The following is a 51820-nucleotide window of genomic DNA, read 5'->3' on the forward strand; positions in this document are numbered from 1 at the left end:
GATGGGTCAAAGGCTGACGATGCGGTGTTGCTGGCGGGCTATCTCTTCCAGCATGAAGACGTTGAGAACGCCGCGAAGTGGTATCAGCTCGCGCGCACCCGGGCCGATACGCCCGAGATCGCACGAGGGTTGGCCTTCGCGTTGAACGCGCTCGAACGTCCTCAGGAAGCCGAGGAGGCCGCCTATAGGTGGCGGGAGTCGAGCCCCGAGAATAAGCAGGCCTATCTCGTTGTTGCGACGGCGCTGCTCGCCGTCGATCCGCCGGTGAAGCTCGCGGCCCCCGTCGTGGCGCGAATGGCCAAGGTGATCAGCGCGGAGAAGTATCCGTTGGGTGCGCGTGCTCTTGGCTGGTACGCCTATAACACCGGGCAGCCCCTTTCGGCGGCGTACTGGTTCACCGCGGCTTTGACGTGGAAGGCGGATGACGAGCCGTCCGCGTTCGGCCTGGCGCTCAGCTATCAGAAGCTTGGAAGCAAGGCTGCCTTGCAGAAGTTGCTCAAGGTCTGGGCGCCGAAGTCCGAACGGATCGCGCTTCTCGCCGATCCTAAGGGCCGGGGCGGAAAAGCGGCCGGCGATGTCGTGCCGATGCCTCCGAGTATCGCCGATCCGCAGGGCCGGCAAGGCGCTCTGGCTCAGCCCGGCACAGTGGCGGTCGCACCGGCAGTGCCTGTGCCCGGGCCTGACGGAACGATCCTCACTGAGCCCAGGTCAGCGCCCATCGATGTCCGCCCGCAGTCGCCGTCTGTCGCCCGCGTAGCCGCGGCGTCGGGTTCTGGCGGGGGCGGGGCGGGAGGGGGAGGGCGCAACTGCGTCACCTATGTGGCGCCGGAACGGCTCGGCGGTGCCAGCGCGGTCAGCCGTGGCTGGTGCCTTCTCGACCTCAACCGACCGATCGAGGCCGCGGATGCGTTCGAAGCCGGCATGCGCAGCACCACGGGCAAACTTCGTTCAGATGCTGCCTATGGCAAGACGCTGGCCGATCTAAGGGCAGGGCTGACCGATTCGGCGGCGATCTCCGCTTCCGCAGCGCCGCAGGACACGAAGCGCAGCGTCGCGATGCAGGCTGAGATCCTCACGCAGCGCGCACTCGGGGCCTATAGCGACGCGCGCTATGTCGAAACGCTGTTCTTTCTAGACGAACGCTCGCGCATCGCCCCCGAACAGAACGATCTGCTGATGATCCGCGGCTGGTCCTACTTCCACCTGCACCGCCTTCCGGAGGCGAAGCGCATATTCGTGGCTGTCGCCGGTACAGGGTCCCGCGAGGCCTTGAGGGCGCTCGCGGCGCTGGCCAGTGACAAGCAGGGCAGCAATGTAGGCGACGCCCGCGATCGTCGATAGGGCGTCCCCAAACGGGCGGCGGTTCAGATCGGCAGCTTCAGGAAGGTCAGCGCCAGACCGGCGTAGGAGACCAGCGAAACGAAATAGCCGATGCTCGCGAACGCAATCGAGAGGCGCCTCGGACGATGCCACTCCTCGCGGTACTGATATTGCCGACGGAAGGCGAGCGCGGCGAAGGGGCAGGCGAAGACGACAACCCCCCAGACAGCGCCGAGCGCGACCTTGAACCCAGAGAAATTGCCTCTCAGCACCGCCGGCAACACGGTCGGCAACGCCCACAGCACCAGGAATAAAAGCGGAAGCGAAACCAGCACGGCACCGTACACGTACGGACCCGATCGCCATCTCGGGCCTTCCATATCGGAAGCCGCGCTCATGGCGTCACCCATAGCCTAGTCAAATCGATACCTCGCTCGCCGCCCCCCTAGGACGACGCGATGTGAAAGCCCTTTCATGGCATTTGCGGGCTGGCTGCCAAGACCCCTTAGCCAACCGCTCCTTCAATCTATCCGATTGAATAGACGCCGAAAAGTTTAGTTTTTGCAGTGCGGCAAACTATCATAAAAATTGTGTGTCTGTGGCCACGGAAACACGGCGCATGATGGAGAATTAGGCATTCTCGTCGGCTAGGCTGGTGAGCAGCGCCATGAGCCCCGTCTCTTCTACCAGTTCGGCGGCCGTCGGTAGCGAAAACCAGCCCACCTGGCGTTCCGAGGCTTCCTTCCAGGTGGGCAACTGGCTGGTGACATCCATGCGGTAGACTTCGACCCGAATGAGCTCCAGGCGGTCGACAAGGCGCTTCCAGTACAGGAACGAGCCAATGGGCTTGCGTCCCGTCTTTCCCTTGAGCCCGGCCTCCTCGAGAGCCTCGATCTCGGCGGCCACCCAGTCCTTGCGGTTGCGCATCGGCCAGCCCTTGGGAATGGTCCAGCGACGCGTCTCGCGGGTCGTGACGAGACAAACCTCCCATTGCCCGTCCCGCGAGCGGAGGGGCAGGGCGCCGACCTGATGTCGATTGGGGGCTGTCTTCGGCATATTGCGGTGGTCCGGACGGTATGGGTCAGAGCCCCATTTGCGCGCCGGACGGCTCGACAGGCGCCGCCGATTCGTCGGTAGCCTTACGAAAAGTCCGAACACGCGCATTGAGCGCGCGGTGAGTTCTACGAAGCGAGCCTTGCTGCGCATCTACAGCCCGACGAGAAGGCACAGCACGACTGTGCCCCAAATCGCGAGCAGGAAATGCGTGTGCTGAGCGCTTTGATGGCCGGCAAAGTAATGGAACCATTGGCCGCCGACAAGGAAAGCCGACCATATCATTGTAAAGCCCAGAACGCCGAGGGTCGCGATGACCTTTGCCGTCTCAGTTTCCAGAAGGCCAAGGGCCGCGCCGATCAAGGCGAGCGTGCCCGCCGCCATCACGGCGGCGACGATGCACTCCGCGATGACGATCGCCGCAAAGGCCAGGCGATGGAATGCGGGCGATTCGATTCGATGCGAACCGACGAGCTTGAACATGTCGGGGAACTCGGCCCGAAGTTGGCGCATGGCGATGACGTCGGCGACCATGTCGCGATTGGCGCGTGGAACTCGGACATTCTCGATGGCGCCCAGCGCAAGCCAGCCCGTCTGTGCCGCGACCAACAGCGCCTCGACCCACAGCGTCATGTGTTCCATGCTTATCCCCGGTACGGCATTTTCTCCGGCGGATTGTGCATTTGCCGCCTAGGTTGTGAAGTCCCCGTCTCGAGTCCGTGCCAAGGGGATCCCCTGCGAGCGGTCCGAATCCGGATGAACCAGCCGGGCTGAGTCCTTCCTTTCCGTGGCCCAATTCCGGGTAGGCAGCCCCGTGGCGAAATGCTAGGCAGAGCGATAGGGGCTGGGTCCGAGGGCGGGCGCTTGGGTGCATTGCGGCGACATCGGGGAACATATTGGGTCGCGCTCGTCGCGGCGTATGTCCTGCTCGCCCAGGCGCTGTTCGGAGCGCTCGCAACGGGCGCCAGCGCGGCGCCTGTCCAATTCGACCTCGCCGGCCATATCATCTGCGCGTCGCAAGGAGCCGAGCGGCTTCCCGGCGATTCGGCTCCTATCGGTCAGCATCACCTGCCGGACTGCTGCCTCGTTGGCTGCAGCATGTTCATGTCGGCGGCATTGCCGGCGCAAGGGGCCGCCGGCGTGCTGCGCCTGCCGGCTCGTCCCGCGACCATCGCCTTTGCGGTGCGTGAGTCCACGCATCGCGTTGCCGATCGTGGCGGCTCGCCGTCGAAGCCGCGAGCGCCTCCTATACCCGTCTGATATCGCCACGCTTTCCCCGGTGCCGTTGGTGCCGGAACGCGTCTGGCGCTTGCCATTTCGCCCGCTCGTAGCCCGCTCCTGAGAGCGGCGTCGTCGAGCGCGCCGATGGCCGGACTCCGCCGCCACCCCAGCACGGCCGTTGTCGCCTTGGGACTGGCTGCGCGGGCGTCCGCCCTGGCTTTCACCACCGCAGTCCCGACTGGCGGCGCTTTCCGGCGCCGCTGGCTCCCTATCATCCAGGAAGCTCATCATGAAGAAGTCGATACTTTCCGCCGTCGCACTGCTGGCGCTCGGCACCACCGCCGCCTCCGCGCACATCACGCTGGAGACCCAGGAGGCGCAGGTTCCGTCGACCTACAAGGCGGTGTTCCGCGTCGGCCACGGCTGCGAAGGCAAGCCGACCATAAAGGTCCGCGTCCAGATCCCGGAAGGCGTGATCGCGGTCAAGCCGCAGCCGAAGACCGGGTGGACGATCGAGAAGGTCAAGGGCAAGTACGAGAAGTCCTATGACTATTACGGCACGCCGACGACCGAGGGCGTCAAGGAAATCGTCTGGAGCGGCGGCAGCCTGGCTGACGACGAATATGACGAGTTCGTCCTCCGCGCTTACCTCACCGGCGATCTGAAGGTCGATACGACGCTCTATTTCCCCGTCGTTCAGGAATGCACCGACGGCGCGGCCGAGCGCTGGATCGAGATTCCGGCCGCTGGCAAGGTCGCCGACGATTATGAGACGCCGGCCCCAGGCGTGAAGCTGGTCCCGAAGAAATAAGATCCGGCAGGCGCGTCCTCGCCGGACGCGCCTGCTCCCTTCCCGGACAGGAGCCACTCCATGACGGCCATTGCACGCGCGACGAGAGCCATGCTGTTCGCGGCGCTCTTGGGCATCGCCAGCCTCCTGCAGATGCAAGCGGCCTTCGCCCATGCCTCGCTCATCGGCGTCGAGCCCGTGGATGGCTCCGTCATCGCCGCTGCACCGGCCTCCTTTTCCCTTTCCTTCAGCGAACCGACGTCGCCGCTGTCGCTGAAGCTGATCGGCCCCGGCGGTGCCGCGACCGCGCTGGATCGATACGCACTCCGCGACGCGACGCTCGATATCGTGGCGCCGGGCGGGCTCGCGAACGGGACCTATGTCCTGAGCTGGCGGGTGGTCTCGGAAGATGGCCACCCCGTTGGAGGCTCGTCCGTATTTTCGATCGGCGCGCCGAGCGCCAATGCGCCGCCTTCCGAGGCAGAGCTAGTCGACTGGCCGGTGCGCATCGCCATCTGGCTGGCCCGGCTCGGGACGTATGTGGGCCTGTTCCTGGGGGTTGGCGGAGCCTTCTTCCTCCATTGGATCGGCGGGAGGTCGCGCACCGCGACCTATTTCGGTACCGCATCCCTTTCGCTGGGCCTGGTAGCGGTTCCGGTCTCGATAGGTCTCCAGGGCCTCGATGCGCTCGGTGCATCACTGTCGGTCCTGTCGGATCCGATCGTCTGGAAGACGGGGTTTGGCACCAGCCTCGGCAGCCTGGCCTCCCTGGCCTTCGCAGCGTTGCTTTGCGGGCTGCTGGCCTTTCGGCTGAATGGGCTTGGAGGCCGGGTGATCTCGCTGATCGGCCTGCTGCTCGTGGGCGCTGCGCTGGCGGCGAGCGGGCACGCCAGCGCCGCGCATCCGCAATGGCTGACACGGCCAGCCGTGTTCCTGCACGCCGTGGGCATTGCGTTCTGGGCCTGTGCGCTTATCCCGCTGGCCGTGGCATTCGTTTCGCGGTCGGCCGACGCGCCCATGGTTCTGCGCCGGTTTTCCAAGGTCGTGCCGCTTGCCGTCCTGTCCCTCGTCGCGGCAGGCCTGCTGCTCGGCGTGATCCAGCTGGGGAGCATCGACGCGTTGTGGAGGACCGCCTATGGTGTGGTCTTCCTGGTGAAGCTGGCGCTGCTCGTGCCACTCTTTGCGCTCGCCGCTGTCAATCGCGTCTGGCTGACGACACCGGCGGAGCAGGGGGACGCACGGGCCGTCCTGCGCCTGCGCCGCTCGATCCTGGCCGAGATCGCGCTCGTCGTAGCGATTTTCGCTGTCGCTGGCGCATGGCGATTCACGCCGCCCCCGCGCGCACTGGCGATGGCGGCGGCGGCGCCGGCCTCGATCCATATCCACACGGAAAAGGCGATGGCCGATCTCACGATCACGCCAGGCCGTGCCGGACCGGTGCGCGCATCGATCGTGGTCATGACCGGTGACTTTGGCCCGCTGGACGCGAAGGCGGTGACGCTGGTGCTTTCCAACCCGTCCGTCGGGATCGAGGCCATACGTCGCCCCGCGACGAAGCCCGGCGACGGCACATGGCATGTCGATGAACTGACCCTCCCGGTCTCCGGCCGCTGGACGGCCCGAATCGACATTCTCGTCTCCGACTTCGACCTGGTGAAGCTCGAGGACACGATCGACATCCGCCCCTGACTCGGCCCGATGGGCCGTCAAAACCTGAGAGGAATCGACATGAGAATTCTGAAACTATGGTTCGCTGTTCTCGGCGCGATCAGCCTGATTAGCATCGCCAATCCCGCCTTCGCCGACGACACGCAGGATCAGGCGGCTGTCCGCAACCTGCTGATGGCAACCTTCGACAAGCCGGATGCCCGTCTCACCGTCGAGCCGGTCACGGTCGAGGGCGACGTGGCGGTGGCCGGGTGGGCGCAGGGCGACATGGGCGGCCGCGCATTGCTGCGCAAGAAGGATGGCACCTGGGCGCTGACCTTATGCAGCGGCGATGCGCTGAAAGAGGCGGTGGGCCTGAAAACCTTCGGCCTCAGCGCCGAGGCTGCCGATGCTCTTTCCGCCGCGATCGTCGCGGCGGAAGCCAAGCTAGATCCGGCCCTGGTTGCGAAGTTTTCGACATTCGACGGCGTCGTCATGATGGACGGAAGCGGCCATCATCCCCCGGCCGAGGATCACGGCAACGGGCAGCACAAGGGCTGAGCCCACCTCTACGGTGGACGATGGTTGCGGGAGCGCGAAGCACCTTGACTTCCCCCCGCATCCGGCCGCTGCTGTGGTGCCCATGGTTTCGGTCGGGAGTAGAGAACGCATCCGACCGGAAAGGGAACGAGGAAGGGCCCTAACGCCCGAAGCCTCGACCGCCCCCGCGACTGTGAGCGGCGAGCGGCCTGCCGAATGCCACTGAACCAAGCCTTTTCAAGGTGCGGTCCGGGAAGGCGGCAGGTCGCGGTGACCCGCGAGTCAGGAGACCGACCATGGGCGTTTGTTGAATCCAGGGCCGTCGGTGGGACGGCAGAAGGAACTTTCATGCATATCGAACCCGGACTGGTCGACGACAGCAAGATCTGGCTGTCTTATGTCACGGCCGCTGGCGCCGGCAGCTACACGCTGAAGCTGGCCTATGACGCGGTGAAGGAGCGGGGCGCGCTTTCGCTCCTCGGCCGAAGCGTCTTGACGACGGCGCTCGTCTTCTCGTTTTTCGAACTGCTGCCGCATTATCCGGTCGGCGTCTCCGAGGTGCATCTGATCCTTGGCTCGACGCTGTTCCTGATCTTCGGTGCCGCGCCGGCCGCCATCGGTCTGGCGCTCGGCCTTCTGATCCAGGGGCTGTTCTTTGCGCCGTTCGACCTGCCGCAATATGGCATGAACGTCACCACGCTGCTGGTTCCGCTCTTTGGGCTCTCGGCGCTGGCGCGGGTCGTCATCGCGCCCAACACGCCCTATGTCGCGCTCAAATACCGGCAGGCGCTGGCGCTCTCGACGGCCTATCAGGCCGGCATTGTTGTTTGGGTGGCCTTCTGGGCGTTCTACGGCCATGGCTTCACCGCTGAGAACGCCGGTGCGATCGCCTCCTTCGGCGGCGCCTATATGCTGGTGATTCTCATCGAGCCGCTCGTCGATCTCGTCGTGCTGGCTGCCGCCAAAGCGCTGCACGGACTGAAGGGCAACGGCCTCTTCGAGCGCCGCCTCTACGAAACGGCCTGACAATAGTCACGAAATGGCTGGCGGCTCCAAGGTGCCGCCAGCCTGTCGCGGAGCCGAAGGGGCTGGAGCCGCTGGTGTGACGGTGGTTGGCGAATCGTGGCGCTTGGCGTCCCACTTGACAGCCACCGAGCCCGGCGCCACCGCGCGGCGTCCATGTCTGAGGCGTCTCTATGGTGCCGGATGAGGGGATTGAACCCCCGACCTTCGGTTTACAAAACCGCTGCTCTACCGCTGAGCTAATCCGGCATTATCAGAGATTTCAACGCTATTTCAGTATCTTAACTCATATCCGGCACGCGGTAAACCGATTGTCGCGTGTCGTATTTCGTGACGGCCTATCGCCGCCCAGTCTTGGCGCTGGCGCCGTCTTCGCCGATGGCGTCCGCAGCGTCAAGGCCTTTGCGCTTAGCAGCCTCGGCTTCCTCCGGGGTCAGGAACTCCAGGTACATCTCCGTCGTCTTGATTGACGAATGGCGCAGGTGCTCCTTGAGATCATAGATCCCGCCGCCGCTGCGAAGGTACTCGACGGCATAGAGATGGCGCATGTCGTGGAAGCGGAAGCCGCGAAACGGCTGCCCGGATTTTCGTGCCGCCGTTTGTGCCGCCCGGCGCGCGCGGGAGAAGATGAAGGCGGCCTGTGTGATCGGCTTCCCGCCGTGGTGAAAGACCGCATCGCATTTCAGCGCGACAGGCTGCCGGGCGAAGATCGCCGATGCCTCGTCCGACAGGCTGATGGTCCGCTGCTTGCGACCCTTTCCCATGAGCAAGAGGCTGGACCTGGCCGGATCGAAGTCCTTCCGCTTGGCGGTTGCGAGTTCGTTCTGCCGCATGCCTGTGGCGCGCGCGGCGCGCAGCATCTCGGCATGGGCCGGTGCCAGACGAGAGAGGATGAAGGCATAGTCATCCTCGTGAGGCAGCACAATCGGGTCGCGGTGCTCCTTGAGCTTGCGCATCTTGTCCTGCGCCGGGTTGCCTTCGCGCCAGCCCTCATCCTCGGCGAAGCTGAACAGCGATGATATCGCCTGCAGGTCGCGGCGGATCGTTGCGTTGGTCACGCCGCCCTTCCGCCTGTCGGCGACGAAGGCGTTGATCTCTGTCTTGCCGATGGCGGCTATCGCCATGGTGCTGAAGTGCCGGCCGGCGATGGCGAGGGAATCGGCATAGCGCTTCACCGTTCGCGCGGATCCGACTTGCTGTTCGATATAGCCACCCCACTCAGTGACGGCGTCCATCCACGACCGGCTGTTCTCCGCGAACTTGGCGCTGCCGATGGCCTTCTGCCTCATTTCGGCGACCCGCCTTGCCGCAATCTTTGGAGAGTCTGTTCGTAGGCTCTCGCGGATTTCTCGGCCTGCAACGGCAAATCGCGCCCATAGCGTGTCTTTGCGCCAGTATGTGTGCTTTGGTGCCTTCGGTCGTTCAGGCATGTGGTCCGCTCCCTTATCCATAGCCGCAGCGCGGATTCGTCGAACGTCCAGAGCCTGCCGATCTTCATCGCCCCCGGAAGCTCTCCCCGCGCCGCCAGAGCTTGCACGGTGCGCACTTCAATGCCAAGGATCGCCGCGACGGCATCGGCTCGGATCCGCTCCGGCATCCTCTCGACGGCGGTCATGGCGTCATCCACGGTTCAAGGAGATCGGCCGCGCTCCGCAGGTCGGCCGCGGCCTGCTCGTGATGCCGCCGGGATTCCTCGGCAGACGACGGCGGCGAATATTTCGCGTTGCCCTTCCATGTATTCCGCGCGGCGAAATCGTCATGGATCTTGGCAAGCGCCCGTAGGCGATCGAATAGCGGGGCTGGACCAGGCTCGACGGCGGTCATGGTGAGGGGGCCTTGGAGGGAGCAGGTGCATCGCATCGGAAATGGCGATGAAGAGCCGGCGCGGCGTCATAATCGCCGTCCTCTTCATCGAAGGCGTCGTCTACGTCGTCGCTCCAGCACTCAGGTTCGTCACATCCGTCACATCCACATCCGCCGAAAAAATCCATACCGCAGCAGACGTTCCCGCAGGCGTTGCACATCTGCTACCCCTCCGTCTCGCGCGAGGTGGGGGTAAGAGCCGGACGAAAGAGAGAGCGGAGGGCGCCGATCGCCGCTGCGGCATAGGAAATCAAATCCGCCTTATCGACATCCGAGGCGTTGACGGTTTCAAAATCGTCCCAGTCCCTGCCGAAGGCGTTCTTCGCAATAGCGCGAGCGACAAGGCGTCGTGTCGCATCATCTTCTGGCGCCGTGGCCCACTGTTCAAGGTCGTCCGGCTGCGTCCCAGCGGCGCGGAGCCGGGAGAGCGCCGCAATGATCGCTTCGGCGTCGTGATGCGGCTCGGGTCCGCGCAAGAGGACCGCTTCTTCGCTCTCAAGAGACGCCAACGGCCCAAACATCTCGCCGATCGCATCGCGGACCATGCGCATCGCCGCCGCGTGAGCTTGGACGTTGTCGCGCCAAATCGTATCGGTCGCGCGGAGGCGGGAGAGCACCAGTTTGATCTCGTTCGGCACGCCCATGAGGAAATCGGTCGAGACGGAATCGGAAAGCCCGGCGCCAGCCTCCCGTCCGGCTTCGATCAGCGCGGCGCGGAGGCGGGAGAGTTCGGCTTCGGCAGCGATAGCTCGGGCTTCCCAATCAATATCCGGCTTGGCGATCGGCTCGTGCATCTTTTGGATGAGCGCGATCACAGCCACGTAGCCACCTTGAACCCGGTCGTAGGCCGCGTCGAACGCCTTCTGTGCCTCTTCCGAAACCTCGACTTCCTCAGGAAGGGAGAGATCGCTCAGCGCGATCAAAAACGCCTGCATGCATTCGATCAGATCATGGTGCCGGGCCTGCCGCTCGGTTGGCGTGCTCGGCCCCCAGCCGCGGCGAAGGCGGTCAAGTTCCTGCAGTTCGGTCGGAGACGCATTGTCCCATAACCGCATGATCTCGACGTTGCGAGCATAGGTGTGCTGCAGTTCGATGCGAAGATTTCGGATGAACTTGATGGCGACGCCCGGCTTCTGGACGCAGCCTAGTTCTTTGCAGATTTCGGCATACTCCGCCTCTGCCTTCTCCACGCGGGCCTCAAGCTCGGCGATGCGGGAATCGGGTCCGATGGCGCGGCTGTCGCTGGCGCCACAGCATGGGCACGGGAACATCAGCAGACCTCTTCGAAATAGCGGGTGAGCAGATCGTCAGTGAACGGCGGCGCCGTAGCGCGAATCGCTTCGGTTTCTGGCTCGTCCTCTCCGCCGCAGCAGAAGGTATCGAGATCGTCATCGGAGAGCGCGACCAACCAAGCGTCGATCGCCGGCAGAACGTCGCCTGGCTGCTTTGCCAGCCATTGCGTCATTTCACGGTTTTGCTGCACTTCGGATCGGTCGCGGTTGATGCCGCCATTGTCGAGCGCGATCAGCAGGCACGCGCGGGCTATGCCGGGATAGTCGGCCATCACCGCTCCTCCCTGTTCTGGCTGGCTGCCCATGCCTCCATCGCATCCGCGCATTGGCGCGCTTCGGAGACCTTGGCGAACTGCCTGGCGGTGACGGCTACCGCTTCGCGCTGATCGGCCCATTCGCGCACGAGACCAGGCGCCAACGGATCTCTAGCGAGCAAGATGAACATGGGTTCGTCCGGCTCGGCGTTGTGGTAGCAATCGAAGGCGCTTGGATTGTTCTTGGTGCCCATGGCTCACGTCTCCCCGTTCTGGCTGGGGTGCAAGTCTTCGAACCTGCCGTCTTCGAACTCGTCGCTGAAGCGCGCCCACAGCTTGCCGTCGTGCTCGGCCTGGTAGACGGTGAGGCGGCTACCCTCCCGTAGCGGCCTCCAGGCATCCGGCGTGAAGACGCCATCAGATGGCTTCGCCAATTGCGCCTCCGCCTCGCCGATCACGCGATAGGTCGAGCCGCGCTTCTTGTGGCGGACGCGGCGGCTGGCGGGCTGGGGCGCGGCGGCGAGAAGAGCCGCAAGTTCACGCTCTACGATTGCCAACTTCTGATCGACGTGTCCGACATAGGAGCCCAGACGGATGCGCCTGGACCGTTCCGCAAGGCACAGCGCGCCGGCACGTTCGAGATTGCGCTGCCTGGACTTCGGCTTCCACCAACGCGCATCCCATGGCCAACTGAGAGGCGTACCGTCCTTTTGGATCGGCGCTTCCTTGTCGGTCCCGTGCCACAAATAGATGCCGGCGACGCGCAGCAGATGGCCGTCCTCGTGCTCGTCATCGTGATCCGCCGTCCAGCCTTCGACTTCAATCTGCCGGAGACGTTCGCGCAGTATGAGCACCCTGGCAGCATTGATCGACGAGTCTTGCACCGCAGCACGAGCCTCGGCAGGCGCGGGCTCCAGCGCAAGGCTCTCCGGATAGTCCGCCGGATCATAGGGCTCGCCCGCGGGGATCGGATCGTCGGGGCCGAGCGGCTCGCCGGTGTCGATGTCTTTGACGTAGCCGTCGCGGTCCTCGCCGTAGCAGGCGCGATGGCCGAGCCCTTCATCGATGTCCGGCAGCACCATCTCGCCGCGGCGGAAGGGCTCCGCGCAGATGAAACACCGATGGATATTCGGGGAGGCGCCCGGGCGCCTCGGAATGCCATTGATGGCCGCGTCGGCCTTGCGGAAGGTGCCGATCGCAAGGTGCGGAAGGTCGTATCCGCCGAGGGCGAGCGAGATGAGATCGTCGTCTTCGTACCCCTCGGTCTCGGCGCAGATCAGGCGGCCGATGTCCGCAAAAGGCTCAAGGGCGGATCTCAGGGCACTGATGTGGAGCGGGGAGGTAGGCTTGGACTGCTCGGCGAGGGCGGAGCGTATGTCGCGCTCTCGCCTCGGCCGGAGATTGTCCAGCGCCGATACGATCGCTCTGTTAGCCGCGCAATCGAGCCTCGGATCGGCATAGGCAGCGCGAAACTCGTCGAAGCAAGAAAGTGCCTTGGCCGCGACCGGCTCTGCGGGCGCGCTGGCGGGAGGGGTGCGGGCCTTGAAGTGCGAACGGATGCGATCCGCCATGATGGCGAAGACCTCCCCCGCTGCGCGGTTCTCGATCCCGATGATCGGCCGCGTCAGCGATTCAGGGGCTCCCGGCTCCGCATCCATGCTATTCGCGAATGCGCGGAGGGCGGTGACTCGGATATCCAAACGGCGGGCGCCGGCTTCGAACTTGGCGACGGTAGCGGCATCATCGCCACTGTATAATTTTCGGACCTCGGCGGCAGCCCACTCGTCATTTTGGGCAATCTCCTCGATCTCTTCCTTCGTGAAATCAGTCATGGCTCTTGTCCTTGGGCTGGAGGAGGGCGCGGGCGCCCTTGATCGCCCCGCGAATTGTGTTGGCGGTGCACAGAAGCTCCCATTCGCGATCGTTCACACCACCGGAGACGAGGTGCGCTTCCCATGCCGACTTTTCGTCGAACCGGTTAAGGCCGATCTCGACAGTCGGGTTCGCTTCCAGCCAATTGAGCAGAGATGTGTCCACCTCCAGCTCCTTCACCCGCGCTTCGAGGGCGGTGACGCGGGCTTCGGCGGCCCATCTGGAGTTGATGCTTTTCGCGGCCTTTTCCGTTGCAGCATTCAGCATCCCGGAGAGCATTTTTACCTCCGTCTCCAGGTCGGCGATGCGGCTGGAGTCGGTCATGGCTTCTGGCCTTCCTTGCTGGCGGCGGCTCGACACGCTGCAATGATGAACTCCGCGAGAGCGTCCTGAGCGGCTCGGGCGGGCTCGAAACTGAGGCCAAGTGCTCCGTGGCCCTTGCCGGTCAGGTAGCCCCAGCCACGAATATCGATGACGAGCGTGTCGCCGCCTTTTGCCGACGCGCCCACGATTTGAGAACCGAGCTGGTCGTAACGCCACGTGTCAGGGTGTGGGACCGGGGAAATAGGCCAGATCGATGTCGGAAGATCGCTCATTGCGTCACCTCGGGTGATCAGCCGGCCAGCCGGCCATATGCGCCCGCTCATGGGCGAGGATGCTGCGGCGCCACATAGTGGGCGTGCAGCCTGGATAGCGGCCTGGAGGCGGGTTGGCGGCGATCAGGACGCGATAGGCGATCACGGTGCGGCCGAGCAGGATCGATGTCGTACAGCCCACGGCCTTGTCCGTGCCGGAGCTCCGGCATTCGCGGGCAACCCTGGTCGCGACGACATAGTGCGGGCCGTCGATGCCGAGCTTGATCTCGCGGCCTCGGCTGTAGCGGGCCGGCGGGATCTCGATGCCGCAGATGTCGCGCGGTACGGGCAGGTGCGGCACGGCGGGGAGGGCGAGGGCCGGGGAGGCGGCAAGGCAGAGGATGATGGCGAGGGGGAGCCGCATGGTCATGCGGCTGCCCGCACTGGCTCTAGCTGAAACACGCAATAGCCCGGCTCTACGCCGAACTGGCCGCCCTGCAGGAACCAGCCGATGCGGAACGTCAGATCCCGGAATTCGCCGTCGTAGTCTCTAATCGGGCCGGGATCGCCCGTCATGATGCGGCGAAGGATCACTGTGTCGCCCGGCTGAAAGAACCGATCGTTGCGCCGAACTTCGAAGCGCTTGTCGCCGCGTTCGACCGCGTCCCATGCTCCAGCAACGGTCTTCAGAATATGCTCAGCCATGTCATTCACCACTGGCTTTGAGGAAGGAGAAGGCGAGGGGAGCGCGGGTCATTCCGCCGCCTCCAGAAACAGCGGCAGCGCGGCTTCTTCCTCGCCGTCCTCGATCTCTGCCGGGATATAGTTCGCCGCGACGAGGGCGCGGGCCTCGGTCGGGCAGACGGCGTTGCCGCACATGTAGCCCTGCTGCTCCAGCGTGAAGGCGATCCGGTTTCCGTGCTCGTCGATGCCATGGTCGATGACGTAGCCGGGCGGGAAGCCGTTGGCGTTGAAGCGCTCGCGCGGGGTCAGCATCCGCATGCCGATATCGACAAGGACGAGCATGACACCCTCGACCTCGATCGTGACGAACTCGCCGCCGTCCCAGCAACCCTCGGCCCGCAGGAAATCGGCGACGGCGCGGGCGCGCGGCTCGTGATCGGCCGAGAACGGCGGCACGGCGGCCAAGGCCTCGACGAGGCCGAAGCGGTCGCGCGTCGTCTCCGTCCGTCCCGGCGTGTCGACCGGCTCGCCGTCCTGCTCATTGCCGTAATAGACGGTCATCAGCGGCAGCGAGACGAGGGCGTCGTGCTGACCCTGCGCCGAGTTCGTGCGCGCCGGCTCGTCGGCCGGAGCATCCCGCCGGTCGCTGCCGCGCAGTGACAGCATCGAGGCGGCGACGAGCTGCTGTGTCGAGCCCTTGCCGACGATCGTGCTGATCGGCTTTGGCAGTTCATGGCCGACAAGCCCGGTATTGTGCTGGGCGACGAAGGAAGCGGCCAGCATGGCCGATTTCCCGCCGCCGCCCGCCGTATCCGTGCCGTTCGGCGCTTCCGCCGACCCGCCGACCGAATTGCCGAACTGGCGCTGCACATGCACCGCCACCAGCGTCTCGGCGGCGCCATCGGCGACCAGCGTTCGCCCCGGATGGTCTGCCGGCGAGGACGGCGCGCCAGAATCGCGCATCGTCATCATGTGGACAGCCGCGAGCGATCCCTCATTGCCGGTCGGCACCGGCGTCGGACCCGGACGATCGGCTGGTGCCGTGCGCGGTTCCTGCCCCTCGCGCTCGCCATAGCGCGGGACGAGATAGGGTGCGAGCAGCACATTCTGGTCCTTCGCCGAGGCTGTGAAGGTGTGCGCCGGATCCTCGGCCGACCGGATGCCGCCGCCCTGCTGCGCATAGGCCAAGACAGGCGCGACCAAACCCATTGGCGCCGCGCCGCCGCCATGCGTCTCGCTGGCATGCGGCGTGATCGTATGGGCCGGCTCGACCACAGGATGGCCGATAGAGTTCTGGCGAAACTTGGTGACGAAGGGCGTCACCAGCGCATCGTCGCGCTTGCCCGTCATAGCCCCGGCCGGCGCCTCGGCCGAACGGTCCCGCGCCTCGCCCCGGGCCGTGTGGTTGACCTTGACGAGGAACGGCTTCGGCGCGTCCAGCACATAGCGCTTCACGCCCTTGGCGACGCGGCTCATCGTCTTCGGCGCCAAAGGCCGCTTGGCGCGGACGCCGTGCCGCTCGCGGATCTCCGCGACGCTGGCGAAGATCGACGGACAGGGCAGACCGAAATCGAGGCAGTCGGCCACCGTCACCCAGGGCCTCAGAGCCCCTGCCGAGATCGCCGCCGCATCGGCGGCATCGTTCGGATTGCCGAATTCGCGCTCCGGCCAGACGATCGGCTGGCCGTCGCGGCGCATGATCATGTAGAGCCGCTTGCGGATCGTCCCCGACCCGCTCCACCATGCGCGCCGCTGCCGCCATTCGATGTTCGTGTAGCCGAGCGCCCGCCAGGCGGCGACAAAGGCCTTGAAGGTCTCGCCCTTGCGTCCGGCCTCACGCCGCCCGTCCTCGCCGAGCGGACCCCAGTCGACATATTCCTCGACATTCTCGAGGAAGACGACGCGCGGCCGCTGCCGCTTCGGCAGGGCCTTGACCCAGCCGACGATCGCCCAGCCGATGCCTCGCGTCGTCCGGCCGGCTTCGCGGCGCGGCGCGGCGCCCTTGGCCTTGGAATGATCGGTGCAGTCCGGCGACATCCACAGCATGCCAATCGGCCGCCCGGCGCACATGCCGACCGAATCGACGGTCGCGACGTCCTGGACCATATGGCGCGTGCCGGGATGGTTGACGCGGTGCATGGCAAGCGCGAAGGGGTCATGATTGACCGCGATGTCCGGATCGCGCCCGAGCGCCATGCAGATGCCCTCGGAAGCCCCGCCGCCGCCGGCAAAACTGTCGATTACCAGCTCACGCATTGCTCGCCTCCCGATTGCGGTTCAGTTCGGCCGGCGCGAATAGGTCAGTGAGCCGCGCGATGTTGCCGTTGATGGTCACGATCCCGTTGTCGCGAAGCTCCTTCCACGCGGCGTTCCAATGACCGCCTCGAGGCTGCATGCCGAGCTGCTCGGCGATCCATTCCTTGGTGCCCTGGCGTCCGCCGAGGCCGTCGCGGCTCTCGCCGAAGAGGAAGCGGAGGATCTTCGGCGCGGCGCCCGATAGCGACGCCGCCCACATGTCGACAATTGCGGCAGGATCGCTGACCGATTCCGCCGCACCCGGCGACGGGTTCGCATGCTCGATCAGGCCATCGCGTTCGATGATGTAGCCGCCGTCGATGATGGCCTTCCGGCCGGCATTGAAGTGGCCGCCGCGCGCCTTCAGACCGGCGAGCGTCGCGACCTGCTGCCAGGACCGACGCACCGGCGGATTGGTGTCCAGCACGGCCAGCATCTTGCGGGCAGCGCTGTTGAGAGCTCCATCCGCGCTCGCCACCGCGGATGGCTTGGGGCCGGCGCCTGATGTCGGCCGGTGGTTCCCCTCGGGGCCTGCATCTTTCCGACCGTCGTCGGCGACGAGCGAGCCCGCTGGTATTTCTTGAATGCGCAGCGCGTCCAGCGCCGACCTCATCCGAGTGAGCGCGAGCGCCTGGCCTTGCACGACGCCGCGCTTCTCGCCTTCCGCCAAGCCGCGCTGATAACCGCGTTGTTCCGCTGCCGCTAGATCGGCTGCTGTGGCCTTGGTCGGCTCGATCGCCTTGGCGCCCACAGCGCCCAGCGCGGCCCGGATCGCCGCAACATCAACCCTCGCAACAGCCCGGGCCTCGACCAGCTTCTTGCCGGGCTCCGGCGTCTTCGACGTGTCGAGCGTCCTGATGAGAGGAAAGGTCTTGCGCTTCAGGATGTCGGCGCCAGGGGACCAGATCCAACCCTCGCCCCGCGCCAGCTTGGGCAGGCTGGCGAGAACGTCCTTGGCCATGTTCTCGTCGGCATTGCCCTTCACCCAGCCTTCGATCGCCTTGCGGTCCTGAGGGCTGCGAAGCCCCATGGCGATCAGAGTGGCGATCTGGCTCAGCACGCTCTTGTCGAGCACGGCCGGCCGCTGCGTGATCGTCATCAACCGGAAGCCCTTCACCCGGCCCCGGCGAGCGATCTTGTCGACGGCGCCCTTGAGACGTTCCGCACCCGGGACCGGGTTTTGCGGAGCAAAGGCATCGGCCTCGTCGATGACGAGAAGGAGTGCCTCCCTGTTCTTCGCGAACAGGGTCTCGAAGAACGGCGTCATCAGCTTGATCGTCTCGCCGCCGGTCAGGTCGCTGGTGTCGACGATCGAGGCTTGGACAAGACCGTCCGCGATGACGGCGCCGAGCGCGGCGCCATCCTCTGTTGTGATGGGAAAGTCGGCGCGGTCGCCGCCGAAGATCGTGACCGGAAAGGCGGGAGCCTCGCCATCTGCCGTCGTGCGGAGTCCGTACCAGACCCCCAGCGGGTCGATGATGCAGACCCGACGGCCACGCGCGAGCAGATCCTCGACGATGCCCTTTGCGGCATAAGTCTTGCCGGACCCGGTGGTGCCGACGATCGCGATGGGCTCAATGATCGGGGTTGTGAGCGTCATCGGGCCATCTCTAGACTTGGGGTGACATGGCTCGACCGTCCGACCGAGGCGCACAGTTCGACGACCCGCCGGCACGTTGCGGCATCCATCATTCCGATGTGGCAGTCGGCGGCTTCGATGCCGAGCTGATCAGCAAGCCAGGCATAGCCGGCGCCGCGAGCCGCCTTTTTCGAGCAACCATCGCGCTCGATCTTCGCCTTCCACAGGCGGTCGAAGGCGGCGTGGGCCGCACTCTTGGCCTGACGAAGTTCAGCGGTGGCCAGAATCCCCAACGGTCGTGTCGTACCGTCGTGGCAGCCGACCCAGGCGCTGCATGGAACGCAGCGATAGAATTGCTTCGCAGCGAGGTCGGGACGATGCGGATACATTGTCGCGCCGGTGACCAGTTCCGCCGCCTTGCCGCAATAGGTGCAAGGCACGATCCCGTCGCCCACCAGATGCTCTCGCCGACTTCTCCGCTGGCTCACGGCACCAGCCTCCCGGCATCGATCGTCAGGGGGAAGAACCCCCGCGCCAGGCCGCCGATTTCGACAAGGCGGGCCGCAACCGGAATGGCCGCCGGATCGGCGTCGCGGTGGTGGCGCAGGATCCGCATGGCGCCGTCGGCCGTGCGGGCGTAGCCGATCGGCTTCATGGCCGGCCACATGGCGGCGGGGAGGGGATAGACGGGAGCTTGGCGCATCAGCGGACTTCCCTTCTCGGACGATGAAAGCTGTTGCCGGCTGCCCAAGCGACCAAGTCGGCGAATCGCAGCGCATCGGCGCGGGTCAGAACCAGCTCGGCATCGCCGATGGTCACCGTTACGGTCCCGTCCTTTGTCGGAGCGGCCGTGATCTCGATCTCAGAGGCAGGGGCGTCGCTCATTTGATTTCCCAGAAGTCGCGATCGATGGATTTCGCCCGCCACGCCTTCCGTGCCGCGGCGATTTCCTCGGCGGCGTCCCAATAGGCGTAACGAACTGCCGACCGGGCTTCGCGAACGAGGCGCGCCACGACGGCATACGCGACGATGAACGGAAGGAAGATGCAGATCGCGATGCGAACCCACATGGCTCAGAACCGGATTTCGTCGGCGACGGCAGGCGCCGGTACCGGGCGCGCCATCGGGGTCGTTGCCGGCTGGGCACGATCGAGGCAGGCGAAATAGATCGCCGTCGAAGCATCGACATCGGCGAGCGCCGAGTGCGCGTTCTCCAGGTCGTTGCCGAAGAAGAACCGATAGGCCTCGGCGAGCTTCGGCATCTTCGCGGTGTAGCGGCCCGCCGCCATCATCCTGTCGGTCGGCGCCATGTTGACGATCGGCGTCGCCATGCGAGCCGAGCACTTCACGGCTCCGTCCTTCCATTCATCGGCGCGATCGTGGCCGACATGGCGCATGTACGCGATGCGCAGGATCCGGTCGTCGAAGCTGGCATTGTAGGCGAGCCGGAATTCGGCCTGCCGCCACATGTCGTCAAAGGCCGCCAATGCCTCGTGCTCCGGAATACCTTCGGCCAGGGCGCGTTCCGTCGTGATGCCGTGGATTGCCGCGACCTCATCCGGGATCGTCCAGCCATCCGGCTTGATGATCGTGTCGAGTGTATGCACCGGTACCCGCGTCTCGATGTCGATCAGGCGGGCGCCGATCTGCACGATATGCGGTTGGTCGGGGTGCTCGGACGGCTCCTTGAACAAGGGCAGACCAGAGGTCTCGACATCGAAGGACAGAAATATGCGGCCCATAGGGGAATCCTCTCTGGTCAGGTCTCGGTCATGGCGATTTCGGCGACAGGCGGCTGGACCGGCGGCATCGGGTCGTCGCCGTCGTCAGCGACGGGCTCCGGCTCCAGCAATTCGATCCGATTGAGATCGGCCGTTACCGGCTTCGGCGCGCCGTCGAGCTTGATCCACGCGCTGTCGGTCGCGATCGCCAGGATGGTCCCGGCTCCGGCGTCGCAACGGACCCGCTCGCCTACAGCGAAGGCGCGGCGCACCACCGCCTCGATCTGCCGCGGCTCGAGTAGCAGCGGCGAATAGGAGCCTTCGACCTTCAGGTGGACATAGGTGTCCGCACGCCGCTTGGGCGCATAGGTGACGGTGGCGAGCACGGCGACAATGTCGCCTTCGCGCAGGCGGATTTCGACGGTGAGCGGCATGACTACAAACCCTCCTCTTGTGGCGCCCATGCCTCGGGCTGATCGATCGGAAAGCCGTTCTCGTCATCGACCCAGCCTTCCCCGAGGCGGGGTCCGCCGCCTGGATGACTGCGCTCCGGTTTCCACCTGATCGAGTTCCTCACATCGTCAGGGAACAGCCCAATGATGATGCTGCCGTCTTGCGGCGCGTCGTGGATCGGCCGGCAGTCGATATCGACATGTTCGAAGATGGATGCGACGCGAGCGCCGCAGGTTGGGCAGCGGTCGGCCATAATCAGCGATCCCCCGGAAAGTCGAAGCCTGCGCCTTCGGCTTCGGCCACTTCATCGACCGATTCCTCGGTGACTGCGTCGTGGCCGGCGAACCAGGCTCCGACGATCTCGGGGCCTGCCGCCTTCACGTCATCGGGAACCTCGCTGCGCTCCTTTCCGGACTGCGCATCGGCCCGGCCGCGATCCATGGCGACGGATGCCGTCAGGTGCGCGGTCGTCTTGGCGGAAGCGGCCGAGGCGCGGCGCTGCGGGGCGGTCGCGCCGGCCTCGGCCTTCGCCGACGTCTCCGGGGCCTTGGAGACGTCGGGGTTCTTGTCTTCGGGCTGATTCTTGTCTTCGCTGACGACGCCATCGGCATCGTGGGCCGGCGTCTTCGCATCCGCCTTGCCAGCCTTGGCGAGCTTGTCCAGACCTTCGGCGAGGTTTTTTGGCTTCTCGCCTGGCGCCGCCGGCTTCGGGAACATCTCCTCGACCGTTGCCTCGCCGCTCTTGAGCGCGGAACGCATGCCGGTCAGCGTGCCCATATGCTCAAGGGTGAGGTCATCGAGGCCACCGATGCCGAGCGCTGCGCAAACCTGCTCCGGGGTCACCCCGAACGCTGCGAATGCCTTCATCACGAGGTCGCGGCGCTCCGCCAGCGTCTTGATGTCGCCCGCGATCACCTGTTCGACGGCGGCATACGCCTTGCGCCAGACTGCCTTCGGAACGGCGCCGAGGATGGCGTTCCGCTTGGCGATCGAGCACGCGGCATTGCCGGTGACGACGATCATGTCGTCGTTCAGCAGGTTGCCGCGCTTGTCCGAGATCCGGCGCCGGACGCGCGCCGTCGTTGCCGCATTGGTCTCCAGATCATGGAAGACGCCTTCGGCCTCGACGTATTTCTCGATCCGATCGACATGCACGACGCGGGCGCCGACGCGACAGTTTCCCCACTGGCTGGCGATGATCTCGGCGAGGCGAACGCTCGGACCCTTGATCGGCTTCCCGCCGCGAGGAAGCGCGTAGACGCACTCTTCCGCGCTTTCCTCGTCAATCGTCGCGAGGCTCATGATGTTCTGTACCGCCCGCGTCACGCTGCGGGGGTAGGCGTGTGCCGTCGTGATTTGCTGATCGACCTCGGCCCGGGCGAGGCTCACGGCCAGGCTCTGGTTCCCGGCAGCATAGCCGGACGGCAGGCCGGCGACGACTTCGCCGTCTTCATTGATGGTTTCGACTGCCTGTCCGGCCATGGTCTGAATCTCCGATTGAAGGGATGGAGCCGTGCCGCCGCTCAGCGGCGCTTGGCCTTGAAATCCTCGAAGAACTCGATTCCGGGGATCGCCCGCGAGCCCTTGTTGATGCGCGTGAACTGGCGCAGCGCCTTCTCGATCACGTCGCTGCCGATGAAGGCGCCGAGCGGGCCAAGCGTCGCCAGCAGCGCATCGGGATCGACGACGCGGAATGCCCATTCGGCCTTGGCGCCGTCGAGAACGACCGGCGCGATCTCCAGCCGCTCGGCGCGCTCCGCTGCGGCCTCGGCCTTGTCTTCGGCCTTGGCGGCGGCGGTCGGACGCGCGGCGGCGGCCTGGCGCTCGGCGATCTCGCGCTGGCGCTGCTCTTCCTCGCGGGCCTTGCGCGCTTCTTCCTCGCGACGGCGGCGTTCCTCAGCGGCCAATTCGCGGGCGCGGTCATCCTCGACGCCGATGAAGAACTTCATCATCTTCTCGGCGCGGTCCTTGAGCGGGCGGAAGAAGTCGTCGACATCGCGCGACGCCTGCAGGTGCGGCTCCTTCTCCTGGACGCGGATGCCATCGGCCTTCTTGAAGAAAGCGGACGCCTCCTTGCGGATGGCGACGACGGCTTCGCCGGTCGCCTCGTCGATGATCTTGCGCGGCGCCGCATTGGCACGCTCGGCGATCTTCTCTACCTCGGCGATCAGGTCGGCATGGTCGAGCGCCAGCCGATCGGCAAGCGGGGGATGGTTGGCGCCGATATGTTCGAGCGGGTTCGCGGCAAGCACTGCGGACATCAGAATTCTCCCTGGTAGGCGGCGACCGAATGGATCGGCCCGGCCTTGATGCGGATGGATCGGTAGGAGGATGGCGCGACCGAATAGGCTGCGCGGTTCACGGTCTTCGCGGTGATGACACGGCCGTCCGCGAGCCTGCCGGCGGCGGCGTTGCCGAGCTTCGACAGGAACGCGGCCTTAATGATCTTGAGGCTGCGATCGACCGCAGCCTTCTCGGCGGCAAGGCTTTCGTACTCGTCGACGAGCTCCGGAAGTTCGTTGTCGCCGGAGAGATCGATCGTCTCGCCGTTGTCCTGGCCGAACATCGCGGCGATGGTCTCGCCGTCGCGGGCGAAGTCCGGGTCCGGTGCCGTGCCGGCGTCGACCATGGGCCAGAACCGGGCCGCGGCCTCTCGGACGCGATCCACGATGCCTGGATGAATCGGGACATCGACGATATGCAGTTCGAGGCCGGCGCCGACGACAAGCGCACCGATCGCGGCCCATGACGCGCCGGATAGGTGCGCGTCGAAAATGGCCTGGACACCAATCCACAGCGGCGGGACGACGTCTTGGGTATCGGGGTCGCGCCAACCCTCGCGGAAGATGCGGCCGTCGACGCTCTTGATCTGGACGACGCCGTATCCGGCCCGATCGGGATCGATCACGAAGGCGTCCGGCGTTGCCGAAAGCCGCGCGCCCCGATCCACGAAATACATGCCGCCCGGCATCGGGTTGGCGATGACCTTCCAGCGCGGGAAATCCTCGCGCAGCAGTTCGATCGCGACGGGCTCCAGGTGGCGGCCGCGGCGCATGGCGGGCGTCTCTTCCGGGTCGGCCTCGATCGCGCCGGACTTCAGCGCCCATTGCTCATAAAGCGTCGTGTAGCTGTGGACACCCAAGAGAGCCCCGACGACCGATGCGCCGATATTCGGCCGGCGCGCGGCAAGCCAGGCGTCGCGGCTCTTCGGCTTGATGATGTCGACGGAGGCGGGAACGCGGAACCTCATCACCGCCCCCCGTCGAGCTTCGCGACGACATCGGCCGCAATCGGCCCAATGCGTCGGAATGGATAGACCGGGTCGGCCTCGTCTTCGTCGGTGACGAGCTCGCTCATGGGCTCATCCTCGGAAGGATTGGCCTTGAAGCCGTAGTGGACGCGAAGCGCGATTATGATAACGAGCGCGCATAGGCCGCCGATGATCACGACGCTGAGGATGGTATCGCCAGACATGATCAGGCGTCCTCCGGTTCGATGCCGGAGAGCGCGAGGAATTCGCGGCCGATATGATCCTCGGAGAGCATGGCGATCGCGGCGTCGCGGGGCTCGACGCCGGCCTCATAGGCGTCGGCATATTCCCAATCGCGGAAGTCGTCGCGGCCGAAGGCGGTGAGCTTCTGTACCTCGGCGTCGATGAGCTTCAGCCATTCCTCGAAGGCGAGCGGTCCGGCTTCGAAGTCGACGAGATCTTGGGCGAGGATGTCCATCACGCCGCCTCGCTCGCTGCCGGGCACGGCGCGAATGCGGTATCGCGGCGAAAGCCATGGGCCTCCCATCGCGCCAGCATCGCCGCGGCAAAGGTGCGGTGCTCCGGCGTGATCTCGCCGGCCGGCTCGCCGCAGAGATCGACGCGATGCGCGGCGGTGACGACGGCGAGGAAATAGGTCGGGCCCCGCGTGTAGTCCTTCAGGAAGAAGGCGAGATGCGGCCTTGGGATTTCAGGAACCGCCGCAGCGATATCGTCGAGGATGCCGATCTTCAGCGGCTTCTTCGGCTGGCGGCGCGGGACAATCGCATCCGGGAACCGCTCGACCAGGACGGCGCGCGTCCTCTCGGCGTAGCGGCGCAGATGCTTGGCCGGCTTCCAGAGTGCGGGGAGCTTCATATCGCCATCCTCCAATCCGAGGCCGGCATTTCCGCCTCATGGATCGGCACGACCTCGACGTGGACGAACCGGCGGAGATAGCGCAGTGCCAGCCGGGCCTCGCGAAGGGCGACCATCCGGCCGGGGCTGGCGAGATAGGCTTGCGGGCTCCGGGCCAATTGGCGCTCAAGGTCGATACGGGCTTCGGCGCGCTGCAGGCGGCCGGCGATGGAGGCCGGCACCGGGCCATAGAGATCGGGGCGCAGGGCTCGCTCGATCCGCCAGGGCTGATCGACCATCAATCGGGCGCCAGCCTTGACCTCGATGCGGATGGCGCGACTGGCCCGGGCGATCAGCGCCCGTTCAAGATCGGCCTGCGGCAGGGAGAGAAGGGAACGGGGGAGCGCGGACATCGCCGTCACGCCGCGCTGCGACGGAGCGGAACGGCCACGGAAGCCGCAGCGTCGATCTCGGCCGTCAGCCAATCGCGAAGTCGGCGAGCCTCGGCCAGGTCAAGACGGCGGATGGCCGTGAAGCCGTTGCCGTCGAGCACCATCTTGAACGGCTGCCCAACGAACAGATCGTCGGTCGCGAATTGCGCGCGGCACAGGGCGCCGGCGTGCTCGGCTTCGCGGAGAACGAGGGGGTTCTTCATCAGCGCCTCCCCTCAAGCCGCGACGCGAAGGATTGCGAGGCGGGCATGGTCGGCGCTCGTCAGGCGATCCTTGGTCTCGATTGCGAGGATGGCGGAGCGGCGCGCCGCGACGGCGGCGTCATAGCCGGGAGCCGCTTGCTGGGCGGCGATCTCATCGGACCAGAACAGCGCCTCTTTCGCGTTCTTCCACTGCTGCCGGAGGCGGAGGGCGAAGACCGTGCTGTAGGGAACGCCGGGACGGGCGATCATGCGGGCCTCGGCATGGGCCTTGCGCAGGATCTCGGCGACGTCGTAGCGGCTGGCCATTTCTGATCTCCATCGGCGCCGGGTGGCGGCTGATGGAGGGACAATACGATACGGATTGGATTGCGTCAATACACTTCGGATTATTTGCTGATAGATAAATCCGATAGGGATTTTCTAGGCGAATGAAAAAGCCCGCCGGAGGGGCGGGCTTTTCTAATCTGGGTCAATCGGCGATCAAGAAGGATGCTTGTCTCGAACAGTCTCGCGAGCAGCCGGAACTCCGGCCAGAACCGCGAACCGCTCCCACGCACCGACGTGCTCGATCTTCTCTTCGATTTCGCGCACCATGCGCTCGACCGCATCGACCCTAGCCTCGACGGCATCAATGCTGGTGGCTACTGCGCGCAGTTCTTTCAGCAGTGTTGCCTTTTCGGCTGCCTGACGCTTGCTGGCAGAACCAGGCGCGGGCACATCCATGCCTCGCCGTTTGGCGAGATCAATCCACTCCTCGATAGCCCGCTGAATGGCGACGGCAGCCTCTCCCGGAGTCTCGCCGTCGCTCATGCATCCGAGAAGGTCAGGGGCCAGGGCCACATAGCCTCCCCCGTCGTCCTCCGAGAGAGGAGCAATAACAATGGGATAATCCATGTTTATCTCCCTTTCTTCCGTGCGACTTCGTGCGCATCAATCATCGATACCAGTGCCGAAATGTAGACTGGCTTAATGGGTTTGCGCGCTACAATTGTCTGGTGTCCGGCCAGATAGAGGCTAATCGCCTTGAAGTGCGAGCCTCCGCCTGACGGTGGTTCAAGCTCTATATCGTGCAAAGCGCACAGCTTTGCCACGTCGTCAATCGTCCAGTCGCCTCGCGGGTTCCGGCGCATCTGCTCGAGCAGAGTGACTTTTCCTGCCAAGCCGGTCCCCCTCACATCCTCGTCACCCGGCCGACGACGCGGCCGATAATCCGCAGATTGTCCAGTTCCGCCCGCTCTTCCCGCCGGGCCGCCGGGTTGTCCGAAATGATCGCAACTGCGCGTGGGTCGGAAAAATGGACCTTGTTCAACCGTTTCACGCGCGGCGTACCATCGCCGTCATCGAACACATAAACCGCATCCTCGCCGAACGCGTTCTGCCCAGTGTCGACAAGCACGCGGTCGCCCGGGTCCAGCGTCCCTTTCATGGAGTCGCCGACGACTTCCATGATGACAATACTGCCGGGCCGCGCGCCAAGCTCGTGGCGCAAATAGTCCGGCGGGAATACCCATTCCGCGACGACGCGATGCCCGGTAACGATGCCTTTCGATTCGATGCCGAATTCCTGTCCGGCCATACCAAGGCCGGCGCCGGGCTTGCCGTCCAGCTCGGGCGAGGCTCCGGGGATCGCCGGCCGGTACGGCTCTGCAGGTGAAAACGCCGCGCCGCCATCGGGATCAAACTCGGGGTCCGGATCGAATTCTCGGCCGGGCGGAACGATCCGACGACCATCGGTTGATGCGCGATCATCCAGTTCCGCTATCGGCGCTTTGCGTGGCTCTTCGCCCAGGATCAACCATGCCGCCCTGACGCCGAAACGCCGGGCATACTTGGCGCCGGAATCATTATCGAAGTCCCGCGTTCCATTCTCATGATGGACATAGGTCGGCGCGGATATGCCAAGCCGCTCCGCGGCCTCAGCCGCAGTCTGAATATTCGCGCCAATGCGGGCGGCGCGGAGTCGATCGCTTTTCTCTGACATCCGGAAAGGATCGCATCGGTTGCAATACAAGGGGGATTGACCAAATTCAATCCGGATCGTATGGATAAATCCACATTGTATTGGAGCGACCCGTGACGAACGACGAAGTCAGGCAAATCCGGGAGCGGCTTGGTTGGTCTCAGAAGCGGCTCGCCGAATTTCTTGGGGTGTCGCAGCCGACCGTTTTCAGGATCGAGAACGACCAGCCAGTTCCGGGCCCGATCGAACGCTTGCTGCGTCAGGTTTCCGTGTCGGCGGAGCAAGAGGCCCGCACCTCATGACCGCGTGGCTCTCCGTCTCCGGCTACCTTGCCTTCGCGATCCGCGCCGGCGCCGTCGTCTACCTCGCAGCTCTCGCCATGGCGGTGCTGGCATGACCGCCGCCAAGTTCCGCTCCCGCGCATGGATCATCGTCATCGGCCTGCTCATCGCGTTCTGGGCCATCGTCACGCTTGTCTCGTGCGGTGTCCTATGAGCGACGGGTGGGCGATCACGCGCGGGCTCGTGCTGATCGTCATCATCTGCATCGTCGCGCTTGCTGCTGCCCATGCCAAGCGGGCCGCGCGCATCGAAGCGCCGACCATCAACGATCTCCAGCGGGGGCCATCATGATTCCCGCGTCCTCTATCGCTTCGCGTGCGACCTCCTCCCCGCGCGCGATGCCGGCGGCGCGCTGTGGTTTCCTGCCCGTGGCGCGCCGTTCCGTTTCATCGAAGTCGATGGTGGTCCGCGCTGTCGATCTTCCATCCCCCACGGTCCTTTCGTCTCCCGGCTCTTCGCCGCTGTGTCTCTCGCAAAGCCACAGTGCCAGCGAAGGGGACCAGAGTGACGGTGCATCGAACCGCGCCCACGGACAATTCAACCGCAACTACGGAGCCTGAAATGGAATGGGCGGCGACGCCTCAGGAGCTTATCGGACGAATCGACCCTGTCTCCGCTGAGGCGGGGGCTGCGAAGCGGCTGATCAATTCGGTCACGAAGGCTGTCGCGCCGTACCTCAAGGATGCGGGTCGGGACCCGATGAAGCCGAGCCGTGTCGAGGACATCTGGCGGGGCGAGGCCATACCTCGCTTTTGGGAAATGGATGCGCTTCGCCGAGCTGCTGCCAGCGATGCAATGGCCAGGGAGGCCAAGCGTGAATTCACCGAATTGGAACGACGCATCGTGCGGCTCGAGGAAGCCTTGGCTCTTCGATCTGCGGAACTGGGCGGCGCTGAAGCTGATGCGCTTCGGGAAATCAGCGGCCGTTCTGATCGCGCCTTGGATCGAGGAGGACGATGATGAGGCGCGCTAGTTTCGCCGCCGCTGCCGCCGGCTCTCTTTTGGCAGCAATGAGCATCGCCCCATCCACGCCGATCGCTGAACAGACCACGGTCGTAAGGGCCTCGCCAGCGGCCGACACACGCACGGCTCCGGCGCCGGCCGCCGCGAACGAGATCGTCAAGGCGGTTCGGCAAGCCGACCCGCTCATCTGGCGCGGCGGGGGCTCGCCGACGAAGCACAAGAACCGCCGCCCCGGCGAGCGAGCACATCGTCGCTGGCGCAAACGCCGTTCGTCAGGAAGGGCACGCCGATGACCCGGTCGATCCCCGTCCTCCTCTACGGCGAGACACCAAGGACTTCCCCGTCCTTCATCGCGCGCCTCTTGGCCGCCGCCGATGTCTCGATCGGGGATGACCTGCCCGATTTCGAGCTCCCCCGATTTCCGTGGATCCGTCGCTCCCCCGGCGATGGTCGAGGCCGCGACACGGCCGCCTGAGAGGACAAGAGCATGGCACGAGGCAGGAAGAAGGCAGCGCAGCAGGATCTCGGTCCGAAGCGGCTGCCGAGCGCTGACGAGGTCAAGAAGGCCGTCGAGGAAGCCAATCGGCAGAAGGCCCATGCCGCCGAATATTCCGGTCTCGCCGGGCAGGCGACTAAGACCTTCACGGAACGCTACGGCATCCATCGCAAGGCGTTCGGCTGGGCGACATCGCTCGAGAAAATGGATGACCAGAAGCGCCAGTCCTGCATCCGGGATTTCATGGTGCTGGCCGATCGGCTCGGGTTCTTCTCGCAGACCGACATGTTCCACGACCTGGGCGATGCCGTCGCCGACGTCATCAACGACGCCGCCATCGGCAATGATGCGGAACGCGCCGCGCGAACCGAGGAAGAACTCGAGCAGCCCATCGCGGCGATGGACACGACCGTCACCGAACGGCTGTCGGAGCAGGAGCAATGGGATTCTGCCGGCGAGGTCGCCAAGGCCAAGGAATCGATCAAGCGGAAGTCGTCGGGCAAGGCTGACCCAGCGCTCGTCGCCGACATCAACAACGCGCTGCGGCCGAACTGAGGGCAGGGCAGACAATGGCGGACAGGAGCATCCTGTGTCTCGACCTGGCGACGGTCGTCGGCGTTGCGGAGGGCCCTGTCGGAGAGCTTCCGCGCTCGACTGTCTGGCGCCTGGCCGAAGCGCCAGGCACTTCGCATGGCGAGCGCTATGCCGTGCTCTTCCGCCACCTCTGGGAGCGCACCGAAGCATTCAAGCCGGCTGCCATCTACTATGAGGCGCCGTTGCCGCCGACGCATATGCGCGGCCAGTCCAACATAGACACCGCCTCGTTCCTCATGGGGCTGCCGGCCATCGTCAAGCTGGTCGGGCAATTGCGGGGGATCTGGCGCGTCGAGCCCTGCAATGTCCAAGATGTGAGGGGTCATTTTATCGGCGGGCGGCAATTCCTTTTCCAGGGAAAGCCGGTGGTCGGGCGTCGCAATCTCGATAGCAAGGCCGCGAAGTTCTGCACCGTCGCCCGGGCCCGTGAGCTCGGCGCCTCGCCGGCCACTCATGATGAGGCCGACGCCATTGCGCTGCACTCCTATGCCTCGGCGCTGATCCGCCCGGAGACGGGCACCGCGTCGACACCGCTGTTCGCAGGAGCGGCGTGATGCAGAAGCGCTCGCTCTCCCGCCAGCTTGAATCGACCCGCACCGCGATTCGCATCGTTCACGGCGGCACCACTCCGCGTCCGTCCGAGCGGGCGATGATCGCCGAGGACCTCGAATGCGTGCTCGGCACGCTGCAATGGCTCCAGGCCAACGAGGAAATGATCCGGAAGATCAAGGCAGAACAAGGAGACGCATCATGAGTACGATTACGGACGCCATCGATCTGATCGTTGTCGAACGCGACGCGAAGGCGGCAGAGATCCAGCTGCTGACGTCGCAGGTGTCGGGCCTCGATACTGCCATCGCGGCGCTCCAGGCCATCTGCCTGCGCGGCGACAAAACCAAGCTGCCCTTCAGGCCCGCTGGTGACCAGCAGGAAGAACGCGCGGGAGAGCAGGACACGCCTGCAGCGTCGATCGGGCAAGGCGACGCGCCGGCCAGCCCTGTCGAGGGCGCACCGAAGACGATGGCCTCGATCGTCGCGGCGGTCGACACTCAGCCGGCGGCGGTCGGTGCGGTCTCGGCAGGCGAAGCGCTGGCGACCCTGATCCTCAACGACATGCCGGCGCTGATGACCCGGTTCCGTCACGGCCCGAATGCCAGGGATCTGATGCTCGAATACGGCGCCGACGGCAATCGTGTCCGCGATGCGTGCCGCCGGCTTCACAACTCGGGTCGCGCTCTGTTTGCGGTCAATGAAGAGACGGGGACCCTTCACCTCACGCCGCGCCAGCAGAAGAGCGCAGCATGACCCACTGGACCGATGACCAGATCGCCGATCTGAGGGACTATTTCGCCCTCGGCTACAAGCTGGACGAAATTCTAACGGAGACCGATCGCCCTCTCGGCGAGGTCGAAGCAAAGATGCGCGAGCTTGGGATCTGGGCTTCGGCCACATCTCCAGAGCGCGGATCGGAGAGCCGCGAGGACGGCCCGGAGTTCCGCGCTCCGGCTCCGTCGTCCGAAGCCGACGTTGGCGACGAGAAGCCCAACGGAACAGCGGCACCGCTTTCGAACCTGCCGGACGCCTTGGCGCACGGCGGAAGGACGGAGGGGGATAGCCGACCAGCGCCGGCATCTTCCTCCGTCGATGATCGCCACCACCCAGCACCGCGGGCCGCGCACCCATCGGACGGCAAGCGATGGGATGACCTGTCGCAGGATGGCCGCCTCTATCAGGTCCGCACTCTGGCCGACGGCCGGGCATCGTTCACAGAGATCGGCCGCATGCTGGGCACCAGCCGGAACGCGATCAGTGGCTTCGTCGACCGAAACCGGGACGAACTCGGCATCGCCAAGACGCAGCCGGGGAAGAACGGTGGTGGGCGGCCCAAGTCCAAGGCCGAGCCGAAGCCGAAGGCAATCCCAGCCCCTCGGAAGGCAACGACGACGCCGCCGCGCTCGCCCTCCATGGTGACGCCGCTTCCAGCCCCGAAGCTGGTCAAGCTGCCACCGGCGCCGATCGTACCTCCCGATCCTTCGGCAGTGATCGCACTCGCCGATGCCGGCGCGCTGCGCTGCCACTTCCCGCTCTGGGCTCACCATGAACCGGCGCCGAACATGGAAGACGGCAAGGCCTGCGGCATGCCGGTGCGTCCCGGCGCGCCCTACTGCGAGCATCACTTCCGGCTCACCCACCAGCCGCCCGCCGCGCGCCGGCCGTCTGAAGCGGAGGCCGCATGATGTCGGACATGCCGATCCCGCTTCCTGCCGCCAGCTTTGGTGAGCTTGCGGTCGACCTGTTTTTCGAAGCCCGCGAAAGGGCCGGCATTGTGCATCAGCTTGAGGTCTACGCCGCAAGGTGGCCGAGCTTCACCGTCAACCATACCCTCGCCGAGGCCAAAGCCGCCGCCGATCGAACCGCGCAGTTCTACCACTTCGTCAAAGCCATGATCCCTTACGAGGCGGAGATCCGGGCCATGGTTGCGGCGATGCCGGTGTCGCCCGCTCTTTCGAAGGAGAAGGCGGCATGACGATCGACGCCTATCGGCAGTTTCTCGCTGAGAAGGTGCCCCTGGCACCGTCTGATGGCATCGTCGTGTCGCTCGACGAAGTGACGGCAGAGCCGATCCTGAAGCCCCATGTTCGCGCGATCGTTCCATGGGCGCTTCGTGGCGGCCGTCGCGCGCTCTTCCTGAATTTCGGCTTGCACAAGACGCGCCTGCAGCTCGAACTCATGCGCCTTGTTCTGGCGAAGGTCGGCGGCCCCGTCCTGATCGTGATGCCGCTTGGTGTCCGCCAGGAGTTTCGCCGCGATGCCGTGGCGATCGGCGTTGCCATCAAGTTCATTCGGTCGGCGGGCGAGATCGACGCCGCCGCAATCAACATCACGAACTACGAGACGATCCGCGACGGCAAGCTTGATCCGAATCTGTTCATAGCCGTCTCGCTGGATGAAGCCGCGGTGCTGCGCTCCTACGGCTCCAAAACGTTCCAGGAGTTCCTTCCGCTCTTCGAACGGGTCCGGTTCAAATTCGTGGCGACGGCGACGCCCTCGCCGAACCGGACCAAGGAACTGATCCACTATGCCGGTTTCCTCGGAGTCATGGATACCGGCCAGGCCCTGACGCGGTTCTTCCAGCGCGATTCGGAGAGCGCCGGCAATCTGACGCTCTATCCCCACAAGGAAGAGGAATTCTGGCTCTGGGTGCATTCCTGGGCGATCTTCGTCCAGGCGCCATCCGATCTCGGTTTTTCGGACGATGGCTATGTCCTGCCGCCGGTGACCGTGAACTGGCACGAGGTCCCGGTCGACCATGCCACAGCGGCCCCGGATCGTGACGGGCAAGGGGCGCTGTTCCGCAATGCCGCCCTAGGCCTCTCCGAAGCCGCTGGCGCCAAGCGTGACAGCCTGCCGGCGAGGATCGAGAAGCTGACAGAGATCATCGCCGAGGATCCGGAAAGCCACATGTTGATCTGGCACGACCTCGAGGCGGAGCGCCGCGCGATCGAGGCAGCCGTGCCGGACGCCCTGTCTATTCACGGCTCGATGGATCTCGATATCCGCGAAGCGCGTGTGGTCGAATTCTCCGACGGCAAGTTCCGCCATTTCGCGACCAAGCCCATCCTCTCCGGCGCTGGCTGCAATTTCCAGCGCCACTGCCACCGGGCCGTCTTTCTTGGCATCGGCTTCAAGTTCCACGACTTCATTCAGGCCTTTCACCGCATCGTCCGCTTCGGCCAAGCCGAGGCGTGCACTCTCGACCTCATTTATTCCGAAGACGAACGAGAGATCCGGCGAGAGCTGGAACGTAAATGGGCTGAGCACGATCGCATGATGGCCAAGATGAGCGAGATCATCCGCGCTTACGGCCTCGACCAGTTGCCGATCGACGACGTTCTGTCACGCTCGGTCGGTGTTGCGAGGCGCGAAATCATTGGCGAGCGCTTCCGCATCGCTCACAATGATTGTGTCGATGAGGCGCGCCGGACGCCGGACAACAGCGTCCACCAGATCATCTCGTCGATCCCGTTTTCGAACCACTACGAATACACGGCCAGCTATAACGATTTTGGCCATACCGACGACAATGATCATTTCTGGCGTCAAATGGATTTTCTGACGCCGGAACTTCACCGGATCCTTCAGCCCGGACGGCTGGCCTGCATCCACGTCAAGGACAGGATTCTGTTCGGCAACGTCACCGGCGAGGGTGTCCCGACCGTCTCGCCGTTCCACGCCGAGGCGATCTTTCACTACCGCCAGCACGGCTTCCAGTATTTCGGGATGATCACGATCGTCACAGACGTCGTCAGGGAGAACAACCAAACCTATCGGCTCGGATATACCGAGATGATGAAGGACGGGACCAAGATGGGCGTTGGCTGCCCCGAATATGTCCTGCTTTTCCGCAAGCGACAGTCGGATCGGTCGAAGGGTTACGCCGATCTGCCGGTCAGGAAAACCCCGGAAGACTACAGCCTGGCGCGCTGGCAGATCGACGCGCATGCGTTCTGGCGGTCTTCGGGCGATCGGCTGTTGACCGTCGATGAACTCGCCGCGCTTGGGCCGGCGAAACTCGCCAAGTTCTTCACCGACATGTCATTGGCCGAACCTTATGACCACGAGCGTCATGTCGCTCTGGGCGAGGCGATAGAGGCCCGCCGGCCGGGCGCTCTGCCGCGGACCTTCATGGCGCTGGCGCCGGGCTCGCACGATCCCGCCGTATGGCACGACATCGTTCGGATGCGGACGCTGAACGGCAACCAGTCCAGCCGCAACGTCGAGAAGCACGTCTGCCCGTTGCAGTTCGACATCGTCGACCGGCTCATCGATCGCTATTCCAACCCGGACGAGATCGTCTACGACCCCTTCGGCGGCCTCATGACGGTGCCCTATCGCGCGATCTTGAAGGGGCGCCGGGGCGCGGCGTCCGAGCTCCACACCGACTATTTCCGGGACGGTCTCCACTATTGCCGGGAGGCAGAGGCCAAGCGGGCCGTTCCCGGTCTTTTCGACACCATAGGCGACGATATGACGGAGGCGGCGGAGTAATGCACTGCGAAGGCGAATTCGATCGCACCCATATCCCGCGCGCCGCGAAGTTCTTGTCGTGCCGTCGTGCCCTGGCGGTGCTCCTGAAGCACCACGGCTATATCCAGCCTGAAGCGGGGGCCTCGCCGCAGGCCATCATGATCCGGAACAGGATCGCGGATGCCGTCCGCCGCGTCGGGTCATCGGACGATGAGGTCCGTCATCAGCAGCGTCTCGCCGCGCGCCGAGATCGGGATCGGCTCCGTCGCGCCCGCCAGCGGATCGAGAAGGGGGCGCCGGCAACAATCGAGGATATGATCGCCACCGTTACCTCCGCCCATGGCATCGCCATCGACGATGTCATGCGGCGCCATACCTTCGCCGACAGAGATTCGCCTCAGGCCCGTGCCCTTGCCGAGATCTGTTACCGCGCCAAGGCCGCCGGTTATGCCCTGCCGGCGATCGGGAAGGCACTCGGCGGCCGGCATCACACTACGATCATCTACCAGGCATCCAGGCATTGCGCGTGTGGCGGGAGCATTCCGAATTGAATGCCCATGCCCTCCCGGAACCGCGGCCGCTGCCGCAGAACATCGAAGCCGAGCAAGCCCTGCTCGGTGCCATCCTGGTCAACAACAAGGCGTTTGATCGTGTCGCCGGGTTTCTTGAGGCGGATCACTTCATCGAGCCCCTGCATGGTCAGATCTACGACGTTGCGGCGAAGCTGATCCGCTCGGAGCGGATAGCGAACCCGGTGACGATGCGTCACTTCATGCCGCCAGACCTCGCCGTCGGCGAACTGAATGCGGCGCAATATCTGGCCCGGCTCGCGGCTGAGGCCACGACGGTCATCAACGCCGAGGATTTCGGTCGCGCCATTTATGATCTCGCCGTGAGGCGGTCGCTGATCAAGATCGGCGACGATGTCGTCAATATCGCCTATGACGCGCCGGCTGACCTCAACCCGGCCGAACAGATAGCGCGCGCCACGGGGCGCCTTGAGGCGCTGTCCGGTGTCGCCGAGAACGTCGACCCCGCGGCGGTGTCGATCACCCTCAAGGATGCTGTCGTCAAGGCGCTACAGCATGCCTCCGCGGCAGCGGCAAATGGAAACAGCGCCGCCGGCATCACGACCGGACTGGTCGATCTCGATCGCATGACTGGCGGCTTTGCGCCGGGAGATCTCATCCTGGTCGGGGGTCGGCCTTCGATGGGCAAGAGCGCGCTTGCTGGTTGCCTGGCACGGGCCGCGGCACGATCAGGCATCGGCGCCGGCATCGCATCGTTGGAAATGAGCGACGTCAGCCTGACGACGCGCATGTTGACCGACGAGGCCTTTGATCACGTCGGCTCCATCGCCTATGAACAGGTGGCGAAGGGCCATTATGGCTCGCACCTCGGCGCGATCGAGACTGCATCATTCGAGCTTGCGAAGCTTCCGGTCCTGATCCACGACCGCGGCGGACTGTCGATTACCGGCATCACGACGCTGGCGCGATCCTGGGAGCGAGCATTCAAGCGCGACGGCTGCAATCTCGGCATCCTCATCGTCGACTATCTCCAACTGGTGCGTCCAGCGGATCGCTATCGCGGCGACCGCAACAATGAGGTCAGCGAGGTTTCGGCCGGGCTCAAGGGGCTTGCCAAGTCCCTCGGCATCGCCGTCGTAGCGCTGTCGCAGCTGTCCCGGAACTGCGAGACCCGCGAAGACAAGAGGCCGATGTTGTCGGACCTCCGCGATTCCGGATCGCTGGAACAGGATGCCGACAAGGTCATCTTTCTCTATCGCGACCACTACTACCTCAAGAAGCAGAAGGCCGACACCATCGAGGATCAGGCCATGCTCGAGCACACCGAGAACCAGCTTGAGGCCATCGTCGCCAAGAACCGGATGGGGCCGACAGGCACGGTGAAGCTCTTCATCGACCTTCCCGCGTCTGCGATCCGAAATCTCAAGATCGAAAGCATGTTCTGATGAAGCGCTCCGGTCTGCCCGCGCCATTGGTCCCGCCGGAAGTCGATCTTCGCGACACGCCCCCGCCGCGCGATCTCTTCATTAGCATGGCAATGCAACAGTTCGGTCTAAGTCGCGAGGCGGCAACGGCGCTGGTCGATGATGCTCTTCAGGGGGTCAACAATGTCCATTGAAGGTCTTCCGGCACCGCTAACACCATCGGATTGCGATCTCCGCGGAATGCCGTACATGCCGGTCGATATCGTCCGTCTCTTTGACAGCGATCTATACGCACTGGCGACAGGAGATGAGTTTAAGGCCGCATTCTCACTTTGGGGACGTAGCTTTCTGCAAGTCCCCGCGGCAAGCATTCCCGACGATGACCGAATTCTCGCCCATCTCAGCGGCGCAGGGACCCGATGGAAAAAGGTTCGCGACATGGTTTTGCGGGGCTGGATTAAATGCAGCGACGGCAGGCTCTACCATCCGGTTGTCGCGGAAAAGGCTTTGGATGCGTGGGATGCAAGGAGTTCGCAGAGAGCCAGAACTGAGGCCGCTCGCGCCGCGCGCGCGGCTCAGAGACAGACCGGCGCCGCCCAACGTAACAATGTAAGCGACAGAGGCCAGACAGACGATGTGACAACGTCTGTGACAGAGCTTGTAACAGGATCCAAGGGAGAGGGAGAGTTAAGTAAAGAAGAAGAAACCTCACTTCGTTCGGTTGGCGCGCCGCAGTCGCGCTCCGACCAGAAAACGCCCGAAAAGCCGAAATCGAAGACCGGAACCCGGATTGCACCCGATTGGTCGGCCAACACGGATGATCGCGAATTTGCGCGAACTCTCGGCTTTGGCGATGTCGGGATCGACCGGGAATGCGGCAGATTCCGCGACTATTGGATCGCCAAACCGGGACGGGACGGCGTCAAGCTCGATTGGTCCGCCACCTTCCGGAACTGGTTTCGTCGAGCCGCGGAGCAGGCTGGGATTGCGCCAATTGCCGAGGTTATCCAACTCCCGACGCAAGAAGATCGAACCCGTTGGCAGGCGCGCATCTCATGGGCCCGTCGACACAAATCCTGGTCGAGAGCTTGGGGGCCATTGCCGTCGCAGCCAGGGTGCCGAGCGCCGCCTGACCTGCTGAAGCCTGACGATGGAGCAGGCTGGGCTGAAGCCGATGAAGCCGAAATGCGAAGGGAAGCGCAGTGATGGAATCGGAAGACCAAGCGATCGATCGGATCCTGTGGCAGGGCAGGCAATGGCGCGTCGTCGACGGCTTCCTGCTCGCCGATACCGAAAGCGGCGTTTACGACGTTCCGTGGGCTCGCCTTGGGCCTGCGATGCCGGGGATTCACTCGACCATCCACGCCGATTTGATCGGAAAGAGGTGGGTCGATTTCGACGATTTCTGTGCCGCCTACCGTCATGCCGTCGTCTTCGCCGGGACCGAATCCCACGACATTGACGCGATGGAAGCCGGTGCACGGCAGATCAAATCGGGTGAGCGGATATGAGCGGGTGCGAGCCAAATCGACGCTGGTACGTTGGGGTTCTCAAGCCGGGGGCCTCGCATAAGGCGCCGCCGCGGCGTGGGATCCCTGACGAATTCAAGGATGAGTCCGTCGTTGAGCGGTCGTTGCGGGAGGCAGGGCTGGAGGGCTACCTTCCTCGGATGCGCCGCGAGATCTATCTCCGGAAGAGCCGCAAATCGGTGGTGCGACGGTTTCCGCTCTTCACGGGGTACATCTTCGTCGCTCAGCCGATGCGGCGGGACGGTTCATTGGCGCAAATGCCATGGGATGTTCTGGGCGCCTGCGACGGTATCGGCAGCGTGTTGGGGAACGACGGCTGGGCGCTCGTCGTGCCGAACGGCTATGTCGAGCGAATGCAGGCGGCACAGATCGCCGGTCTCTTCGACAAGATGATCGAGCCGGTCGTGAAGGGGCGGGCGCGGAAGAAGACCGCGGCAGAACGCTTTCCGGCTGGGACGGCCGTGCGCCCAAAGGAAGGTCCGTTCGCCGGCTTCAACGGTCTCGTCGAGGACGTCACCGCACAGGGCTTGATCAAGGTCGCGATCGAGATCTTCGGGCGCGGGACGCCGGTCGAGTTCGAGGCGAAGCAGCTGGAGGCCTTGTGAATGATCGTCGCCTACATCTTGACATCTTCGATCAATTGCTCCCATATCCTGCGTCAGGATGATTCGGGTGCTCTGAGAGGACCGGCGCTGCGGCGCTGAAGCAATTCTCCGGCCTGGACCCAGGAGCCGAATGTGGCTTCCGCGATGTTGTCCTATCGACCAGATTTCAGCAGCGTAGAGCAGTCCGGTAGCTCGTCAGGTTCATACCCTGAAGGCCGGCGGTTCGAATCCGCCCGCTGCATCCAATTCCCTCCACCACCAAAGGCCGATCGCCATGTCGCTCGATTTCAGCCCGCTCGAATCGCATGTCTCCGCGCTGGAGGCGACCGCCGCCATGGTGATCGAGAAGCTGCGGGCGCCGTCGCCGCTCGTGGCCGAACTCGATGCGACCAAGGCGGATCTGGCGCAGGTCAACGAGCAACTCGCCGCAGCGCAGGCGGAGATTGCCGCGCTGGACGCCCGCGTGCAGGCCGCAGTGCAGAGCGTTGCCGACGTACTCGCTGTGGATGTCGATCCGGCGTCCGTTGAGGCCGTTGCCGCGGCTGTCACGAGTTGAGAGGGGCGCCGTTGCGCCACGGGTGAATGCCTCGCCTCGATAATCCGCGCCATGAGCGCTTCGCCCAGGCCAGGGCCAAGGGCGAGGCGGTCGGTGTCGCCTACATCACCGCCGGGTACAAGCAGCACGACAGCAACCCGACGAGGCTGGATAGCTATCCGGAAGTGGTTGCGCGCATCGCCGAAATCCAAGGGCGCGGCGCCGCACGGGCGGAGATCACGATCCAGCGCGTTCTCGAAGAACTCGCCAAGGTCGGCTTCGCCAACATGGCCGACTATATGCGGGCCGGCGCCGACGGAGATCCCTATCTCGACTTTTCCGCGCTCTCGCGGGACCAGGCGGCGGCGCTCGCCGAGGTCACGGTCGAGGATTTCAGGGATGGCCGCGGCGAGGACGCCCGCGATGTTCGCCGGGTGAAGTTCAAGCTGGCCGACAAGCTCGGCGCTCTCGAGAAGATCGGCAACCACCTCGGCATGTTCAAGAAAAAGCTTGAGGTAACCGGCGCTGACGGCGGCCCGATCGAGACGAAGGACGTATCGGCTCGTGACATCCTCGCTGATCGCCTCGCTCGCCTCGCTGCCGGAACGCGATCGGACCAGCCTGATAGCGAGCCTGACGGAAGCGCAGGCTGAAGAGCTTCTTTGGGATTGGCGAGCTTGGGCCCGGCCTGAACAACTCGCGCCACCCGGCGACTGGCAAACCTGGGCCTATGTCGCCGGGCGCGGCTCCGGTAAAACCAGGGCCGGTTCGGAATGGGTTCGGGAAAAGGTCCGCTCCGGTGCGTCCCGCATCGCCTTGATCGCGCCGACGTCCGGCGATGCCCGCGACGTCATGGTCGAGGGCAACAGCGGTCTGATGTCGGTGTGCTGGGAACATGATCGGGACCATCGCGGTGCCATCGTCGGGCGTCCGGTCTATGAGCCGTCCAAGCGCCGCGTGACATGGGCAAATGGCGCCATTGCGACGACGTTTTCGGCGGACGAGCCTGATCGTCTTCGCGGACCGCAGCACGATGCCGGATGGGCCGACGAGCTCGCCGCATGGCGCTACGGGCAAGACGCCTGGGATATGTTTCAGTTCGGCCTTCGCCTTGGTCAGCATCCGCAGGCCATGGTGACGACCACACCTCGACCGATCTCGCTCGTCCGGCAGATCCTGGCCGATGCGGTGGTGACGCGGGGCTCGACGTTCGACAACCGCGCCAATCTGGCGCCGTCCTATCTGCAGAAGATCCTGGCGCGGTTTGAAGGCACCCGTCTCGGTCGCCAAGAGCTCTACGCCGAGATCCTCGACGATGTGCCCGGCGCGCTCTGGACACGGGCCATGGTCGATGCGGCCCACGTCCGCACCGCTCCGGAAATGTCGCGCATCGTGATCAGCGTCGATCCGTCCGGGACGGGAGGCGAGGAAGACGATGGCGATTCGATCGGCATCGTCGCAGCCGGCAAGGGTGTCGATGGTATCGGCTACGTTCTTGCCGACCGAACCTGCAAGCTCTCGCCGGACGGCTGGGGGCGCCGGGCTGTAGAGGCCTACCGGGAATTTGGAGCCGACCGCATCATCGCCGAGCGCAACTTCGGTGGCGCGATGGTCCAGCACGTCATCCGCACCGTGGACAAGTCGGTCTCCTACAAGGAGGTCACGGCGTCGCGGGGCAAGATCGCCCGAGCCGAGCCGGTCGCTGCGTTGTTCGAGCAGGGTAAGGTCAAGCTCGTTGGCAAGGTCGACGAACTGGAGGACCAGCTCTGTTCGATGACATCTGAGGGCTATATCGGCAAGGGCTCGCCAGACCGAGCCGACGCGATGGTTTGGGCGATTGCCGAGCTGATGCTCGATCTCAACGCTCATGATCCGGCGACATGGATAAAGGCGTTCGCCGATGGCTGACACGAAGCGAGGCGCTATGACCAAGAAGCCGCGCCTCGCCGAAGCCAAGAAGCCGACGGGCGATTCGTTTCAGAATATCTCGGCCAGGCTCGGCATCGGCGCTGATAACCTCTCGTCGGGCTCGTCCTATTCGCTGAACCCGATCACGCGCCAGCGCGCGCAACTGGAATGGATGTATCGCGGCTCCTGGCTGATCGGAAATGCGGTCGACTGCGTCGCCGAGGACATGACGCGAGCCGGCATCGATATCTCGTCGGCGATCGAGCCCGACCAGATCAGCCTCATCTTGAAGAGGTTCGAGCGCCGCGGCATCTGGCAGGCACTGAACGACACCATCAAATGGGCGCGCCTCTATGGCGGGGCCATAGCCGTCATCCTGGTCGAGGGGCAGGACCTCGCAACCCCGCTGCGGATGGAGACCGTTGCGCGCGGCGCATTCAAGGGGTTGCTCTGCCTTGACCGATGGGTCGTCGTTCCGGCGATCGAAGAGGTGGTGGAAGAGTTTGGCCCCGATCTCGGCCGGCCAGCCTGGTACGATGTGATGATATCGGCGCCGGCTTTGCGCGGACAGCGGATCCATCACAGCCGCGTCATCAGGATCGATGGGCACGATCTGCCGTATTGGCAGCGTGTCGCCGAATACGGATGGGGCCTGTCGATCGTCGAGCGCATCTACGACCGGCTCGTCGCCTTTGACAGCACGACGCAGGGCGCCGCACAACTCGTCTACAAAGCACATCTTCGGACTGTCTCTGTTGAAGGTCTCCGCGACATCCTGGCCGCGGGTGGCCCCGCCGAAGCGGCGCTGATCAAGATGTTCGAGATGATCCGGCTGATGCAGTCCAGCGAAGGACTGACATTGCTGGATGCCAAGGACACCTTCGAGGCGCACAGCTATACGTTCGCCGGGCTGTCGGATCTGTTGCTGCAGTTCGCACAACAGCTTTCCGGCGCCCTACAGATTCCTCTCGTTCGCCTCTTCGGTCAGTCGCCGGCCGGCCTGAATGCGACCGGCGACGCGGACATCCGAAACTATTACGACCAGATCAGTGCACAGCAGGAAAGCCGGATGCGCTTCGGCGTCGAGAAGGTGCTGGAACTCACCTATCGGTCGGATATCGGCGGTGAGCCGCCGGAGGAATTGGACTTCTCCTTCAACAGCCTCTGGCAGATGTCCGAGACCGAGAAGTCCACGATCGCGGTCGGCACTACGGCGGCCACGACGCAGGCCTTTGAAGCTGGAATCGTAGATCGGCCCACCGCCATGCGTGAACTGAAGCAGTCGTCCGATGTGACCGGCATTTGGACAAATCTCACCGACGATCTGATCACGGAGGCCGAAAACGAGCCCCCGGAGCCGGGCGAGGGCGTTGATGTTGCAGAGCTACCAGCCCTTGCCGCGGCTCTCCCTGACGATGGATCGGTCGGCGTCGAAGAAGCGGCCGAATTGGAAGCGAGCCCATAAGGACGAGCAGGACTACGGGAGACGCCTTCGACGGGTTGCGGCGCACGTCGCAGACCTCGTCTCTGCCTTTGACCAGGATGACCCGCGATCGGCTGAGCGCGTCGCAGCTGCTCTCGATGGATATGCCGCCATCATCACGGGATGGGCGACGGCGACCGCGAAAGCCATGATCTCTGACGTCAGTCGTCGTGACGAGCGCATGTGGAAGGATGCATCGAAGGAGATCGGCAGGCTGCTGCGCGCCGAAATCGGCCAGTCGGAAGTCGGCCGCGCGATGAGAGCCGCGCTTGATCGGCAAACGGCCCTGATCACCAGCCTACCGACCGAAGCGGCCGATCGGGTCCGCAAGCTGACCTTGGAAGGGATAACGACGGGCCGCCGCGCCACGGACATCGCGGACGAAATCATGCGAACCGGCGAGGTCACGAAGAGCCGCGCAACCTTGATCGCCCGAACCGAGGTCAGCCGCACGGCGACGGAACTGACGAAGGCGCGTGCTGAATCGATCGGATCGACGCAGTTCATTTGGAGGACGGTCGGCGACAGCGATGTCCGGCCGACGCATCGGGTGCTGAATGGCAAGGCGTTCCGATGGGATGACCCGCCGGAATGTGATCCCGGCCATCATGCCTTGCCCGGCGCGATCTGGAATTGCCGCTGTTGGGCGGAACCGATCATCCCTGAGGACTAGGGCTTAAACGTCTGTCGCTTGGTCAGAAAGTCTTGATCCTGCTGCTGGTTGAGTTGAGCGACGACGCAGGCGTTGAGGTATGTCAGCGGGAACGGCTGGCTGATTGCCGTCTCATGGAAGTAGTCCATGCAGGTCGCCTGGCGTTCTGCCGATAGGGCCGGCCACATCACCTGCAGTTGATCGTACGCACCCTGCTCGGCGGCGATGCACTGATTGACCTCTGGGATGCCACCCCGCTTCGAACAGATCGAATCGACATCGATAGTCGGCATGTCCATCGCGGAAGCCCGATGCGAAGATCCGATGGCGAACAGAACGATGAGTGCGACGCAGACGAACGCGGCGCGCAAAAGGCCAGGGAACAGGATCGCGAGCAGTATCAGGACGAGCAGGGCGATGATCATGTGTCAGATGCCTCCGTCGGCTCTGTGAGTGCGGCAACGGCAACCCCCCGCGGGTCAGCGGCGCCGCTTTCTATTTCCTGCAGCGCGCCGCGATAGCGCTCTATCAGATCCGCAGCCTGCCCTTCGGTCGTGTCTTCCGGGCGCCAGGTCGGAACGTCCATCACCTTTGCGAGGGCGGCATTGTCCTCGTTCATTTCATCGGCGGCAAGATCGGCGAGTTCCCGCAGGTCGTCGACGATTTCAGCCGGCGTGCTTCGCAATCCGGTCAAGCGGGCCTCTCCAACACAGGATCACGACCATGGTTCTTCCCGCCTATGTCCGCAAGGGCAAGAATTCGGCCGCCGTCGGTGACTTCGGCTCGCTCGCCGTGGCCGGCAACGCCGCGATCGGCGGCTATCCGCTGCTCTCCGTCGCCACGACGATCACGGCGCGCGCCGGTGGCGGCAAAACGAATGCGACGCTGCTCGCCGCCGCGATCAATCATGTCACCGTGGTCGCCACTGCAGCAGACAGCGTCAAGCTGCCGGCTTCTGTTGCCGGCATGGTCGTCGTCGTGATCAACGGCCAGGCGTCGAATTCCATGCAGGTCTTCGGATCCGGTAGCGACACGGTCAACGACGTCGCCACCGGTACCGGCGTCGCGCAGGGTGCCGGGCTCACGGCGATCTATTTCTGCCCGGTCGCCGGCAAGTGGTACCGCACACTGAGCGCCTGATCATGACACAGGCGACCGCTGATCGCTCGCCGGTGCTCGTCGATGGGCAGATCGGCCGCACCCGTTATCTGACGCCGGAAGGCTTCCTGTTCTGCGACGGCGTCCGGATCGCTCGTGTCGGCCCGATGCTCTATCGGCATGACGAGGTGCCGGACATCGAGCCATCCGGTCCCGGCATGGTCACGATCACGCGGGACCCCGACGTTCTATTCTCCAGCGAGACGCTGGCCTCTTTCAACGGCAAGCCGGTGACCAATAACCATCCGCCGGAATTCGTGCTGCCGGCGAACTGGCGCGCCTATTCGATAGGGACCGTGCTCGATCCCCGCCGTGGCGACGGTATCGAGGCCGACTATCTGATCGCCGATCTGCTGATCACTGACAAGGACGGCATCGACGATGTCCTTGCCGGAAAGCGCGAAGTGTCATGCGGCTACGACGGGCCGCGCGAACAGGTGAAGCCTGGACTCGGACGCCAGACCAAGATCGTCGGAAATCATGTCGCCCTTGTCGAGCGTGGTCGCGCCGGCCCGGCATGCGCAATTCAGGATCAATCTCAGGAAGAGGAGCCGAAGATGGCTGCCAAGAAGAGGTCCCCATGGGATCGCATCCGGACGGCCTTCAAGGCCCAGGATGAGGCCGCTCTTGAGGAAGAGCTGCAGGCCGCGCAGGCCGAAGAGGCCGGCGATGAGCCGCAGCGCATCGTGATCGAGGTCAAACAGCCCGATCCCGTTGAGGCCAAGGCTGAAGATGAGGGCGAGACCGGGAAGGGTGAATTCCCTGAATCCCTCGACGCGCGCCTGACCAAGATCGAGCAGTCCATTGCGACGCTCGCGGAGACTGTCGGCAAGCTCGCCAAACCTCCCGTGGCCGACGAGGATCCTGCCGTCACGGAGAAGGACAAGGACAAGGACAAGCCCGACGCCACCATGGATTCGGCCACGCTCCGCGACGCCTTCGCCGATGTCCGCGCCAAGGCGGAAATCCTGTCGCCCGGTATCTCGCTGCCGACCTTCGACGCCAAGGCGAAGCCGACGTCGACACAGGATGCCATGGCGGGCCTGCGCCTCGCCACGCTGAAGGCCGCCTATGCCGATCCGAAGCGGAAGCCGCATGTCGAAGCGGCATTCGGCGGCAAGGCGATCAATTTCGACACCCTGACGGCGGATGCCGCCGAGGTGATCTTCAATGCCGCTTCCGCCATCGCGGCCGCGGCAAACAAGAGCGGACGTCCGTCCGTGGCCGATCGGACGTTCCCGCAGGGTCCGATGACCGCGGCGAAGTATGACGCCCTGATCAAGGAACGTCGCGCCTCGGCGCGCGCCGGCGCCTGAGCCCCACCAGCAACCCGAAGAGGATATCATCATGGTTGCCTATGCTACGCGGGTGCCGGCGGGTTTCGCCGGTACCGTCTCTCGAACCGACAGCTTGACGATCGAGCAGGGGATCATCGATTCCGGCACGCCCCCGACGGCCTATGGCGCCTTCACGAAGGTCGTTGCCGGCAAGATCCAGCCCCTGGCTTCCGGTGACGCCGGCACGGTCAGCAATGGCCTCGCCGTCCGCCCCTACCCGGCGCAGTCGACCACCAACGGCCTCGGTGCCGCGACGCCGCCGACGTCGGGCATCATCGACGTCCTCCGCCGTGGCTACATGTCGGTTGTCCTGAAGCTGGGCACCGCGGCCAAGGGCGGCCAGGTCTATGCCGTGACGACGGCCGGCGGCACTGTCGTCGTCGGCGACATCGTCACGGCGGCATCGCCGGCTGGCGGCGGCACCGGCGTCGCCATCACTGGCGCGTTCTTCACCGGCCCTGCGGATGCCAACGGCATCGTCGAGGTCGCCTACAACATCTAAGGCCCGGCGGGCATCGCCCCGCCGTCGTCCCCCGCCCTTGCACCCGCCCTTCGGCAAGGCGCACGGCCCGTCGAGACGACGCGCCCGGCCCCCTGATGGAGCCTTTTTCATGTCCTTCCATTCTCGCGACTTCGTGGGGTCGACGGCGCTTGTCCCGGCCCCTTATGTTCCCCGCGCCTTCACGCGGGACGCCTTCACCACCTTCGATCAGGCGACGTATGACAGCGCCGGCGCCTTCCTGATCGGCGAGCTCGAGCGCCTCGACCCGGTCATCCACGAGCCGCTGATCGCGACGACGTGGACCCGCGATATCGATCTGCGCACCGACGTCCAGATCGGCGATACCTCGTCGAGCTACACGCTCTCGACCTTCGGCGCCAATGGCGGCGTCACGCCCGGCGGTGTCGCATGGGCCGGTCGCGATACGACGACGCTGCCGCGCGCACAACTCGACATCGGCAAGATCGTCTCGCCGTTGAACATGTGGGCGATGGAAGTCGCCTATACCGTTCCAGAGTTGGAATCGGCACGTCTCACCGGCCGACCGATCGATGTCCAGATGCTGGCGGCGTTGAACCGCAAGCATCAGATGGATGCCGATCAGGTCGCCTATGTCGGCGCCACCGATATCGGCACGACCGGCCTGCTGAATTCGGCCAACGTGACCAATTCGGCCACCGTGGCCGTCGGCGCAGCCGGGTCGACGACCTGGGTCAACAAGACGCCGGACGAGATCCGCGCCGACGTCAATGAGCTGCTGATCTCGGTCTGGGCGGCATCGGGCTACACCAGCCCGCCGACCAAGCTCCTCGTGGCGCCGACCCCGTTCGGATACATCTCGACCACGGTCGCATCGTCGGCGGCCAACACGACCATCCTCGAGTTCCTGAAGGCGAACAACATCCTCACCGCTGAGAAGGGCATCCCGCTCGAGATCATGTCGGTGAAGTGGCTGGCCACGGCGAACCTTCCCAGTGCGTCGGCGGATCGCATGGTTGCCTACAGCCAGCGTCCGGAGTTCGTCCGCTTCCCGATGGTGCCGCTGCAGCCTGTCGCGCCGCAGTATCAGGGCATCTACGTCAAGGTGCCATATTTCGGGTCGCTCGGCGTCGTCGAGACCGTCTACCCGGAAACCATCGGTTACCGCGACGGCATCGGCTGATCGCCGTTCACGCGCTAACGGCCCGGCGGCGCGATGCCGCCGGGACATCCTCTGAATGGCAGGGCAACCGATGACTGCGACCGTTCAGACCTTTCTCGCGCATTTCCCCGAATTCGCCGATCAGGACGTCTTTCGCACGGAGACAATCCAGTTCTGGCTCGATCTCGCCGCGCAGATGTTGCCGGCGGATCGGTGGGGAACGGTCCTCGATACCGGCATCGAACTCTATGCCGCGCACAATGTGGCCCTCGCCGGGCCCGCCTATCGGGCCGGACAGAACGGCGGCTCGCCGGGGCAGTCCAGCGGCCCGGTCGCGTCGAAGACGGTCGATAAGGTGTCGGTCTCCTACGATACCGGAGCCGGCACTCTGGAGGGCGCCGGAGCCTGGAACCTGACGACCTATGGCGTCCGTTTTCAACAGCTGGCGCGCATGTTCGGTGCCGGCGGGATCCAGCTGTGACCGTCAAGCTGACGATCGACCGCAGCGAGGATCTGATGAAGCAGATCAAGAGCCTGACGCAGAGCCGTGTCCTGGTCGGCGTCCCGGCCGGCGAAACCGAGCGACAGGACGGCGAGCCGATCACGAATGCGGCCCTGGCCTACATCCACGACAACGGGGCGCCGGAGGCCAATATCCCGGCGCGACCTTTCATGCGGCCCGGCATCGAATCCGCAGAGGGCTCGATCGCGAACAAGATGAAGGCGGGCGCCGTCAAGACGCTTCAAGGCGACAAGGAAGCCGTCGACCAAACCATGATGGCCGTCGGCCTGATCGCGCAGTCGTCCATCAAGAGCAAGATCAACGAGGGTATCCCGCCACCGCTGGCACCGAACACCCTGGCTGATCGTCGCCGCCGGGGCCGCACCGGGGAAATCCCGCTGATCGACACCGGCCAGCTGCGGAACTCCATCAACTTCGTCGTCCGCAAGAAGTGAGGCGTCCATGCCGTTGCTTGACGTCTCCGATGTCCTCGCCGACCCGGATTTCGCCGACACGCTGGTGCTGACCCGCTCGACGCAGACCACGGGTAGCAACGGTCGCGCGACCCGGACGTCGGTGCAGAGCACGATCTCCGGCGTCGTGACATCGAACAGCGGTGATGTCCTGAAGCGGTTCCCGGATCTGGCGCGGGTCGGCGGCTCGATCCTGGTGCATACCACCGCGCGCCTTGTCGCGAGCGCCGACAATGTCGAGGCCGACGTCCTGACGTGGCGCGGCCGCGACTATACCGTTTCGGCGCTCAACGACTATTCGTCCTTTGGCGCCGGTTTTGTCGTTGCCGGCTGTGAGCTGGTGCAGTTGACATGAGCAACACCAGCGCGACGGGTGGCTATCTGGTTCCAACCGGGACGCCGCCCGGCGAAGACGATAGCCTCGCCGATGCGTTGCAGGCCGCCGTTGTCGGCATCACCGGTCTCGACGGCACTCTGGTTCGGCCGCGTTGGCAGGCCACCCCGCCACAGCAGCCCAGCGCGGCGACGTCATGGGCGGCCGTTGGCGTCGTTTTGGCGACACCCGATGCCAACGCCTATATCGCGCACGACCCGACGGGCGACGGCGCCGACAAAATGCAGCGCCACGAAACCCTTGAGGTGCTGGTCTCATTCTATGGACCGCAGGCCTCGGCCAATGCGGCCCGGCTCCGCGACGGTCTCGCGCTGGCGCAGAACCGCGACATGATCCGGACGGCGACCACGACGGCAGGGGTCGATATCGGCCTCTCCTTCATCGCCTGCGGCACGGTCATTGCCGTGCCCGATCTCGTCAACCAGCGCTGGCTTCGCCGCTGCGACCTTCCGCTGACCTTCCGCCGCCGGATCGATCGGACCTATCCGGTTCTCAACCTTCTTTCGGCTCAGGGCTCCTTCGAGGCCGAACCCGATCATTCGCAATCCTGGGAGACACCGACATGAGCGCGGGCCTTTCCGTCAACGACGTCGTCAATGTGGACATCGTCATGTCCCCTCTGGCGACGCCGTATCGCAATTTCGGCGCCGGCCTCATCGTCGGTTCGGTCAACACGATCGATACCCGCGAACGGATCCGCAGCTACGCCACCATCGCCGGTGTCGCTCAGGACTTCTCGTCGACCGATCCGGAATATCTCGCAGCGGTGCGGTTCTTCTCCCAGAGCCCGCAGCCGGATCTCCTCTATATCGGCAAATGGGCCGCCGCGGCGACGCATGGCACCCTGAAGGGCGGTGTCCTCTCCGCTGCCGAACAGGTACTCGCCAACTGGACCGCGATCACGACGGGATCGCTCAAGATCACCGTCAACGGCACGCTGAAGACGCTGACCGGCCTCGACTTCTCGGCGCAGACCAATCTGAACGGTGTTGCCACCGTAATCACTACAGCGCTCAGCGGCGCGACCGTCGTCTGGAATGCCGTCTATGGCCGCTTCGAGGTGACGAGCCCGACGACGGGCGCCTCCTCGACCCTGACCTATGCCATCGCGGCGGGCTCCGGCACCGATATCTCGGCGCAGCTCAAGCTCACCACAGGGCTCGCTTCGGCGCCGGTCGACGGCATCGCTGCCGAGACGCTCGTCACCGCCTTGCAGGCGCTCGCCAATGTGTCCGGCGACTGGTATGCCGCCATCATCGCGGCGGCGCTCCCGAGCAACTCCGATGTCCTCGCCGCTGCCGACTATATCGAGGCCAGCGCCAAGAAGCGGCTGCTCGGCATCACGGTCCAGGCCACCACGGCTATCGACGGCTCGTCGACGACCGACATCGGCTATCTGCTGAAAGTCGGTGCCTATAAGCGGTCGTTCGTCCAGTACAGCACCAGCGATCCCTATGCGGTGGCCTCGTTCTTCGGCCGCGCCGCAACTGTCGACTTCGAGGGCTCGAACACGACCCTCACGATGAAGTTCAAGACAGAGCCAGGCATCGTTGCCGAGACGATTACGGAGACGCAGGCCGCCGCGCTCAAGGCAAAGCACATCAACGTTTTCGTCAACTATGACAACGGCGCCGCCATCATCCAGGAAGGGGTGATGTCGAATGGCTACTATTTCGACGAGGTCCACGGCACCGACTGGCTCGAGAACAAGGTCCAGACCGATGTTTGGAACCTGCTCTATACCAGCCTGACGAAGATCCCGCAGACCGACGCCGGCACGCACCTCATCGTCACCACGATCGAGGCGGCGCTCGGCCAGTCCGTCACCAACGGACTCGTCGCTCCCGGCGTCTGGAATGCCGCCGGCTTCGGCCAACTGGCCCAGGGAGACACGCTGACGAAGGGCTTCTACGTCTATGCCCCGCCGGTCGCGTCGCAGGCGCAGGCCGATCGCGAGGCCCGGAAGTCGGTCCCCATTCAATGCGCGATCAAGCTCGCCGGTGCCGTCCATTCCGTCGACATCACCATCAACGTCAACCGGTAAGGGCGATAGGTCATGAGCGGTACGTATAGCTTTCTCGACGTCCAGGCCGCCATCACTGGCCCGGGCGGCGCCTTCACGATCGGCGGCCCCAATGCCGCCAACGCCGAAGAGGGCATCACCATCGCCCGCGGTGAGGACAAGAACACGATGACGATGGGCGCCGACGGCTCCGGCATGCACTCGCTGCACGCCGGCCGGCACGGCACCCTTGCCATTCGTCTGCTGAAGACCTCGCCGGTCAACCAGATGCTGATGGCGCTCTACAATTTCCAGACCTTCTCGTCGGCGAACCATGGCCGCAACGTCATCGTGGTCCGCAATCCGATCTCCGGCGACACCACGACGGCGCGGGGCTGTGCCTTCAAGAAGGTGCCGGACCTCTCCTATGCCAAAGACGGAAATACCCATGAATGGTCGTTCGACGCCATCGCGATCGACACCATTCTGGGCAACGGCACCCCGGCGATCTGAGGCCTGACACATGGCAGAATTCGAAGTCGGCGGCATCGCCTACAAGTCGCGCAAGATGGATGCGTTCCAGCAGTTCCATGTCGCGCGAAAACTGACGCCGGCCGTGGCGCCGTTCATGCAGTCGCTCGCCCCGATGCTCGCCGCCGGGGCCGGCCTCGGCGACGATCTGGTCGGCGCGATGATGCCGCTCATGCAGGCCATTGCGGCGATGCCGGCGGAGGATTGCGACTTCGTCATCCAATCCTGCCTCGCCGTGGTCGATCGGCAGCAGTCCGGCGGCGCAGGCTGGTCTCCTGTCTTCAATCGCGACGCGAAGCGGATGATGTTCGAAGACATCGACATGCCGCAGATGCTGGCGATCACGGTGCGGGTGATCCAGGACAATGTCGGGTCTTTTTCCGCCGCCCTCCGTTCCGTTTCGAGCGGCGCGGGCCGGTAGGGCCGTCCTTCGACGCGATCAGCCTGCCCGATGGGGAGGACTGGATCATGAGGCCGGTTCTGCGTGGCCTCTGTCGCTATGAGAGCCTGAAGGACGGTTCGGTCGATCTCATCGACCTTGTCCGAATGAACGACGCCATCAGCGTCGAGAGCGAGAACGCGGCCCGGTATCGCGAGGCGACGAAAACCGATGGCTGACGAGAACATCCTCCGCGAATATCTGGTCGCGCTCGGCTTCAAGATCGACGCGGCCGGCGAGAAGCGGTTTCAGGGCTCGCTCGAATCTGCAGGCAAGACAGCCGCCGCCGTCGCGGCCGGCCTCACCGCTGCAGTAACCGCCATCCAGGTTGCTGTCATCAAGATCGCATCT

General features: G+C 64.8%; 76 protein-coding genes, 2 tRNA genes and 1 riboswitch (2 of these 79 only partly in view). Of the genes, 40 read left to right on the top strand and 38 right to left on the bottom strand.

Annotated features, from left to right (window positions below; genetic code table 11):
- On the top strand, window positions 1–1341 hold the 3' portion of the coding sequence (locus OSH05_RS25275; RefSeq protein ID WP_456077690.1) for a tetratricopeptide repeat protein. It extends 1032 nt beyond the left edge of the window; 1341 of the gene's 2373 nt are visible here — the last part of the coding sequence; its start codon lies off the left edge, out of view; its stop codon occupies window positions 1339–1341.
- Between the two features lie 23 nt (window positions 1342–1364).
- On the opposite strand, the gene OSH05_RS21765 is transcribed toward OSH05_RS25275, so the two are convergent.
- From OSH05_RS21765 to OSH05_RS21775, 3 genes are all read right to left on the bottom strand, one after another.
- Window positions 1365–1655: a hypothetical protein gene (locus OSH05_RS21765; RefSeq protein ID WP_133163145.1), complete on the bottom strand. Its 291-nt coding sequence runs from the start codon at window positions 1653–1655 to the stop codon at window positions 1365–1367.
- 295 nt (window positions 1656–1950) lie between these two features.
- A complete protein-coding gene (locus tag OSH05_RS21770) occupies window positions 1951–2376 on the bottom strand; it encodes an NUDIX hydrolase (RefSeq protein ID WP_104220577.1) in 426 nt (141 codons plus the stop codon).
- Between the two features lie 150 nt (window positions 2377–2526).
- A complete protein-coding gene (locus tag OSH05_RS21775; RefSeq protein ID WP_104220578.1) occupies window positions 2527–3015 on the bottom strand; it encodes a DUF2165 family protein in 489 nt (162 codons plus the stop codon).
- A 222-nt stretch (window positions 3016–3237) separates the two neighbouring features.
- Here OSH05_RS21775 and OSH05_RS21780 point away from each other — a divergent pair, with 222 nt between their 5' ends.
- The 5 genes from OSH05_RS21780 (at window position 3238) to OSH05_RS21800 (ending at window position 7597) form a co-directional block, all read left to right on the top strand.
- Window positions 3238–3633 (top strand): hypothetical protein, encoded by a 396-nt coding sequence (locus tag OSH05_RS21780; protein ID WP_133163146.1) that lies wholly within the window; start codon window positions 3238–3240, stop codon window positions 3631–3633.
- A gap of 250 nt (window positions 3634–3883) precedes the next feature.
- Entirely contained in the window at window positions 3884–4405 is a 522-nt protein-coding gene (locus OSH05_RS21785) for a YcnI family copper-binding membrane protein (RefSeq protein ID WP_104220580.1), read from the top strand.
- A gap of 60 nt (window positions 4406–4465) precedes the next feature.
- A complete protein-coding gene (locus OSH05_RS21790; protein WP_104220581.1) occupies window positions 4466–6073 on the top strand; it encodes a copper resistance CopC/CopD family protein in 1608 nt (535 codons plus the stop codon).
- Between the two features lie 39 nt (window positions 6074–6112).
- Window positions 6113–6592 carry a copper uptake system-associated protein gene (locus OSH05_RS21795; protein ID WP_104220582.1) on the top strand — a complete coding sequence of 160 codons (480 nt, stop codon included), beginning with the start codon at window positions 6113–6115 and terminating at the stop codon, window positions 6590–6592.
- Between the two features lie 66 nt (window positions 6593–6658).
- A riboswitch (cobalamin riboswitch) is annotated at window positions 6659–6884 on the top strand.
- Window positions 6885–6919: 35 nt separating this feature from the next.
- Window positions 6920–7597 carry an energy-coupling factor ABC transporter permease gene (locus tag OSH05_RS21800; protein ID WP_104220583.1) on the top strand — a complete coding sequence of 226 codons (678 nt, stop codon included), beginning with the start codon at window positions 6920–6922 and terminating at the stop codon, window positions 7595–7597.
- 171 nt (window positions 7598–7768) lie between these two features.
- Here OSH05_RS21800 and OSH05_RS21805 read toward each other — a convergent pair.
- From OSH05_RS21805 to OSH05_RS21960, 32 genes are all read right to left on the bottom strand, one after another.
- Window positions 7769–7843: transfer RNA gene (locus OSH05_RS21805), tRNA-Thr, on the bottom strand.
- Window positions 7844–7932: 89 nt separating this feature from the next.
- Entirely contained in the window at window positions 7933–8883 is a 951-nt protein-coding gene (locus OSH05_RS21810) for a tyrosine-type recombinase/integrase (RefSeq protein ID WP_165801678.1), read from the bottom strand.
- Complete coding sequence (locus OSH05_RS21815) at window positions 8880–9209, bottom strand: helix-turn-helix domain-containing protein (protein WP_104220585.1); 330 nt, start codon at window positions 9207–9209, stop codon at window positions 8880–8882. Before OSH05_RS21815 ends, OSH05_RS21810 begins: the two co-directional genes overlap by 4 nt.
- Window positions 9206–9418, bottom strand: coding sequence for a hypothetical protein (locus OSH05_RS21820; RefSeq protein ID WP_104220586.1), 213 nt, complete (start codon window positions 9416–9418; stop codon window positions 9206–9208). The genes OSH05_RS21815 and OSH05_RS21820 overlap by 4 nt, the downstream gene beginning before the upstream one ends.
- A 203-nt stretch (window positions 9419–9621) precedes the next feature.
- Window positions 9622–10728 (bottom strand): hypothetical protein, encoded by a 1107-nt coding sequence (locus OSH05_RS21825; RefSeq protein ID WP_104220587.1) that lies wholly within the window; start codon window positions 10726–10728, stop codon window positions 9622–9624.
- Window positions 10728–11021: a hypothetical protein gene (locus tag OSH05_RS21830; protein ID WP_104220588.1), complete on the bottom strand. Its 294-nt coding sequence runs from the start codon at window positions 11019–11021 to the stop codon at window positions 10728–10730. The genes OSH05_RS21825 and OSH05_RS21830 overlap by 1 nt, the downstream gene beginning before the upstream one ends.
- Window positions 11021–11257, bottom strand: coding sequence for a hypothetical protein (locus OSH05_RS21835; RefSeq protein ID WP_104220589.1), 237 nt, complete (start codon window positions 11255–11257; stop codon window positions 11021–11023). Before OSH05_RS21835 ends, OSH05_RS21830 begins: the two co-directional genes overlap by 1 nt.
- A 3-nt stretch (window positions 11258–11260) precedes the next feature.
- Window positions 11261–12835 carry a hypothetical protein gene (locus OSH05_RS21840; protein WP_207778800.1) on the bottom strand — a complete coding sequence of 525 codons (1575 nt, stop codon included), beginning with the start codon at window positions 12833–12835 and terminating at the stop codon, window positions 11261–11263.
- Window positions 12828–13199, bottom strand: a complete 372-nt coding sequence (locus OSH05_RS21845) for a hypothetical protein (RefSeq protein ID WP_104220590.1) — start codon at window positions 13197–13199, stop codon at window positions 12828–12830. The genes OSH05_RS21840 and OSH05_RS21845 overlap by 8 nt, the downstream gene beginning before the upstream one ends.
- A complete protein-coding gene (locus tag OSH05_RS21850; RefSeq protein ID WP_104220591.1) occupies window positions 13196–13471 on the bottom strand; it encodes a hypothetical protein in 276 nt (91 codons plus the stop codon). Before OSH05_RS21850 ends, OSH05_RS21845 begins: the two co-directional genes overlap by 4 nt.
- Window positions 13472–13475: 4 nt before the next feature.
- Window positions 13476–13880, bottom strand: a complete 405-nt coding sequence (locus OSH05_RS21855; RefSeq protein WP_104220592.1) for a hypothetical protein — start codon at window positions 13878–13880, stop codon at window positions 13476–13478.
- Window positions 13877–14155: a DUF3850 domain-containing protein gene (locus tag OSH05_RS21860; protein WP_104220593.1), complete on the bottom strand. Its 279-nt coding sequence runs from the start codon at window positions 14153–14155 to the stop codon at window positions 13877–13879. The genes OSH05_RS21855 and OSH05_RS21860 overlap by 4 nt, the downstream gene beginning before the upstream one ends.
- 48 nt (window positions 14156–14203) lie before the next feature.
- Window positions 14204–16390 (bottom strand): DNA cytosine methyltransferase, encoded by a 2187-nt coding sequence (locus OSH05_RS21865; RefSeq protein WP_104220594.1) that lies wholly within the window; start codon window positions 16388–16390, stop codon window positions 14204–14206.
- Window positions 16383–18029, bottom strand: coding sequence for an ATP-binding protein (locus OSH05_RS21870; protein WP_104220595.1), 1647 nt, complete (start codon window positions 18027–18029; stop codon window positions 16383–16385). Before OSH05_RS21870 ends, OSH05_RS21865 begins: the two co-directional genes overlap by 8 nt.
- Entirely contained in the window at window positions 18026–18496 is a 471-nt protein-coding gene (locus OSH05_RS21875; RefSeq protein WP_207778801.1) for a zinc-finger-containing protein, read from the bottom strand. The genes OSH05_RS21870 and OSH05_RS21875 overlap by 4 nt, the downstream gene beginning before the upstream one ends.
- Window positions 18493–18711, bottom strand: coding sequence for a hypothetical protein (locus OSH05_RS21880; RefSeq protein WP_104220597.1), 219 nt, complete (start codon window positions 18709–18711; stop codon window positions 18493–18495). Before OSH05_RS21880 ends, OSH05_RS21875 begins: the two co-directional genes overlap by 4 nt.
- Complete coding sequence (locus OSH05_RS21885) at window positions 18711–18893, bottom strand: hypothetical protein (RefSeq protein WP_104220598.1); 183 nt, start codon at window positions 18891–18893, stop codon at window positions 18711–18713. The genes OSH05_RS21880 and OSH05_RS21885 overlap by 1 nt, the downstream gene beginning before the upstream one ends.
- A complete protein-coding gene (locus OSH05_RS21890) occupies window positions 18890–19078 on the bottom strand; it encodes a hypothetical protein (RefSeq protein WP_104220599.1) in 189 nt (62 codons plus the stop codon). The genes OSH05_RS21885 and OSH05_RS21890 overlap by 4 nt, the downstream gene beginning before the upstream one ends.
- 3 nt (window positions 19079–19081) lie before the next feature.
- The gene (locus OSH05_RS21895) at window positions 19082–19750 is read right to left on the bottom strand and encodes a 3'-5' exonuclease (protein ID WP_104220600.1); all 669 of its coding nucleotides are present in this window, start codon (window positions 19748–19750) and stop codon (window positions 19082–19084) included.
- A 17-nt stretch (window positions 19751–19767) separates the two neighbouring features.
- Window positions 19768–20163, bottom strand: a complete 396-nt coding sequence (locus tag OSH05_RS21900; protein WP_104220601.1) for a hypothetical protein — start codon at window positions 20161–20163, stop codon at window positions 19768–19770.
- 2 nt (window positions 20164–20165) lie between these two features.
- Window positions 20166–20435: a hypothetical protein gene (locus tag OSH05_RS21905; protein WP_104220602.1), complete on the bottom strand. Its 270-nt coding sequence runs from the start codon at window positions 20433–20435 to the stop codon at window positions 20166–20168.
- Between the two features lie 2 nt (window positions 20436–20437).
- A complete protein-coding gene (locus tag OSH05_RS21910) occupies window positions 20438–21664 on the bottom strand; it encodes a hypothetical protein (protein WP_104220603.1) in 1227 nt (408 codons plus the stop codon).
- 41 nt (window positions 21665–21705) lie between these two features.
- Window positions 21706–22443 (bottom strand): hypothetical protein, encoded by a 738-nt coding sequence (locus OSH05_RS21915; RefSeq protein WP_104220604.1) that lies wholly within the window; start codon window positions 22441–22443, stop codon window positions 21706–21708.
- Window positions 22443–23432: a YqaJ viral recombinase family nuclease gene (locus tag OSH05_RS21920; protein WP_104220605.1), complete on the bottom strand. Its 990-nt coding sequence runs from the start codon at window positions 23430–23432 to the stop codon at window positions 22443–22445. The genes OSH05_RS21915 and OSH05_RS21920 overlap by 1 nt, the downstream gene beginning before the upstream one ends.
- Window positions 23432–23656: a hypothetical protein gene (locus OSH05_RS21925; RefSeq protein WP_104220606.1), complete on the bottom strand. Its 225-nt coding sequence runs from the start codon at window positions 23654–23656 to the stop codon at window positions 23432–23434. Before OSH05_RS21925 ends, OSH05_RS21920 begins: the two co-directional genes overlap by 1 nt.
- A gap of 2 nt (window positions 23657–23658) precedes the next feature.
- The gene (locus tag OSH05_RS21930) at window positions 23659–23910 is read right to left on the bottom strand and encodes a DUF5419 family protein (protein WP_104220607.1); all 252 of its coding nucleotides are present in this window, start codon (window positions 23908–23910) and stop codon (window positions 23659–23661) included.
- Window positions 23910–24308, bottom strand: a complete 399-nt coding sequence (locus tag OSH05_RS21935; protein ID WP_104220608.1) for a ProQ/FINO family protein — start codon at window positions 24306–24308, stop codon at window positions 23910–23912. Before OSH05_RS21935 ends, OSH05_RS21930 begins: the two co-directional genes overlap by 1 nt.
- Window positions 24305–24700, bottom strand: coding sequence for a hypothetical protein (locus OSH05_RS21940; RefSeq protein ID WP_104220609.1), 396 nt, complete (start codon window positions 24698–24700; stop codon window positions 24305–24307). The genes OSH05_RS21935 and OSH05_RS21940 overlap by 4 nt, the downstream gene beginning before the upstream one ends.
- Before the next feature lie 5 nt (window positions 24701–24705).
- The gene (locus OSH05_RS21945) at window positions 24706–24942 is read right to left on the bottom strand and encodes a hypothetical protein (RefSeq protein WP_104220610.1); all 237 of its coding nucleotides are present in this window, start codon (window positions 24940–24942) and stop codon (window positions 24706–24708) included.
- Between the two features lie 12 nt (window positions 24943–24954).
- The gene (locus tag OSH05_RS21950) at window positions 24955–25248 is read right to left on the bottom strand and encodes a hypothetical protein (protein ID WP_104220611.1); all 294 of its coding nucleotides are present in this window, start codon (window positions 25246–25248) and stop codon (window positions 24955–24957) included.
- A gap of 174 nt (window positions 25249–25422) precedes the next feature.
- Window positions 25423–25836 (bottom strand): type II toxin-antitoxin system HicB family antitoxin, encoded by a 414-nt coding sequence (locus OSH05_RS21955; RefSeq protein WP_104220612.1) that lies wholly within the window; start codon window positions 25834–25836, stop codon window positions 25423–25425.
- Between the two features lie 277 nt (window positions 25837–26113).
- Window positions 26114–26737, bottom strand: coding sequence for a S24 family peptidase (locus OSH05_RS21960; protein WP_266352951.1), 624 nt, complete (start codon window positions 26735–26737; stop codon window positions 26114–26116).
- A gap of 278 nt (window positions 26738–27015) precedes the next feature.
- On the opposite strand from OSH05_RS21960, the gene OSH05_RS21965 reads away from it, so the two are divergent.
- The 10 genes from OSH05_RS21965 to OSH05_RS22010 all read left to right on the top strand — a co-directional run bounded on the left by OSH05_RS21965 (window position 27016) and on the right by OSH05_RS22010 (window position 34345).
- On the top strand, window positions 27016–27204 hold the full coding sequence (locus tag OSH05_RS21965) for a helix-turn-helix domain-containing protein (protein WP_165801679.1): 189 nt from the start codon (window positions 27016–27018) through the stop codon (window positions 27202–27204).
- Between the two features lie 189 nt (window positions 27205–27393).
- Window positions 27394–27534, top strand: coding sequence for a hypothetical protein (locus OSH05_RS21970; RefSeq protein WP_165801680.1), 141 nt, complete (start codon window positions 27394–27396; stop codon window positions 27532–27534).
- Window positions 27535–27804: 270 nt separating this feature from the next.
- Window positions 27805–28203 (top strand): hypothetical protein, encoded by a 399-nt coding sequence (locus tag OSH05_RS21975; protein ID WP_104220615.1) that lies wholly within the window; start codon window positions 27805–27807, stop codon window positions 28201–28203.
- A gap of 490 nt (window positions 28204–28693) precedes the next feature.
- A complete protein-coding gene (locus OSH05_RS21980) occupies window positions 28694–29257 on the top strand; it encodes a hypothetical protein (RefSeq protein ID WP_104220618.1) in 564 nt (187 codons plus the stop codon).
- A gap of 14 nt (window positions 29258–29271) precedes the next feature.
- Window positions 29272–29850 (top strand): hypothetical protein, encoded by a 579-nt coding sequence (locus OSH05_RS21985; protein ID WP_104220619.1) that lies wholly within the window; start codon window positions 29272–29274, stop codon window positions 29848–29850.
- On the top strand, window positions 29850–30050 hold the full coding sequence (locus tag OSH05_RS21990) for a hypothetical protein (protein WP_104220620.1): 201 nt from the start codon (window positions 29850–29852) through the stop codon (window positions 30048–30050). The genes OSH05_RS21985 and OSH05_RS21990 overlap by 1 nt, the downstream gene beginning before the upstream one ends.
- Window positions 30047–30601, top strand: coding sequence for a hypothetical protein (locus tag OSH05_RS21995; RefSeq protein ID WP_104220621.1), 555 nt, complete (start codon window positions 30047–30049; stop codon window positions 30599–30601). The genes OSH05_RS21990 and OSH05_RS21995 overlap by 4 nt, the downstream gene beginning before the upstream one ends.
- Window positions 30598–31533 carry a GcrA family cell cycle regulator gene (locus OSH05_RS22000; RefSeq protein ID WP_104220622.1) on the top strand — a complete coding sequence of 312 codons (936 nt, stop codon included), beginning with the start codon at window positions 30598–30600 and terminating at the stop codon, window positions 31531–31533. Before OSH05_RS21995 ends, OSH05_RS22000 begins: the two co-directional genes overlap by 4 nt.
- A complete protein-coding gene (locus OSH05_RS22005; RefSeq protein ID WP_133163149.1) occupies window positions 31530–31823 on the top strand; it encodes a hypothetical protein in 294 nt (97 codons plus the stop codon). Before OSH05_RS22000 ends, OSH05_RS22005 begins: the two co-directional genes overlap by 4 nt.
- Window positions 31820–34345: a DNA methyltransferase gene (locus tag OSH05_RS22010; protein ID WP_104220624.1), complete on the top strand. Its 2526-nt coding sequence runs from the start codon at window positions 31820–31822 to the stop codon at window positions 34343–34345. The genes OSH05_RS22005 and OSH05_RS22010 overlap by 4 nt, the downstream gene beginning before the upstream one ends.
- 179 nt (window positions 34346–34524) lie before the next feature.
- Here the strand turns inward: OSH05_RS22010 and OSH05_RS22015 are convergent, their stop codons facing one another.
- Complete coding sequence (locus tag OSH05_RS22015; protein WP_266352952.1) at window positions 34525–34812, bottom strand: hypothetical protein; 288 nt, start codon at window positions 34810–34812, stop codon at window positions 34525–34527.
- 59 nt (window positions 34813–34871) lie between these two features.
- Here OSH05_RS22015 and OSH05_RS22020 point away from each other — a divergent pair, with 59 nt between their 5' ends.
- From OSH05_RS22020 to OSH05_RS22070, 11 genes are all read left to right on the top strand, one after another.
- Window positions 34872–36299, top strand: a complete 1428-nt coding sequence (locus OSH05_RS22020; RefSeq protein WP_133163150.1) for a DnaB-like helicase C-terminal domain-containing protein — start codon at window positions 34872–34874, stop codon at window positions 36297–36299.
- Window positions 36299–36472 carry a hypothetical protein gene (locus tag OSH05_RS22025; RefSeq protein WP_165801681.1) on the top strand — a complete coding sequence of 58 codons (174 nt, stop codon included), beginning with the start codon at window positions 36299–36301 and terminating at the stop codon, window positions 36470–36472. The genes OSH05_RS22020 and OSH05_RS22025 overlap by 1 nt, the downstream gene beginning before the upstream one ends.
- Window positions 36462–37484: a DUF1376 domain-containing protein gene (locus OSH05_RS22030; RefSeq protein ID WP_207778802.1), complete on the top strand. Its 1023-nt coding sequence runs from the start codon at window positions 36462–36464 to the stop codon at window positions 37482–37484. The genes OSH05_RS22025 and OSH05_RS22030 overlap by 11 nt, the downstream gene beginning before the upstream one ends.
- A complete protein-coding gene (locus OSH05_RS22035) occupies window positions 37484–37789 on the top strand; it encodes a hypothetical protein (protein WP_104220627.1) in 306 nt (101 codons plus the stop codon). The genes OSH05_RS22030 and OSH05_RS22035 overlap by 1 nt, the downstream gene beginning before the upstream one ends.
- Entirely contained in the window at window positions 37786–38412 is a 627-nt protein-coding gene (gene nusG, locus OSH05_RS22040; RefSeq protein ID WP_323181481.1) for a transcription termination/antitermination protein NusG, read from the top strand. The genes OSH05_RS22035 and nusG overlap by 4 nt, the downstream gene beginning before the upstream one ends.
- A 168-nt stretch (window positions 38413–38580) precedes the next feature.
- Window positions 38581–38657, top strand: a tRNA-Met gene (locus tag OSH05_RS22045).
- A gap of 29 nt (window positions 38658–38686) precedes the next feature.
- Window positions 38687–38968: a hypothetical protein gene (locus OSH05_RS22050; RefSeq protein ID WP_104220629.1), complete on the top strand. Its 282-nt coding sequence runs from the start codon at window positions 38687–38689 to the stop codon at window positions 38966–38968.
- A 26-nt stretch (window positions 38969–38994) separates the two neighbouring features.
- On the top strand, window positions 38995–39600 hold the full coding sequence (locus tag OSH05_RS22055) for a terminase small subunit (protein WP_104220630.1): 606 nt from the start codon (window positions 38995–38997) through the stop codon (window positions 39598–39600).
- Entirely contained in the window at window positions 39512–40855 is a 1344-nt protein-coding gene (locus tag OSH05_RS22060) for a DNA-packaging protein (protein ID WP_266352955.1), read from the top strand. Before OSH05_RS22055 ends, OSH05_RS22060 begins: the two co-directional genes overlap by 89 nt.
- Window positions 40856–40871: 16 nt before the next feature.
- A complete protein-coding gene (locus OSH05_RS22065; protein WP_266352957.1) occupies window positions 40872–42320 on the top strand; it encodes a DUF1073 domain-containing protein in 1449 nt (482 codons plus the stop codon).
- A gap of 166 nt (window positions 42321–42486) precedes the next feature.
- Window positions 42487–43011, top strand: a complete 525-nt coding sequence (locus OSH05_RS22070; RefSeq protein ID WP_266352958.1) for a phage head morphogenesis protein — start codon at window positions 42487–42489, stop codon at window positions 43009–43011.
- Here OSH05_RS22070 and OSH05_RS22075 read toward each other — a convergent pair.
- Window positions 43008–43415, bottom strand: a complete 408-nt coding sequence (locus tag OSH05_RS22075) for a hypothetical protein (RefSeq protein WP_104220633.1) — start codon at window positions 43413–43415, stop codon at window positions 43008–43010. The two genes, OSH05_RS22070 and OSH05_RS22075, sit on opposite strands and share 4 nt — an antisense overlap.
- Window positions 43412–43684 carry a hypothetical protein gene (locus OSH05_RS22080; RefSeq protein ID WP_104220634.1) on the bottom strand — a complete coding sequence of 91 codons (273 nt, stop codon included), beginning with the start codon at window positions 43682–43684 and terminating at the stop codon, window positions 43412–43414. The genes OSH05_RS22075 and OSH05_RS22080 overlap by 4 nt, the downstream gene beginning before the upstream one ends.
- A 29-nt stretch (window positions 43685–43713) precedes the next feature.
- Between OSH05_RS22080 and OSH05_RS22085 the strand changes: the two genes are divergently transcribed.
- From OSH05_RS22085 to OSH05_RS22145, 13 genes are all read left to right on the top strand, one after another.
- The gene (locus tag OSH05_RS22085) at window positions 43714–44130 is read left to right on the top strand and encodes a hypothetical protein (RefSeq protein WP_104220635.1); all 417 of its coding nucleotides are present in this window, start codon (window positions 43714–43716) and stop codon (window positions 44128–44130) included.
- Between the two features lie 2 nt (window positions 44131–44132).
- Window positions 44133–45464, top strand: coding sequence for a DUF2213 domain-containing protein (locus tag OSH05_RS22090; protein ID WP_104220636.1), 1332 nt, complete (start codon window positions 44133–44135; stop codon window positions 45462–45464).
- 31 nt (window positions 45465–45495) lie between these two features.
- Window positions 45496–45987 carry a structural cement protein Gp24 gene (locus OSH05_RS22095; protein ID WP_104220637.1) on the top strand — a complete coding sequence of 164 codons (492 nt, stop codon included), beginning with the start codon at window positions 45496–45498 and terminating at the stop codon, window positions 45985–45987.
- 109 nt (window positions 45988–46096) lie between these two features.
- The gene (locus OSH05_RS22100) at window positions 46097–47149 is read left to right on the top strand and encodes a DUF2184 domain-containing protein (RefSeq protein ID WP_104220638.1); all 1053 of its coding nucleotides are present in this window, start codon (window positions 46097–46099) and stop codon (window positions 47147–47149) included.
- Window positions 47150–47219: 70 nt separating this feature from the next.
- Window positions 47220–47609, top strand: a complete 390-nt coding sequence (locus OSH05_RS22105) for a DUF4054 domain-containing protein (protein WP_104220639.1) — start codon at window positions 47220–47222, stop codon at window positions 47607–47609.
- Window positions 47606–48085, top strand: a complete 480-nt coding sequence (locus OSH05_RS22110) for a phage virion morphogenesis protein (protein WP_104220640.1) — start codon at window positions 47606–47608, stop codon at window positions 48083–48085. Before OSH05_RS22105 ends, OSH05_RS22110 begins: the two co-directional genes overlap by 4 nt.
- 7 nt (window positions 48086–48092) lie before the next feature.
- Window positions 48093–48458, top strand: a complete 366-nt coding sequence (locus OSH05_RS22115; protein ID WP_104220641.1) for a hypothetical protein — start codon at window positions 48093–48095, stop codon at window positions 48456–48458.
- Window positions 48455–49063 (top strand): phage neck terminator protein, encoded by a 609-nt coding sequence (locus tag OSH05_RS22120; protein WP_104220642.1) that lies wholly within the window; start codon window positions 48455–48457, stop codon window positions 49061–49063. The genes OSH05_RS22115 and OSH05_RS22120 overlap by 4 nt, the downstream gene beginning before the upstream one ends.
- Entirely contained in the window at window positions 49060–50541 is a 1482-nt protein-coding gene (locus OSH05_RS22125; RefSeq protein WP_104220643.1) for a DUF3383 domain-containing protein, read from the top strand. The genes OSH05_RS22120 and OSH05_RS22125 overlap by 4 nt, the downstream gene beginning before the upstream one ends.
- Before the next feature lie 12 nt (window positions 50542–50553).
- Window positions 50554–51012 carry a phage protein gene (locus OSH05_RS22130; RefSeq protein WP_104220644.1) on the top strand — a complete coding sequence of 153 codons (459 nt, stop codon included), beginning with the start codon at window positions 50554–50556 and terminating at the stop codon, window positions 51010–51012.
- Window positions 51013–51022: 10 nt separating this feature from the next.
- On the top strand, window positions 51023–51451 hold the full coding sequence (locus OSH05_RS22135) for a phage tail assembly chaperone (RefSeq protein ID WP_104220645.1): 429 nt from the start codon (window positions 51023–51025) through the stop codon (window positions 51449–51451).
- Between the two features lie 47 nt (window positions 51452–51498).
- Window positions 51499–51648, top strand: a complete 150-nt coding sequence (locus tag OSH05_RS22140) for a DUF6889 family protein (protein ID WP_165801682.1) — start codon at window positions 51499–51501, stop codon at window positions 51646–51648.
- A protein-coding gene (locus OSH05_RS22145; RefSeq protein WP_104220646.1) for a hypothetical protein crosses the window boundary here: on the top strand, window positions 51641–51820 show its start. 1836 nt of this gene lie beyond the right edge of the window; 180 of the gene's 2016 nt are visible here — the first part of the coding sequence; it begins with the start codon at window positions 51641–51643; its stop codon lies beyond the right edge, outside the window. Before OSH05_RS22140 ends, OSH05_RS22145 begins: the two co-directional genes overlap by 8 nt.

Origin of the sequence: Kaistia algarum (assembly GCF_026343945.1) — a bacterium.
Taxonomy (GTDB): domain Bacteria; phylum Pseudomonadota; class Alphaproteobacteria; order Rhizobiales; family Kaistiaceae; genus Kaistia; species Kaistia algarum.

Coding starts and splice junctions, on each gene's coding strand:
- OSH05_RS22050 (WP_104220629.1), top strand. CDS start 38,687: ATGTCGCTCGATTTCAGCCCGCTCGAATCGCATGTCTCCGCGCTGGAG.
- OSH05_RS22095 (WP_104220637.1), top strand. CDS start 45,496: ATGGTTGCCTATGCTACGCGGGTGCCGGCGGGTTTCGCCGGTACCGTC.
- OSH05_RS21835 (WP_104220589.1), bottom strand. CDS start 11,257: ATGGGCACCAAGAACAATCCAAGCGCCTTCGATTGCTACCACAACGCC.
- OSH05_RS22025 (WP_165801681.1), top strand. CDS start 36,299: ATGAAGCGCTCCGGTCTGCCCGCGCCATTGGTCCCGCCGGAAGTCGAT.
- OSH05_RS21830 (WP_104220588.1), bottom strand. CDS start 11,021: ATGGCCGACTATCCCGGCATAGCCCGCGCGTGCCTGCTGATCGCGCTC.
- OSH05_RS21860 (WP_104220593.1), bottom strand. CDS start 14,155: ATGGCTGAGCATATTCTGAAGACCGTTGCTGGAGCATGGGACGCGGTC.
- OSH05_RS22000 (WP_104220622.1), top strand. CDS start 30,598: ATGACCCACTGGACCGATGACCAGATCGCCGATCTGAGGGACTATTTC.
- OSH05_RS21975 (WP_104220615.1), top strand. CDS start 27,805: ATGGAATGGGCGGCGACGCCTCAGGAGCTTATCGGACGAATCGACCCT.
- OSH05_RS21845 (WP_104220590.1), bottom strand. CDS start 13,199: ATGACCGACTCCAGCCGCATCGCCGACCTGGAGACGGAGGTAAAAATG.
- OSH05_RS22120 (WP_104220642.1), top strand. CDS start 48,455: ATGAGCAACACCAGCGCGACGGGTGGCTATCTGGTTCCAACCGGGACG.
- OSH05_RS21885 (WP_104220598.1), bottom strand. CDS start 18,893: ATGAGCGACGCCCCTGCCTCTGAGATCGAGATCACGGCCGCTCCGACA.
- OSH05_RS22115 (WP_104220641.1), top strand. CDS start 48,093: ATGCCGTTGCTTGACGTCTCCGATGTCCTCGCCGACCCGGATTTCGCC.
- OSH05_RS21955 (WP_104220612.1), bottom strand. CDS start 25,836: ATGGATTATCCCATTGTTATTGCTCCTCTCTCGGAGGACGACGGGGGA.
- OSH05_RS22070 (WP_266352958.1), top strand. CDS start 42,487: ATGATCTCTGACGTCAGTCGTCGTGACGAGCGCATGTGGAAGGATGCA.
- OSH05_RS21910 (WP_104220603.1), bottom strand. CDS start 21,664: ATGGCCGGACAGGCAGTCGAAACCATCAATGAAGACGGCGAAGTCGTC.
- OSH05_RS21770 (WP_104220577.1), bottom strand. CDS start 2,376: ATGCCGAAGACAGCCCCCAATCGACATCAGGTCGGCGCCCTGCCCCTC.
- OSH05_RS22015 (WP_266352952.1), bottom strand. CDS start 34,812: ATGCCGGCCGCCGAGTGCCTTCCCGATCGCCGGCAGGGCATAACCGGC.
- OSH05_RS21775 (WP_104220578.1), bottom strand. CDS start 3,015: ATGGAACACATGACGCTGTGGGTCGAGGCGCTGTTGGTCGCGGCACAG.
- OSH05_RS22055 (WP_104220630.1), top strand. CDS start 38,995: ATGCCTCGCCTCGATAATCCGCGCCATGAGCGCTTCGCCCAGGCCAGG.
- OSH05_RS22035 (WP_104220627.1), top strand. CDS start 37,484: ATGGAATCGGAAGACCAAGCGATCGATCGGATCCTGTGGCAGGGCAGG.
- OSH05_RS21985 (WP_104220619.1), top strand. CDS start 29,272: ATGGCGGACAGGAGCATCCTGTGTCTCGACCTGGCGACGGTCGTCGGC.
- OSH05_RS21815 (WP_104220585.1), bottom strand. CDS start 9,209: ATGACCGCCGTCGAGAGGATGCCGGAGCGGATCCGAGCCGATGCCGTC.
- OSH05_RS21895 (WP_104220600.1), bottom strand. CDS start 19,750: ATGGGCCGCATATTTCTGTCCTTCGATGTCGAGACCTCTGGTCTGCCC.
- OSH05_RS21790 (WP_104220581.1), top strand. CDS start 4,466: ATGACGGCCATTGCACGCGCGACGAGAGCCATGCTGTTCGCGGCGCTC.
- OSH05_RS22065 (WP_266352957.1), top strand. CDS start 40,872: ATGACCAAGAAGCCGCGCCTCGCCGAAGCCAAGAAGCCGACGGGCGAT.
- OSH05_RS21945 (WP_104220610.1), bottom strand. CDS start 24,942: ATGAAGAACCCCCTCGTTCTCCGCGAAGCCGAGCACGCCGGCGCCCTG.
- OSH05_RS21795 (WP_104220582.1), top strand. CDS start 6,113: ATGAGAATTCTGAAACTATGGTTCGCTGTTCTCGGCGCGATCAGCCTG.
- OSH05_RS21825 (WP_104220587.1), bottom strand. CDS start 10,728: ATGTTCCCGTGCCCATGCTGTGGCGCCAGCGACAGCCGCGCCATCGGA.
- OSH05_RS21840 (WP_207778800.1), bottom strand. CDS start 12,835: ATGACTGATTTCACGAAGGAAGAGATCGAGGAGATTGCCCAAAATGAC.
- nusG (WP_323181481.1), top strand. CDS start 37,786: ATGAGCGGGTGCGAGCCAAATCGACGCTGGTACGTTGGGGTTCTCAAG.
- OSH05_RS21925 (WP_104220606.1), bottom strand. CDS start 23,656: ATGTCTGGCGATACCATCCTCAGCGTCGTGATCATCGGCGGCCTATGC.
- OSH05_RS21970 (WP_165801680.1), top strand. CDS start 27,394: ATGAGCGACGGGTGGGCGATCACGCGCGGGCTCGTGCTGATCGTCATC.
- OSH05_RS21820 (WP_104220586.1), bottom strand. CDS start 9,418: ATGACCGCCGTCGAGCCTGGTCCAGCCCCGCTATTCGATCGCCTACGG.
- OSH05_RS21990 (WP_104220620.1), top strand. CDS start 29,850: ATGCAGAAGCGCTCGCTCTCCCGCCAGCTTGAATCGACCCGCACCGCG.
- OSH05_RS22090 (WP_104220636.1), top strand. CDS start 44,133: ATGACACAGGCGACCGCTGATCGCTCGCCGGTGCTCGTCGATGGGCAG.
- OSH05_RS22075 (WP_104220633.1), bottom strand. CDS start 43,415: ATGATCATCGCCCTGCTCGTCCTGATACTGCTCGCGATCCTGTTCCCT.
- OSH05_RS21850 (WP_104220591.1), bottom strand. CDS start 13,471: ATGAGCGATCTTCCGACATCGATCTGGCCTATTTCCCCGGTCCCACAC.
- OSH05_RS21905 (WP_104220602.1), bottom strand. CDS start 20,435: ATGGCCGACCGCTGCCCAACCTGCGGCGCTCGCGTCGCATCCATCTTC.
- OSH05_RS21900 (WP_104220601.1), bottom strand. CDS start 20,163: ATGCCGCTCACCGTCGAAATCCGCCTGCGCGAAGGCGACATTGTCGCC.
- OSH05_RS21930 (WP_104220607.1), bottom strand. CDS start 23,910: ATGGACATCCTCGCCCAAGATCTCGTCGACTTCGAAGCCGGACCGCTC.
- OSH05_RS21800 (WP_104220583.1), top strand. CDS start 6,920: ATGCATATCGAACCCGGACTGGTCGACGACAGCAAGATCTGGCTGTCT.
- OSH05_RS21785 (WP_104220580.1), top strand. CDS start 3,884: ATGAAGAAGTCGATACTTTCCGCCGTCGCACTGCTGGCGCTCGGCACC.
- OSH05_RS21810 (WP_165801678.1), bottom strand. CDS start 8,883: ATGAGGCAGAAGGCCATCGGCAGCGCCAAGTTCGCGGAGAACAGCCGG.
- OSH05_RS21855 (WP_104220592.1), bottom strand. CDS start 13,880: ATGACCATGCGGCTCCCCCTCGCCATCATCCTCTGCCTTGCCGCCTCC.
- OSH05_RS21980 (WP_104220618.1), top strand. CDS start 28,694: ATGGCACGAGGCAGGAAGAAGGCAGCGCAGCAGGATCTCGGTCCGAAG.
- OSH05_RS21935 (WP_104220608.1), bottom strand. CDS start 24,308: ATGAAGCTCCCCGCACTCTGGAAGCCGGCCAAGCATCTGCGCCGCTAC.
- OSH05_RS22085 (WP_104220635.1), top strand. CDS start 43,714: ATGGTTCTTCCCGCCTATGTCCGCAAGGGCAAGAATTCGGCCGCCGTC.
- OSH05_RS22105 (WP_104220639.1), top strand. CDS start 47,220: ATGACTGCGACCGTTCAGACCTTTCTCGCGCATTTCCCCGAATTCGCC.
- OSH05_RS21920 (WP_104220605.1), bottom strand. CDS start 23,432: ATGAGGTTCCGCGTTCCCGCCTCCGTCGACATCATCAAGCCGAAGAGC.
- OSH05_RS21870 (WP_104220595.1), bottom strand. CDS start 18,029: ATGACGCTCACAACCCCGATCATTGAGCCCATCGCGATCGTCGGCACC.
- OSH05_RS21940 (WP_104220609.1), bottom strand. CDS start 24,700: ATGTCCGCGCTCCCCCGTTCCCTTCTCTCCCTGCCGCAGGCCGATCTT.
- OSH05_RS21915 (WP_104220604.1), bottom strand. CDS start 22,443: ATGTCCGCAGTGCTTGCCGCGAACCCGCTCGAACATATCGGCGCCAAC.
- OSH05_RS22125 (WP_104220643.1), top strand. CDS start 49,060: ATGAGCGCGGGCCTTTCCGTCAACGACGTCGTCAATGTGGACATCGTC.
- OSH05_RS21880 (WP_104220597.1), bottom strand. CDS start 18,711: ATGCGCCAAGCTCCCGTCTATCCCCTCCCCGCCGCCATGTGGCCGGCC.
- OSH05_RS22135 (WP_104220645.1), top strand. CDS start 51,023: ATGGCAGAATTCGAAGTCGGCGGCATCGCCTACAAGTCGCGCAAGATG.
- OSH05_RS22140 (WP_165801682.1), top strand. CDS start 51,499: ATGAGGCCGGTTCTGCGTGGCCTCTGTCGCTATGAGAGCCTGAAGGAC.
- OSH05_RS21950 (WP_104220611.1), bottom strand. CDS start 25,248: ATGGCCAGCCGCTACGACGTCGCCGAGATCCTGCGCAAGGCCCATGCC.
- OSH05_RS22010 (WP_104220624.1), top strand. CDS start 31,820: ATGACGATCGACGCCTATCGGCAGTTTCTCGCTGAGAAGGTGCCCCTG.
- OSH05_RS21995 (WP_104220621.1), top strand. CDS start 30,047: ATGAGTACGATTACGGACGCCATCGATCTGATCGTTGTCGAACGCGAC.
- OSH05_RS22100 (WP_104220638.1), top strand. CDS start 46,097: ATGTCCTTCCATTCTCGCGACTTCGTGGGGTCGACGGCGCTTGTCCCG.
- OSH05_RS21890 (WP_104220599.1), bottom strand. CDS start 19,078: ATGTGGGTTCGCATCGCGATCTGCATCTTCCTTCCGTTCATCGTCGCG.
- OSH05_RS22005 (WP_133163149.1), top strand. CDS start 31,530: ATGATGTCGGACATGCCGATCCCGCTTCCTGCCGCCAGCTTTGGTGAG.
- OSH05_RS22030 (WP_207778802.1), top strand. CDS start 36,462: ATGTCCATTGAAGGTCTTCCGGCACCGCTAACACCATCGGATTGCGAT.
- OSH05_RS22130 (WP_104220644.1), top strand. CDS start 50,554: ATGAGCGGTACGTATAGCTTTCTCGACGTCCAGGCCGCCATCACTGGC.
- OSH05_RS21865 (WP_104220594.1), bottom strand. CDS start 16,390: ATGCGTGAGCTGGTAATCGACAGTTTTGCCGGCGGCGGCGGGGCTTCC.